A 57,671-nucleotide genomic window follows, 5' to 3' on the forward strand; every position below is an offset into this window, starting at 1 on the left:
CGCAGCGGGCTGGCCAACCTGGAGTACCGCGCGGTGCGCCGCGGGGGCGCCCTCGTCGTCACGGCGCTGCCCGAGGGCGGCACCCACCTCCAGTGGTCGGTCCCGCTGCCCTGACGGGACCATCGACCCTGCCGGGCCCGCGGACCGCGGATCCACGCTGGAGGAGCGCGGGCGACCGTGCCCGACGCGGTCGAGGTGAGGAGTCACCATGAAAGCGCTCGTGTTCCACGGTCCGGGGACCATCACGTGGGAGGAGGTCCCGGACGCCACCCTGGTCGAGCCGACCGACGCGGTCGTGCGGATGGACACCACGACGATCTGCGGGACCGACCTCCACATCCTGCACGGAGACGTACCCACCGTCGCGGACGGCCGCATCCTCGGTCACGAGGGCGTCGGCACCGTCGTCCAGGTGGGCGACGGCGTCCGCAACCACGCACCCGGCGACCGGGTGATCATCGCGTGCATCAGCGGCTGCGGCGTGTGCACGTACTGCCGCGCGCAGTTCCCGTCGCACTGCCTGGCGCCCGAGGGCACCTCCGGCATCGGCTGGGTGCTGGGGCACCTGATCGACGGCACGCAGGCCGAGCTGGTGCGGATCCCGTTCGCGGACAGCTCCCTGCACCGGCTGCCGCCCACGGTCCCCGACGAGCTGGCAGTGCTGCTCTCCGACATCCTGCCCACGGGCTTCGAGATCGGCGTGCGGTACGGGCAGGTCCAGCCGGGCGACACCGTCGCCGTCGTCGGCGCCGGTCCCGTGGGGCTGGCGTCCGTCGCGACCGCCGGCCTGTACGGCGCGGCGCAGATCATCGCGATCGACCGCGACCACCACCGGCTCGACGTGGCCAAGCGCCTGGGCGCGACGCTCACGGTCGACTCGTCATCCTCCGACTGGAAGGCGCAGGTCATGACGGCGACCGGCGGCGCCGGGGTCGACGTGGCGATCGAGGCCGTCGGCATCCCCGAGACGTTCACCATGTGCACCGACCTGGTCCGCCCCGGAGGCCACGTGGCCAACGTCGGCGTGCACGGCCGGCCGGTCGAGCTGGCGCTCCAGGACCTGTGGATCCAGAACGTCACCATCACCACGGGTCTGGTGAACACGACGACGCTGCCGATGCTGCTGCGCCTGGTCGAGGCGGGGAAGCTCCCCGTGGAGGCGTTCGTCACGCACCGGTTCGCGCTGGCGGACATCCTGGACGCGTACCGGACGTTCGGGAACGCCGCCCAGACGCAGGCCCTCAAGGTGGTGATGACCCGGTGAGCGCTGGAGCGCTCGAAGGGCCCGGCTCCCCGAGCCGGGCCCTTCTGCGTCGGTGCGCGGTCAGCCGTTGTCGTGCACGACGAGCACCGGGCAGGTGGCCTCCCGCACCACCGCGCTGCTGACCGAGCCGAGCAGCATCCCGCGGAAGCCCCCGAGGCCCCGCGAGCCGACGACCAGCAGCGCGGCACCCCGGCCCAGCCCGGTGAGCGCGTCGGTGGGATCGTCGTCGACGAGCGCCAGGTCGACCACCAGGCCGGCGTTCTCCGCCCGCAGCGACTCGGCGACCACGCGGGCCGCCTTGTGCGTCGGGTCGTCCTCGTCGTCGGTGGCGAGGGGTGGCACGCTCCCCCGGCCGAACGGGTCGGGGATGGTCGGACGCGCGTGCACGACGGTCAGCGGGCGCCCGCGCATCCAGGCCTCGTGCGCCGCGACGTGCGCCGCGGCCAGCGACGACGCCGAACCGTCCACGCCCACCAGGACCGGTGCTTCCGGCGTCGTGGGGTGGGTCGCGTCCGTTCGGACCACGGCGACCGGGCAGCGCGCGTGCGCCGCGACGTGCACGCCCGTGGAGCCCGTCCGTCCGCGACCGGTCCGCGGACGCGCGCCGACCACGAGGAGCTGGGCGTCGCCGCTCAGCTCACGCAGGCACGGGACGACCTGCCCGTGCAGGACGCGGAACTTCACGATCACCCCGGGGTGGCGCTCCAGCAGCCGCGTCTGGAGGTCGGCCAGGTACTGGACCGCCTCGGCGTCGACGTCGCTCCCCCCGACGATCGGGTACCAGCTCCAGGCCGTGACCTGCCACGCGTCGTCGACCGTACGGACCAGCAGGACCTCGGCCTGCCGCCGCACCGCCTCGGCCACGCCCCAGTCGAGCGTGTGCGCGCTGTTCGATGTGCCGTCGAGTGCGACGACCACGGGTCCGTCGGTACGCATGAGGTGCCTCCTCGCTCCTCGCGCGTGGCCCACTCCGACCGTCCGCCGGCCTCAGCCGCGCTACCTCCAGCCTCCCCGCGCCCCGGCCTCGGCGTCCCGGGACCTGAGTCCCTGTTCGGCGCGCAGCACGCGGGACCTTCGGCCCTGTGGCGTGCCGACCGGCGAAGACCACCGTGGACACATCGGAGCTCGACACCCCGGTCCCGAACGCGGGGCCCAGCACGGAGGGAAATCGCCATGGCCACCATCCATCCCGAGGCGCGTACCTCGACGCACCCCGCAGTCCTGATCGAGGACGACGTCGTCACCTCGATGACGGGCCGTCGTTGGCTCGCCGCCACCCGGCTCGCCACGGGCTTCATCTTCCTGTGGGCGTTCCTCGACAAGACCTTCGGGCTGCACTACGCCACGGGCGCCGCGGTCGCCGAGGGCGACCCGAGCCTGTCATGGCTCGACGGTGGAACGCCGAGCCAGGGGTTCATGCAGTTCGCTGCCACCGGCCCGTTCGCGGACACCTTCGCCTCGATGGCGAGCCCCGCGACGGACTGGCTGTTCATGCTCTGCCTGCTCGGCGTCGGCGTCGCCGTGATGCTGGGCATCGGGCTGCGCATCGCGGCAGTCGCCGGCTCGCTGCTCATGGTCCTCATGTGGGCCGCCGAGTGGCCGTTCATCCAGGGCACCAACAACCCGCTGGTCGACTACCACCTCATCTACGCACTCGTCCTGATCGTCTGCGCGTCGCTCCTCGCCGGAGACACCTGGGGCCTCGGCCGCCGGTGGGCGAAGATCCCACTCGTGCAGCGGTTCAGCTGGCTGCGGTGACAGCACTCCCGCAGCACGCACGACGGCACCCCGATCTCGGGGTGCCGTTCGTGTGTGCGCTCTGACACGATCAGGCTGTGAGCGTCGTCGACGGCGGATGGACCGAGAGCACCCTTGAGGTGCAAGGGCACCAGGTCTTCTACCGCATCAGCGCGGACGTCCCGGGTGCGTGGCCGATCGTGCACGTCCACGGCTTCGCGATCTCGGGCACCTACCTGATGCCCACCGCCCGGCTGCTGGCAGCCCGCGCGACGAACGTGGTACCCGACCTGCCGGGCTACGGCCGGAGCGAGGACTGGGACTACACGCTCGGCATCCCCGCGCTCGCGGTCGCCGTCCTCGACATCCTGGACGCCTTCGACTTCGAGAAGGTCGTGCTCGTCGGCAACTCCATGGGCTGCCCGGTCAGCCTGGAGGTGGCGCACGCCGCCCCGGATCGGGTCGACCGGATCGTGCTCGTCTCCCCGGCGGGCGGCGTGCACAACCAGGGGCTCGGTCGGGCCGTGCGGCAGCTCGCGATCGACGGCGCACGCGAGAACCGGCGGATGGCGCGCGTGGCGGTGCCCGACTACCTGCGGTTCGGCCCGGTGAACACGTTCCACCTCTTCAGCGAGCTCACCCGGTTCCCGTCGCTCGAGCGGCTGCTCAAGGTAAAGGTGCCGACGCTGGCGGTGATCGGCAGCCGGGACCCGCTCATGGCGCCGCCGGCGCGGGTGCGCGAGGTGGGTCGGCTCGCGGGCGACCACACCACCGTGGCTCTCATCGAGGGCGCCGCGCACGCGATGAACTTCAGCCATCCGGGCGAGCTCGCGCACGTGATCTCGTCCTGGCTGGACGGGGTCGAGATCGTCGACGACCCCGACCAGCCGGGGTTCACCCGGGTTCTGCAGCTGCCCCGGGAGTGAGGAGCCGCTCGAGCAGCAGGGCGTGCAGGCGGGGGTCGGCCAGCGGCCGGAAGTGACCGGGGGTGTCCAGGACGACCTCCTGCGCTCCCTCGAGCGCGCTGCCCTCGGGGATGTGCGGGTCCCAGTGGCTGTACACCGACGTGATCCGCGCGTTGACCTCGCGCTCCGCCGCGAGCGCCAGGATCGTCGCGTCGGCGGGCCGGAACGCCCGCACCGATGGGACCAGGAACCACCGGGCCAGGACGGAACCGTCGAAGGGGGTGTTGACCGCGATCATCGAGGCGATCCGCGCGTCCTGGTGCTCCTGCACCATCGCGAGCTTGCCGATCAGCCCGCCCTTGCTGTGCGCCACGAGGACGACGTCGCGCAGGTCGTGCTCCAGCAGATAGCGCCCGAGGACGCTCGCGCCGAACGGGACGGGCCGGCGGTTGTTGCCCAGGTCCGGCAGTACGTGGACCCGGACGCCGTGGTCGTGCAGGAGCATCGCCAGCGGGAGCAGGAAGTGCCACGACTCGTAGACCCCGGGCACCAGGACGACCGGCGGCCCGGCGGGGTGCTCGGGCCGGCGCAGGTCGTCAGGGTCGGTGCGCGACACGATCCCCGCGGCCTGCCAGCCGAGCACGGCGGCGTAGTCGCGCACGCGCCACCACGTCGTGCGAGCGATCGTCCGGAGGGGCATGGGACACATCGTCCTACCGGCGGACGCCGCGCACCGGTGCGGCGGTCAGCGGGTCGTCCGGCCACGCGTGCTTCGGGTACCGGCCGCGCAGCTCGGCCCGCACCTGCGGGTAGCCCGTGCGCCAGAACGACTCCAGGTCCGCGGTCACGGCGGCGGGACGGCCGGCGGGCGAGAGCAGGTGCAGGAGGACGGGCACGCGTCCGTCCGCGAGCCGCGGGGTCGCGCGCCAGCCGAACACCTCCTGGAGGCGGACGGGCAGCACGGGCTGGTCTCCGGTGTAGTCGACGCGCACCTGCGACCCGCTGGGCACCGTGAGCCGCTCCGGGGCGAGCGCGTCGAGCCGGCTCGCCTCGGGCCACGGCAGGAGCCGCCGGAGCGCCTGGAGCACATCGACGCGTCCGAGGTCCCGCGCGCCCTTCACGCGGGCCAGGTCCGGTCCCAGCCACTCCTCCAGGTGCGTGAGCAGCGCGGCGTCCGACACGTCCGGCCACGGGGCACCCCACGCGCGGTGCAGGAACGCCATCCGGTGCCGCAGGCTCGTCGCAGCCTCGGACCAGCGCAGCAGGGCGAGGCCGTCGCGGGACAGGCCCTCGCGCAGCGCGTCGACGACGAGCTCGGGCGAGGGGGTCCTCAGGGGGACCGAGGTCAGCTCGATCGCGCCGAGCCGGCGCACCCGGCGGGCCACCACCGTGCCGTTCGACCACGAGACCTCGTCGTCCTCCCGCAGCAGCGCGGGGGCGGCCTCGAGGGCGAGGTCCTGGTCGATCGGCGCCGCGGACCGGATCGTCGCGTCCCGGCGGGCGGCCCCGCGGTCGGCGTCGGCGACGGCGAGCCACGGCTGCCCCACCAGGGCGGACCCCGGCGCGAGCGACGCGCCCGTCCCCGACGTCATCAGGTACGTCGACCCGCCGGGTCGGAGCCGAGCAAGGCGGTCGGGATGGGCGAGCGCGACGAGCAGGCCCACCGCGAGGTCGTCGGTGAGGCCCTCGGTGGGCGCCGAGCCCGGTGCGGACGCCTGGAGGCGGCCGACCTGGGTCCGCCACGCCGACGCCTGGGGACCACCCCGGCGCAGCGCGCGCAGGACCGCCACGAGGTCGCCGCCCGGCGCACGCGCGTCGTCGGCGAGCAGCGCGACGACCTCGGCTGCCCGCCGGGCGCCGACGAGCGCTGCGCCGTCCAGGAGCGCCCTGCCCAGCCGCGGGTCCACCGGGATCGCCGACACGGCCCTGCCGCGCTCGGTGGGGTGCCCGTCGGCGTCGACGACGCCGAGTCCGACGAGGGTGCCGTGCGCCACCGCCATCGCGGCCGTCGGCGGCGGGTCGAGCAGGGCCAGACCCGCGCCCTGCGGACTCCCCCAGCACGCCAGCTCCAGCGCGAACGCGGTGAGATCGGCCGTGAGGATCTCCGGCTGCGGGTGCGCGACCAGCCGGGCGTGGTCGTGGGCGGACCAGCACCGGTAGGCGGCCCCGGGGCCCTCCCGTCCCGCACGGCCCGCGCGCTGCTCGGCGGACGCACGGCTGACCGACACGGTGACCAGCCCCGCCAGGCCGCGCGCGTGGTCGGTGCGGGGCTCGCGCGACAGCCCGGCGTCGACCACCAGCCGGACGCCCGGCACGGTGAGCGAGGACTCGGCGACCGCGGTGGACACCACGACCCGTCGACGGGTGCCCGGCGTCAGTGCCCGATCCTGCTCGCCCGCCGGGAGGCGACCGTGCAGCGGGCGCACGTCCGCGTCGAGCCCGCCGAGCCGGCGCGCGACCCCGTCGACCTCGCCGGCGCCGGGCACGAAGACCAGGACGTCGCCGGTGCGCTCGGCCAGCGCGCGGCGAACGGTCGAGGCGACGTGGTCGAGGAACGCGGGCGTCACGCCACGGTCGTCCGTCCGGGCGGTGCGCGCGGGCGCCGGGCACCACACCGTCTCGACCGGGAACAGCGCGCCCGGGACCGCCACGACCGGCGCAGGCTCGGCACCGCCGAGCAGCGCCGCCGTGCGCTCGGCCTCCACCGTGGCGGACATCGCGACGACCACCAGGTCCTCGCGCAGGTGCGCCCGGACGTCGACCAGGAGGGCGAGCGCGAGGTCGTCCACCAGGTGCCGCTCGTGCACCTCGTCGAGGATGACCGCCGCGACGCCGGGCAGCTCCGGGTCGCGCTGGAGACGGCGCAGCAGCACCCCGGTGGTGACCACCTCGACGCGGGTCGCCGCGCTGGTCTGGCTCGCACCGCGCACCGAGAACCCGACGGTCTGCCCGAGCGGCTCGCCCAGCAGCTGCGCGAGGCGGCGCGCGGCCGCCCGGGCGGCGATCCGGCGCGGCTGGGTCACGACGACGCGGCCCCGCACCGCCGCGGCGACCGCGGGCGGGACGAGCGTGGTCTTGCCCGTCCCCGGCGGCGCCTGCACCACGACGACGCCGCGGGCACGGATCGCGGCGACCACGTCGGCCAGCCCGTGGCGCACGGGCAGGTCGGGAGGGTCGGCCAGCAGCCGGCTGATCGGGTCGTCGTCCACGCATGGAGTCTGAGGGGTCAGGACGGCGAACGCTCCCTCGCCGACTCGACGGGCAGCAGGACGGCGCCGACGAGGAAGCACACCGCGCCGACGAACGTGCCGAGGTTGACCAGCGGGAGGTTGGCCAGCTCGCCTGTGGAGCGCAGGTACCGGGCAGCGGCGGCGGCCACCCCGAACGCGACCGACCCGGCCAGGTTGAGCGCCGCGATGCCCCACCCCACCGACCGGTCGGACCGCGGCAAGATCCCGCGGTTGACCTCGGCGTACGCGAGCCAGCTGGCCACCAGGAAGCAGATCGACCCGCCGACGTCCGGCGCCCAGACGAGGTGCCGCTCCTGCGTGAGCGTCAGGTCCGCACGCGTGGCGGCGAACGTGCTGAGGTTGAAGAACACGGTCCCCACCAGCTGGACCAGCACGGCCCAGAAGTCGATCCGGCGCGGGTGCCAGCCGACGAGCGACGCCAGCCGTCGCGGGCGCGGCGAGTCGGCGAGCACGCCGGCGGGTGCCCGCAGGGTCTCGTGGAACTGCAGGTAGGCCGCAGACGTGAAGAAGATCGACCCGACGAAGAACGTCGCCGCGACGGTGGCGGCGGCGACCTGGTCGACATACAGCGGCACCGACCCGAGCGCGAAGCAGACGGAGCCGAGAGCGAACAGACCGCCGATCCACCAGCTCAGGGCGCTCGCCGGGCCACCGCCCGCATCGGCACCGCGCAGGCCGAGCCCCTTGCGGTGCCGCCGCGAGCTCCACTCGACCTCGCTGCCGTCCGGGCGCACCAGGGTGGCGTGCGTGACGAAGCCGGCCGGTCCACGCACGCGCACCGCCCGCCACCCCGCCGGGAGGTCCGGGACGGTCGAGGTCACTGCCGGAGGCCGGTGCGCGCCTTGCTCCGCGCGGCCGCGTGCGCCGGGGACGTCCACAGGTCCGGCTTGGCGGCCGGCCGCTGGACCGGCTGCTCGGCGGCGAGGTCGTCCCACGCCTTCATGAGGTCCCGGAGCAGCTGCTCGACCATCACGCGGCTCAGGTCGAGCCGGACCACCACGCGCAGCAGGTGCACCGCGTCGGCGTCGGGCGGCAGGCTGTACGCCGGCACGATCCAGCCGTCCTCCCGCAGGCGCGCCGACAGGTGGTAGACGTCGAACCCCGGGTCGCCCTTGATCCGGAACGTCACGACCGGCTCGGCCAGCCCCGGGTTGAGGATCTCGAACCGGCCGCTCGCCTCGAGGCTCTCGTTGAGGAAGCGCGCGTTGGCCAGCATCGTCTCCACGATCGAGGTGTACCCGCTGCGCCCCAGCCGCAGGAAGTTGTAGAGCTGCGCCTGGATCATGGCCGAGCCGCGGGAGAAGTTGAACGTGTACGTCGGCTGCGCCCCGCCCAGGTAGTTCACGCTGAACACCAGGTCCTCGGGCAACCGGGACGCGTCGCGGAAGATCAGCCAGCCCACGCCCGGGTAGACCAGGCCGTACTTGTGGCCCGACGCGTTGATCGACGCCACCTGCTCGAGCCGGAAGTCCCAGCGGAGGTCGGGCTCGGCGAACGGGGCGATGAACGCGCCGCTCGCGCCGTCCACGTGCAGCGGCACGTCCCAGCCCTTCTCCGCCTTGATCCGCACCAGCAGGTCGTTGATCTCCTCGATCGGGTCCGCCTCGCCGATGTGCGTGGTGCCGAGCACCGCGCCGACCGCGATGGTGTTCTCGTCGACGTGCGCCTCGACGTCGTCCGCGCTGAGCACGAACCGGTCCGCCTGCATCGGGATCTTGCGCATCTCGACGTCGAAGTAGTTGGCGAACTTGTCCCACACCACGTGGGTCTCCGCGCCGAACACGACGTTGGGCCGGTCGGTCGACAGCCCGGCGGCCCGCCGGCGGTCCCGCCACGCGCGCTTGTGGGCGAGCAGGCCGAGCATGATCGCCTCGGAGGAGCCGATCGTCGCGACGCCGACCACCGTGGACGGGTCGGGGGCGTGGAAGAGGTCGCCGAGCAGGTGCACGCAGGCCTCCTCGATCAGCGACGCGGCCGGGTACTCCTCGTGGTCGATGTGGTTCTTGCGCAGCGCGTCGTGGATCAGCTTCTCGGCCTGCGGCTCCATCCACGTGGTGACGAAGGACGCCAGGTTGAGGGTCTCCCGGCCGTCGAGCATCAGGCCCGTGTGCAGGAGCTCGTAGGCCTCGTCCGGGTCGAGCCCACCTGCGGGGAAAGTGCTGCGGTCGACGTGCTCCCGAAAGCTCGGGCGGCCATGGATCGGGCCGTGGGGATCGGGCGTCTCACTCACGTGTGCTCCTCCAGTTCCTCCCGCCGGAGCTCTCTGGCTGGACTGCCGCCCCCGGCGCACCCACGAGTCCGAACGTAGACCCGTGGCAACCGATCTGTCCCGGTTCGCCCCCCTGCCCGGAGGGCGCCGCGAGGCGCCGGGTAGGATCGACCGATCCCCGCCTGCCCGGCTCTCGTGCTCCCCTGCCCGTCGGCCACCACTGTCGACCAGCTAGGAACGCACGATGACTGCCGTGAGCACCGCCCCCGAGATCGTCGACGGCGTCGACGCCGCCGAGCTCGACGTCTTCCTGCGCGTCGCGGACCAGATCAGCCGGCTGCCGTCCGACCACCCGCACCTCGCCCTCGCCCGGCGCGCGACGTCCGCCCTGTTCAAGGCGGCCAAGAAGCAGCGCCGCGCCGAGAAGCGGGACGCCATCAGCGCCGCCGACCGCGCGGTCATCCACGCGACCGCCACCGGCAGCCCGGGCCGCATCGACGACGAGACCCAGGGCATCCCGCTGGTCTCCAGCGTGCAGGGCGCCACCGCGGGCACCCTGCTCAAGGCCCGGCCCTGCTACATCTGCAAGGAGCCGTACGTCGACGTCGACGCGTTCTACCACCAGCTCTGCCCGGCGTGCGCGCGCCTCAACCACGCCAAGCGCGACGCCCGGACCGACCTCGTCGGCAAGCGCGCCCTGCTCACGGGCGGGCGCGCCAAGATCGGCATGTACATCGCGCTGCGGCTGCTGCGGGACGGCGCGACCACGACGATCACCACCCGGTTCCCCCGGGACGCCGCCCGCCGGTTCGCGGCGATGCCGGACAGCGCCGACTGGCTGGACCGCCTGAGCATCGTCGGCATCGACCTGCGCGACCCGGCCCAGGTGGTGGCGCTCGCCGACTCCGTGGCCGCGCAGGGCCCGCTCGACATCCTCATCAACAACGCCGCGCAGACGGTCCGCCGCTCCCCCGGCGCGTACACGCACCTCGCCGACGCCGAGCTGGAGCCCCTGCCCGATCGCCCGCTCCCGCAGATCACCACGTTCGGCCGCACCACCAGCAGCGCGCACCCGGTGGCGCTCGCCGGCTCCGTCACCGAGCTGACCAGCGCCGCCGCTGCCGTCTCGACGCTCGCGCTCACCGCCGAGCACGCCTCGCTCGAGCGGCTCGTGGCGGGCACGGCGATCGACGCCGGCGGGCTGGTGCCGGACACCGCCGAGACCAACAGCTGGGTGCACACGGTCGACCAGGTGGACCCGATGGAGCTGCTCGAGGTCCAGCTGTGCAACCAGACCGCGCCGTTCATCCTGGTCAGCCGCCTGCGCGGCGCGATGCGTGCCCCGGATCGCGCCTACGTCGTCAACGTGTCCGCGATGGAGGGCGTCTTCTCCCGCGGCTACAAGGGCCCCGGCCACCCGCACACCAACATGGCCAAGGCCGCGCTCAACATGCTGACCCGCACCAGCGCCACCGAGCTGGCCACCGACGGCATCTTCATGACCAGCGTCGACACGGGCTGGATCACCGACGAGCGCCCCCACCCGACCAAGGTCCGGCTGGCCGAGGAGGGCTTCCACGCCCCGCTCGACCTCGTCGACGGCGCCGCGCGCGTGTACGACCCGATCGTGCGTGGCGAGGCGGGCGAGGACCTGTTCGGCTGCTTCCTCAAGGACTACGTGCGTTCCGCCTGGTAGTCACGGGAGGCGGGCGGCGTCCGGGTGCACCAGCATGAGCGCGTGCACCGCGACATGAGCGCCCACCTGTCCCTCGACGTCACCTCCCCCGCCACGCTCGCCTTCGAGCTGGCCGTGTCCACCCAGGTCGCCGCGCGCGAGACCCTGCGGATCACGCTCGACGGCTCGCCGATCGAGGCCAAGGAGGTCCCCGACCACCACGGCACGCGCCTGCACGTCGTGCAGGCGGAGGTCGGCCGGCTGGTCCTCGACTACTCCGCGTCCGTCGACGGCCGCGCCACGCCGGTCACGTCCGACGAGGCCGACCTGCTGCGCTACCTGCGACCGAGCCGGTACTGCGAGTCCGACACGCTCGGCCCGACCGCCTACGCCGAGTTCGCCGGGCTGCGCGGGTACGACCTGCTCTCCGCGGTGAGCTCCTGGGTGGGCTCCCGCCTCGCGTACGTGCCGGGGTCGAGCCTGCCGACCGACGGAGCCGTGCAGACGCTCCTGGCCCGCAAGGGCGTCTGCCGCGACTACGCCCACCTGGTGATCGCCCTCCTGCGCGCGCTGGACATCCCCGCGCGGCTGGTGTCGGTCTACGCGCCGGGGCTGTCGCCCATGGACTTCCACGCCGTCGCCGAGGCCAACCTGGACGGCCAGTGGTACGTCGTCGACGCGACGACGCTGGCGCCCCGCACGAGCCTGGTCCGGATCGCGACCGGGCGCGACGCGTCGGACACCGCGTTCCTCAACGTGCACCACGGCTACGCCGACCTGGACGAGCTCGAGGTCAGCGCGGTCGTCGACGTGCTGCCCAACGACGACGTCCGGGATCTCGTGACGATCGGCTGACCGCCCGCTAGCCTCCGAAAGGTGACACCACCGGACGAGGCTGATACTCCGGCACCGCCCCGGCGCCGCTCGTTCCTCGCCCGGCGGACCGGCACGGACGACTTCGGCATCGTCCTGAGCCTGCTGGTCACCGCGTACGTGGCCTTCGCGCTGAGCTCGGACGAGTGGGTCGAGATCCTCGTGCTGGTGCTGTACCTGTTCACGCTCGGGCTCGCGGTCCGGACGTCCCGACCGATGCCGCACCAGAAGCGGTTCGTGCGGATCGTGCTCGTGGTGTCCGCCGTGATCGCGGTCGTCGCGCTGACGGTGCTGCCGCAGCCCGTCGCGGACGGGGTCCTCGACGCCGTGGTCTGCGTCATCCTCATGACCGCGCTCGTCGTCATCCTCGACCGGATCCTGCGCCGGACCGCCGTCACGGTGCAGTCGCTGGCCGGCGCCCTGAGCGCGTACCTGATCATCGGGATGTTCTTCGCGAGCCTGTTCGGCGTGCTCGACGTCCTCACCCCCGGCCCGTTCTTCGCGTCCGGCGAGGCGGCGAACGCCCGCTCGTTCCAGTACTTCTCCTACACGACGCTGACGACGCTCGGGTACGGCGACTACACGGCTGCCCTGTTCCCCGGGCGGAGCATCGCCACGTTCGAGGCGCTCGTCGGTCAGGTGTTCCTGGCCGTGCTGGTGGCCCGCCTGGTCGCCGCGTTTCACGGCCGCGCGGAGGCGGTCCTGCCCGAGCACACGGAGTGACGTGGACGCCGCCACCGCGCACGCCTGGGCCGCGCTCGGCGGCCGACCTGACCTCGCCGGGCACGTCGCGTTCGTCGGCACGCCCGGGCTGGGCTCCGCACTTCCCGTGCGCGGGCTCGCACGCGCGACCGTGGGTGTCTGCTCGCTCGCCGCGGCCGAGCTCGGTCGCCTGCGCAACGGCGGCGGGCTGCCTGCCGTGCGGGTCGACGAGGGTGCGGTGGCGGTCGCGTTCACCAGCGAGCGCCACCTGCGGGTCGACGGCCGGCCGATCCCCCTGTTCGCACCGCTGTCCGGGTTCTGGCCGGCCGCCGACGGGTGGGTCCGCACGCACGCCAACTACCCGCACCACCGTGCCCGCCTGCTGGCCGCGCTGGGGATCCCCGACTCCGGTCGCGACGACGACGTGCTCGCCCGCAGGTTGGCCGGCGTGCTGGCAGAGCTCCCCGCGCTCGACGTGCAGGAACGCGCCTGTGCCGCCGGTGGCCTCGCCGTGGCGGTCGCCCCGCCGCACCCGAGCGACGAACCGCTGATCGAGACGCAGGCCCTGGACAACACCGGCGCGCGCCCGCTGCGACCCAGCACGCTGCCGGCGGACGGCGTGCGGGTCCTCGACCTGACGCGGGTGCTCGCCGGACCGGTCGCCACCCGCACGCTCGGCCTGCTCGGTGCCGACGTCCTGCGCGTCGACGCCCCCTGGCTGCGGGAGGACGACGGGACCCACATCGACACGGGGTTCGGCAAGCGCTCCACCCGCCTCGCGCTCGAGGACCCCGCCGATCGCGCGACGTTCGAGGAGCTCCTGCGCGCCGCGGACGTGCTCGTCCTCGGCTACCGCCCCGGAGCTCTGGACCGGTACGGCCTCGACGACGACACGCTGCGCGAGCGCCGGCCGGACCTCGTCGTCGCCCGGCTCAGCGCTTGGGGGTGGCACGGCCCGTGTGCGGACCGGCGGGGTTTCGACAGCCTGGTGCAGGCCGGCACCGGCATCGCGGTCGTCGAGCAGGGCGACGACGGCCGACCGGGCACCCTGCCGGCCCAGGCCCTCGACCACGGCACCGGCTACCTGCTCGCCGCGGCCCTCCTGCGCGCGCTGACCGAGCGCTCGCGCACGGGCGCGGCACGTCACGTCCGCCTGTCGCTCGCGGGGACGGCGGGGTGGCTGCTGGGCGGCGGCATCGGCTCCGTCGCGGGAGACGCAGCACCGGCCGAGGAGCCCGACCGCTGGCTGGTCGACTCGGACTCGCCGTACGGGCGTCTCCGGCACGCGCGCTCGCCCGTGGCCGTCGCGGGCGTCCCCACGAGCTGGGACCGCTCCCCGAGCCGCTGGGGCACCGACGCCCCCCGGTGGGCCACGAGCTGAGGGTGGCGCCGGAGCTCCGTCGCAGAGGATGCTCGGCGGTATCTGGACCACGGCTCGCGACTCTTCTCACCAGGGACGACGCCGTCCCGTCGGGGTGAGCGGGCACCGCACGGTGCCCACGGCTGGAGGCAGCGATGGCGCTCGACGTGGGATCCGCCGGCCTGGTGCCGGATCCGGTGGCGCTCGACGGGCTGACCGAGATCCGCGTGCACGGCGTCGGGGGGACCAGCCCCGAGTCCCTGCTCGGAGACCTCGCCCCCACCCGGGTGGCCGGTGACCGGGTGGCGGGCTTCTTCCGCACGCGCGACGCCCACGGTCGGCACCGCGAGGCGTACTCGTGGGGCGGCCTGACCTCCCGCAGCCGCACGCGCGCGCTCTGGGCGCTCCTGCTGCCGTCGATGTTCGCGAACATGGCGGGGTGGATGGCCCGGCGCTGGGTCATGTCCGGCGACCAGGAGGTCGACGAGCCCGCCACGATCTGGGTGTTCCGCTGGTTCGCGCGGCTCGCCGCCCTGGCGCTCACGCTGAGCACGGCCGTGATGGTCACCATGCTGCTCACCGACATCGTCGCGTACCAGTGCGGTGGGTCGCCGCAGTGCCGCCGCGACGCGTGGTGGACGGCCACGGTCGACCGCTGGCTGCCCGTCGACCAGCCGGGGGTACGCATCCTCGTCGGCGCCGGCGCCGCCACCCTCGTCGCCCTCCTGTTCGCCCTGCTCGCCCGCCACACCCGGTCGGCGTACGAACGGGTCGAGCCGCCGACCCCGATCGGCGCCGACCAGGGCACGCTCGGCACGCCCGGGGTCGACACCGCCACCGAACCGTCGCGCCGGTGCGCCGCCGCCCAGGAGGGCGGGCTGCGCCACCCCGAGTTCTGGTCCGGGCTCCGGTGGCACGTCTTCCTGTCCCGGCTCCACCTCGCCGCGTGCCTGGGCGTGGTCGGCCTCCTGCTCGGCTGGTCGGCGTCCGCGCTGGGCGCCGGGTCGGACGCCGGCTCGCTCGGGCAGGCCGCGACGATCGCCGCCGGGGTCGGCATCCTCGCGGTGATGGGGCTGCTGGCGTTCGACGACGCCCACCCGGCCCTCGCCACGGCCGTCCTCGTCCTGACGCTCGGAGCCCTCGTGCTCGCCGGGGTCGCCGCGCTCTCGCTCCCCCACGTCGCCGGGCCGGCCGGCGTGCTGCCGGGCGCCCGTCCCGCGGTGAACCTGGTGTGGGGGGCCAGCCTGTTCCTGCTGCTCCCGCTGGCCGGGCAGCAGGTCGGCGCGTGGATCTTCCGGCTGGTCAAGGCGCGCGAGCTGCGCGCCCAGCAGCAGACGATTCCTCGGCTCAGCCTGTTCCCCTGGGCCGCCCCGTTCGTGATGAACACCGTCGCGCTCATGGTGGCCAACACCGTGCTGCTGTCCCTCATGGTCTACGTCGGACGGGTGCTCGGGACCGTGACCTGGGGGTTCGGACCGACGCCCGGTGTCACCGCCGACCCGGGGGCCATCTACATCCCCGAGGCCGTGGGCTCGTTAGCGTCCATGCTGTCGCTGGGGCTGATCACGCTGTTCTTCCTGTTCGGGGTCGGCTTCTGGGTGGCCCTCGGCCGCAGCCGCGCGCGCAGGGCGCCGGCGGTCGAGGCGAAGCTGCGTGCGCAGTACGACCTGGCGGGCGTCCCCGCGGTGCGCGCCGACGCCGAAGCGCGCACCGAGGCGGGCTGGTGGCGGTCCGCCTTCGACCCGCCGATGTTCGGCGCGACCGGCCGGGAGCGGGCGGGCCGGCCGTCGCGCTGGGTGAGCAAGGTCGCGATGATGCAGTTCGTCGGCGACCACTCGCGTGCCGTGGCCATCCCGCTCGTCGTGCTCACGCTCGGCGGCGTGGTCGGGCTGGTCGTCTTCCTCAGCTGGGTCTGGCTGCTCGACGACGGGACGCCGATGTTCCTGGTCGACGTCGGCACCACCGTCGCCGTCGCCTTCCCGCCGCTGTACGTGCTGATCCTGGCCAGCGCCTGGCGCAACGAGCGGTGGCGCCGCGTCCTCGGCTCGCTGTTCGACGTCGGGAGCTTCTTCCCGCGGGCCTTCCACCCGTTCGCCCCGCCGGCCTATGCCGAGCGGGCGGTCCCCGAGCTGACCCGACGGATCTGGCGCCTGCACGACAACGGCGGCCGCGTGGTGCTCACCGCGCACTCCCAGGGCAGCGTCATCGCCGCCGCGGTGGTCGGACGACGGTCACCGGTGCGCGCCGGCACCGAGCCCACCCTCGGCGTGGTCACCCTCGGGTCACCGCTGGGCAAGCTGTACCGGTGGGCGTTCCCGGCCCTGTTCAGCGACGGCTTCCTCGCGGGGATCGCCGACGGTCCGGCCGGGATCGGCCCGGTGCTCTGGCAGAACGTGTACTACGCGACCGACTACATCGGGGGTGCGGTCCGCACCGGCGACTCGACCATCCAGCCCGGCGTCGACCTCGAGCTGGTCGACCCGCCCAGCCACCGCTACGTCGTCGACCAGCCCCTGCCGCGGGTGCTCAGCCACACGGGCTACTGGCACGACGGCGCGTTCTGGGACCAGGTCGACACCATGTGCGACCGCACGCTCGCGGCGGATCCTCCCCGCGAGACCGTCAACGGCTCGACGCACGAGGACACGATCGCGCCCGACCCGAGGACCCCGGTGAACTACCTCTAGCACCCGCCGCTCAGGCGGTGATCCCCCTGGTCGAGGCCACGACGTCACCGATCTTGCGGGAGAGCGCCTCGTAGAACATCGACAGGGGGAACTCGTCGTCGAGCACGGCGTCGGTGAACCCCTTGGGCGGACCGTCCAGCGGCAGGTCGCCGCGCGCCCACGCCGAGGCCGGATGCGGGGTCACGGTGCCGGACACCAGCGCGTAGGCGGCGAGCCAGTGCGCGGTCTTCGGCCGGTCGATCGAGCGCCAGTACAGCTGCTCGATCTGCTCGGCCAGCGCGATGACGGCCGCGGGCACCTGCGGCCAGTCGATGGTCAGCCGGGAGTCGGTCCAGTGCAGCACGTGGTGCTGGTGCAGCCAGGCGAACAGCAGCTGGCCGCCCAGCCCGTCGTAGTTGCGCACCCTCGAACCGGTCACCGGGAACCGGAACAGCCGGTCGAACAGGATCGCGTACTGCACGTACCGCGCGTGCGGGACGCCCTCGCCCTCGAGCCGGACCGCGGCCCGGAAGGCCGTCAGGTCGCAGCGCAGCTCCTCCAGCGAGTAGAGGAAGTACGGCATCCGCTGCTTGATCATGAACGGGTCGAACGGCAGGTCGCCGCGCATGTGCGTGCGGTCGTGCACCAGGTCCCAGAGGATGAACGTCTCCTCGGCGAGCCGCTGGTCGTCCAGCAGGCGGGCCGCGTCCGGCGGGAGCGCGAGGCGCGTCGTCTCGGCCGCGGCACGGACCACCCGCCGGAACCGGGCGGCCTCGCGGTCGGCGAAGATCGCGCCCCAGGTGAACGTCGGTACCTCGCGGACGGCGACGGTCTCCGGGAACAGCACCGCCGAGTTGGTGTCGTAGCCAGGCGTGAAGTCGAGGAACGTGACGGGGACGAAGAGCGCGTTGCTGAACTGCTCGGCCTCGAGCCGCGCGACCAGCTCCGGCCACCGCACCTGGAGCAGCACCGCCTCGACGCGCCGGTCGGTGCTGCCGTTCTGGGTGTACATGGGGAAGAGCACCAGGTGCGGCAGCCCGTCCACCCGCTGCTCCTGGGGGTGGAACGCGACCAGCGAGTCGAGGAAGTCCGGCACCCCGAAGCCCGCGTCGGCCCAGCGGGTGAGGTCCTTGCCGACCGCCGTCAGGTAGTCCTCGTCGTGCGGCAGCTCTGCCGCGAGGTCGTGCAGCGCTACGCCGACGGCGTGCACGAGCTCGCGGGCGCGGGCGTGCAGGGCCGCGTCCGGGATGGAGCCGTCCTTGACCTGCGCAGCCTGGAGCTCGGAGACGTCCTGCTTGAGACGGGTCCACGCGGGGTGCGTCACGAGGTCGGACCGGCGTCCGGCCTCCTCCTCGGGGGCGGACGGGCGCGCGGCCCACACCGCCGCGTTGAGCAGGACCTCGGGCGACGGGTCGACGCCGAGCACGAGGAACGCGCCGGCAGCGTCGCGGTTCCCCGCCGCGACGACGGCGCCCAGCGCCTGGCTCCCGGTCGCCGACCGCAGCACCGGCATGGCGGGCGCGGCGAGCTCGAGCGTGGCCCGCACGGGCAGCTCGACGTCGCTGGTCCAGGCCAGGAGGTCGTCCGCGGTGAGGTCGGCCGGCACGAGCCCGGTCGGCTCCGCGGCTGCCGCGTCGCGCACGACGACGCCGCGGGATGCCAGGAGATCGACGACCGCCGGCGTCTCGGTACCGGATGCCAGGACGACGAGGCCCGCGTCGCCGGACGCGCCCACCGTCACGGTCCCCGGGAGCACCAGCACCACGTCCGGACCGTCGTCGGCGCCGACGAACGTCAGCCCGTGGCGCTCGAGGTGGGTGCGGTGCGGGGCCGGGAGGTCTCCGGTCGCGTGGACGGTCGGGAACAGCCTCATGCGTCATCTCACCATTCGGACGGCAGCGTTACTGCACGGTACGTTCCGCGCGCCACGCGGTCAACGACCTGCCGCCGGTCACTGCCCCTCGACGGGCCGCCGCGCGACCACCAGGTGGTGCGGGTGCACCCTGCGGGCGTCCAGTCGCCGCAGCTCCACGTCGAGCCCGAGCCGGGTCAGCCACTCCGCCATGGTCCGCGGGTCCACGAAGTCGAACGACGAGCCCTCCGTGATCCGCAGGAGCTTGACCGACACCGTTTCCTGGAACGTGTTCCAGCGGACCTTCCACGCCGGCTGCGTCCCCATCTCCTTGACCACCACGCGGCCGCCGGGGGCCAGCGCCTGGACGGCCTCGGTCAGCAACGCCCGCTGCTGGTCCGCACCGAGGAGGTAGAGGACGTCGACGAACACGACCGCGTCCCACGGGCCCGCCGGCACCGCACCGTCGGGTGCGCGAGCGAACGCGAGCCGCGGGACCCCGCGCGCCGCGGCCGTGGCGACGTCGATCTTGTCGGCGTCGATGTCCACGCCGAGCATGTCCCGGCCCGGAGCCGAGAGCGCCGCGTACGCGCTGAACAGGCCGTGCCCGCACCCGATCTCGAGCACGCGCCCCGTAGCCGGCAGCGCCTGCGCGACCGGCGGGAACGGGGCGCTGAACCAGCGGACGCGCACGTGGAGGCGGTCCCCGCCGGAGGCGGACCGGTACAGGGCGAGCGCGCGGCGGCCGGCGGCGTCCGGGCGGCGGCGGGTGCGGGTGGTCACGCGGCACCGTACCGGTCGAGGTCGGCGAACCCGCCCAGCGTGAAGCCGGCGGACGCGATCGACTCCCGCACCTGGGGGTCCACGAGCATCGCGAGCTCGTCGGCCCACCGGTAGCCCCACGTGAACCGGCGCAGGTCCGGGTCGCCCGCGACCGCCGGGTGACAGTTGACCTCGAGGGTCGGTGCGCCCCGCCGGGCCGCCTCGGCGAGGGTCCGGCGGAAGCGCACGGTGTCCAGCCGTCCGGCCTCGTCGAGCCCCGCGTAGTCGGCGGTGGTGGCCCGGCCGGCGGCACGCAGCGTCGAGCGGGAGCGTCGGGCCAGGACGCGGACGCCGAGGCCGACCGGCCCGTGGCCGTGGCTGCCGGGCGCGCGGACGGCGGGCACGCCGGACGCGGCCGCCAGCTCGGCGACCACGGCGCCGACGGTCGGCCACAGGTGGGTGTGCTGGTGCGTGTCCACGTGGGTGACCGGGACGCCCGCGCCCAGCACGCGGTCCAGCTGGGCGCCGAGCTCGCGCCGGACGTCGTCCGGGTCGATCCGACCCGCGAGCCCCCGCAGGACGACCGCGCGGTAGCTCAGCGGGAACGCCCCGCGCCGGTCGACCAGGGTCGGTACCTCCCGCGCGGACAGCAGAGGCGGGTCCTCCCCCACGAGCGCGAGGTGCGCTCCCAGCTCGAGGGCGGGCAGATCGCGCACCATGGCCACGGCGTCGTCGAACGCCTGCCCGACCGCGAGCAGCGACGTCGCGGTCACCACCCCGTCCTCGTGCGCGCGTCGGACTGCGGCGTTGACGCCCCGGGTCAGCCCGAGGTCGTCCGCCGTCACGATCAGCAGCCGCGTCACGACGAGGTCGGACCCTTCACCGGGACGACACTCTTGAGCTCGCGGCGCAGCCGCACCATCTCGAGCACCATGGCCCGGATGACGCCGAACGACGAGAGCGTGGAGACCCCGCGCGTCCGCGGGAAGTAGTCGACACCGATCTGGAGCACCTGGAACCCCGCGCGCTGGGCCCGGATCACCAGCTCGGCGTCGATGAACGAGCTCTCGCTCTTGAGGACGACGTGGTCGAGGACCTGTCGGCGGCAGAGCTTGAAGGCGAAGTTGATGTCCCGCACGCGCGTCCCGAACACGAGCTGCACGAGCCCGTTGTAGAAGAACGAGTACACCGCCCGCCGCGGACCCTCGCCGGTGCGGTCCAGCCGGTAGGCGCTGACCATGTCGACCTCGTACGTCTCGAGCACTCGCAGCGCGCGGACCAGCTCGGTCATCTCGAACGGCAGGTCGGCGTCGGTGTAGAGCACCACGTCACCGGTCGCTGCCGCGAAGCCGCTCTTCAGGGAGCCCCCGAGCTTCCGGTTCCGGGCATGGTGCACCACGCGCACGTGGTCGTCGGCGGCGGCCATCGCGTCCGCGATCGCGGGTGTGCCGTCGGTGGACGCGTCGTCGACGACGATGAGCTCGTAGTCGAGGATCTGTCCGGACTCCACGAGCTCCAGGCACACGCCCCGCGCCGCGCTCACGGCACGCTGGATGTACTGCTCCTCGTTCCACATGGGGAAGAAGATCGAGAGCTTCTTGAACGGCTGTCGTCCCGAGGATGCTGCGGGCACGGGGTCGGCACCGGCCTTTCGTCGAAGGAAGTGACGGCGCGGACCATGGTCTCGGGCCTCGGCGTCCGCGTGGAGCATAGGGTTTCCCGGGCGAGCCCGGAGCGAGTTCCGCACCCGGCTGGACGACGAAGGGCGATCGTGGGAGCTGCACTGCTGTGCGTGGCCGGTGCCGCGCTGTGCTCGGGGACGGCGATCGTGCTCCAGGCCGTGGCGGTCCGGCGCCTGCCACCGGAGGCGCGGCTCGACGCCGCCCTGGTCGGCGGGCTCGCGAGGAACCCGGTGTACCTGCTGGCGCTGGTCCTGGTGGCCACGGGGTTCGCCCTGTCGTTCGTCGCCCTCCGGACCCTCCCCCTGTTCGCCGTCCAGGCCGGGCGGGCGTCCAGCCTGGCCGTCGCTGCCCTCCTCGCCGTGACGGTGCTCGGAGCGCGGCTGCGCTGGACGGACTGGCTCGGGCTGGCGGGCGTCGGCACGGGCCTCGTGCTGCTCGCGTCGACGGTCGAGTCCCGGCCGGCGTCGGAGCTGGGTGCCGCCGCGACCTGGGTGGTCGTCGGAGGGACTGCGGCCCTCGGCGTCGCAGCGGTGCTGACCGCCCTCGGCCCTCCGTCGACGCGCCGTGGGCTCGTGCTCGCGGTGCTCGCCGGAGGCGCCTTCGCCGTGCTCGCCCTCGGCGCGCGGACAGCCCCGAGCTGGCACCGGGTCGACCTGCTGACCGATCCCCTGGTCTGGTGCGCCGCCGTCAGCGGCGGGCTCGGCCTCGCGTCCTCGGCGATCGCGCTGCGCCGCGCGCCGGTCGTCGCCGTGACCGCCCTCATGGTCGGGGTGGAGACGGTCACCGGGGCACTCCTCGGCATCGTCCTCGCGGGCGACCGTCCGGCCCCCGGATCGGCTGCGGCCGCCGCGTGCGGGTTCGTGCTGGTCCTCGTCGGCGCCGTGGTCGTCGCCCGGTTCGGGACTCCGGAGACCGTCGCCGCGGCGACCCCCGCTCGCTCCACGGCCCCTTAGCGGATCGCCCGCGGGCCTGCCTGCCACGACTGCCACGCGCTCAGCAGGATGTCGGACAGGTCGCTGCGCGCCACCCACCCCAGCTCGTCCCGGGCCCGGTCGACGGCGGCGACGACGCGCGCCGGGTCACCGGCCCGCGGACCGAGCACCGTGGGCGTGGTGTCCAGCCCGGACACCGCGCCGAGGCGCTCGAGCACCTCGAGGACGGACGCTCCCGTGCCCAGCCCGATGTTGACGGCGTCCGACAGGGGTCCCCCCCGGTCGAGCCGGTCGAGCGCCACGACGTGCGCCTCGGCGAGGTCGGAGACGTGCACGAAGTCCCGCACGCAGCTGCCGTCGGGGGTCGGGTACCCCGTGCCGAACACCTCCGGACGCTGGCCCCGTGCGAGCCGGTCCAGGGCGCAGGTCACCAGGTTGGCCACCACGTCGTCGCCGAGCTCCGGAGCGCCCGCGCCGGCGACGTTGAAGTACCGCAGCGACACCGCTCGCAGGCCCCACGCCCGGGCCGCGGAGCGGACCAGCCACTCCCCGGCCAGCTTGGTGCGTCCGTAGGGGTTCACGGGCGCGAGCGCGTCGTCCTCGTGCACCAGGTCGTTCGCGGGGCAGCCGTAGACGGCCGCCGACGACGAGAAGACGATGCTGGCGACCCCCGCCCGCTCCATCGCGGCGATGACGTGCGCCACGCCGCCGACGTTCTGCTCGAGGTACCAGAGCGGCCGCAGCACCGACTCGTGGACCCGCTTGCGGGCGGCGAGGTGCACCACCGACGTCACACCGTGCGTGCGCATCGCCCCGGCGAGATGGGGCACGCACCCGGGGTCCGCGAGGTCGAGACGCAGCAGCGGGACGCCGTCGAGCCGCGCCGCTCGACCCGTGCTCAGGTCGTCGACCACGAGCACGTCCCGCCCGGCAGCACCCAGGACACGCAGGACGTGGCCGCCGATGTAGCCGGCTCCGCCGGTCACGAGGACGGTCATGAGACCTCGAACGAGATGCCGAACATCACGGTCAGGACCAGCAGGAGCGCTCCGCTCAGGGCGAGGAGCCCGACCCGGAGCACCGGTGACCTCAGCCCGGCGAGGACGTGCCCGGCCGCGGCGACCACGGGGAACGCGGCCAGGGCGTACCGACCGGTGCCCATGAAGTCGTCCGTCCCCACGATCGGGATGAGCAGCACCACGACGGCGTAGGCCAGGTAGCCCCACCCGAAGAGCCGCCACACTCGGGGCAGCAGCAGCACGGCGAGGACGCAGGCGAGCGCCTGGAGCGTCAGCAGCGCGGCCGTGCGGTAGTGCCCGTCCTGGATCAGCTCGACGTAGCCGAGCTTGAACCACGTGTGCGGACCGACGCCCTGGTCCCACCCGGGCGCCGACTCGACGTGCACGAACGCCAGCGGGTCGCCGAACGCGAGCCAGAGGTACCCCGACCACGCCACCAGTCCGAGACCCGACAGGAGCACCCCGAGCTGCCGCGGCCGGACGTCCCGGACGGCCCCGACCAGCTCCCGCCAGCCCACGCGGCCCGGGCCGGGCTCGACCGACCCCACCAGACCACCCGCCGCCCGGCGGTCCTCGGCCAGGATCTCGAGGGTGCGGACCACCAGGCCCACGACCACCGCGGTCCCGACGGGCCGGCCGGCGGTCGCGAGGGCGCCGACCACGCCCGCCGCGACGAACCACCGCCGGTCGAGCAGGAGGAAGGAGCCGATCGTGCAGAGCATGAACAGCGAGTCGGCGTAGACCGCGCCGTACAGGAACATCGCGTACGGGTAGACCAGCAGCACCGCGACGGCGAACGTCGCCGCCCTGCGCGGCAGCCGGTCCCAGGCCCACCGCCCGAACACCAGGGCGGTCGCCAGCCCGGCCAGCGCACCCAGCAGGGTGCCCGCCACCTGCGCGTCACCCAGGACGGCGCCGAGCGCGCGCACCGTCATCGGGTAGACGGGGAAGAACGCGATGCTCGACTGCTGCCCGGGGACGTAGTCGTACCCCTCGGTCGCGATCTTCAGGTACCAGCCGGCGTCGTAGTGGAACCAGCCGTCGAGCCAGGCCGGGCCGGTGAGCGTGGGGTGCACGTCGGGCGACCGGCGGTACGGGTTCGCGAGCGCCACGACCGTGGTGAGCACGGCCGCGACGACGAGGAACGCGGCGGTGACGGTCTTCCAGGGGTACGGCGCGACCTCCGGGACGGTCGTCGACGACCGCACACCACCCTGGTGTCGGCTCCCCGCGCCCACGTCGGCCTCCGTGCCCCCCGGCCACTGCCGTGCGCAGTGCCCGGGCCGCAGCATAGGGCGCGCGAGGCGGCCTCCGTGGACGTTTGGCGCGCGCAGGGAGGGCCACCACCTCACACTGTTCCGATGCGGACCCTGGGTGTCGAGGAGGAGTTCCTGCTGGTCACGCCCGAGGGGCGGCCCGAGCCGGTGGCGACGACAGTGCTCCGGCACGCGTCAGCCGTCGAGCAGTCGTCGCCCGACGAGCCGGGCGGCGACCTCGAGAAGGAGTTCAAGCAGGAGCAGATCGAGACCTCGACACCGCCGCGCGCCGACCTCACCGAGCTCGCGGCCGAGATCCGCGCCGGACGCGCGCGCGCGGACGCGCTCGCCCGACGCGCCGGAGCCCGGATCGCCGCGCTGGCCGCCGCGCCGCAGGTCGTCGAGTCGACGGTGCTGCCCGACCGGCGGGCGTACGCGATCCGCGCGGAGTTCGGCCGGACGGCACAGGACCAGCTCACGTGCGGGTGCCACGTGCACGTCTCGATCGACGACCCCGACGAGGGCGTGCGCATCCTCGACCACCTGCGCCCCTGGAACGCGGTGCTGCTGGCGCTGTCCGGCAACAGCCCGTCCTGGCAGGGCAGCGCCACGGGGTACGCGTCCTACCGGTCGCAGGTCTGGGGCCGCTGGCCGACCGCGGGACCGACCGCACCGTTCGGGGACGCCGCGGGATACCGCTCCGTCGTCGACGAGCTGCTGCGCACCGGGGCGATCCTCGACGAGGGGATGGTCTACTTCGACGCCCGCCTCTCGTCGCGGTACCCGACGGTGGAGGTGCGCGTCGCGGACGTGTGCCTCGACGCCGAGGACGCCGCGCTCCAGGCGGCCCTGGTGCGCGGGCTCGCGGAGGCGGCGATGGGTGAGCCGATGCGCCAGCCGCGGACCGAGCTGCTGCGGGCCGCGACCTGGCGGGCCGCGCGGTCCGGGCTCACGGGCGACCTGGTCAGCCCGCTGACCGGGACGCCGCTGCCGGCCGCGGAGGTCGTCGGGCAGCTCGTCGAGCACGTCCGTCCCGCGCTGGCCGCGGCCGGCGACCTGGAGTGGGTGGAGCGGCACGTGGCCACGGTGCTGCGCCGCGGGAACGGCGCGATCCAGCAGCTGGGCTGGCGGGCCCAGGGGGCGGACGACGACGAGGTGGTCCGGCGCGCGGTGGACCGGACGCTGGCCGGCTAGAGCAGGTCCCCCAGCGGCACGTCCGGGTCGGACAGCCGGTCGCGGTCGATCACGGCCCGCGACCGGATCAGGGCCTGCACGTCGTCGACCACGTCCCAGACGTTCACGTTCATCCCGGCCACCACCCGGCCGGCACGGCGCCAGAACGCGACCAGCTCCCGGTTCGCCAGGTCGCCGCGGACGACGACCTCGTCGTACCCGTGCGCACCCACGTACCCGACGTACTCCATGCCCAGGTCGAACTGGTCCGTGAAGAAGTACGGCAGCCGGTCGTACGGCTCGTCTGCGCCGACGATCGTCGCCGCCGCCGTCGAGGGCTGGTGGAGCGCGTTCGCCCAGTGCTCGACGCGCACGTGGGTGCCCAGGAACGGGTGGTGGGCGCGGGCGATGTCCCCGACCGCCAGCACGTGCGGGTCCGACGCGCGCAGGTGGGCGTCGACGACCACACCGCTCTCCACGCGCAGCCCGGCGGACCTGGCCAGGTCGACCCGGGGCGCGGCGCCGATGCCGACGACGACCAGGTCCGCGTCGATCACGGTGCCGTCGGCCAGCGCGACCGCTCCGACGTGGGTCCCGGCACCGTCCGCGACGATCTCGGAGACGTCGGTGCGCGTGCGCAGGTCGACACCGTTGGCGCGGTGGAGCTCGGCGAACATCGTCGCCAGCTCGGGGCCCAGGACGCGCGCCAGCGGGAGCGGGTCACGGACCAGGACGCTGACCGCGCACCCGGCGGCGCGCGCCGCGGCGGCGACCTCGAGCCCGATCCACCCCCCGCCCACCACGACGACGCGGGGAGCTGCACCCAGCAGGGCGCGCAGCCGGTCGCTGTCGTCGAGCGTCCGCAGGTGCACCACGCCCTCGAGCCCCGATCCGGGTACGTCCAGGCGGCGCGGCTCCGAGCCCGTCGCGAGGACCAGGTGGTCCCATCCCGTGCGGGTGCCCGAGCCGTCGACCACGTCGCGGCCGCCGAGGTCGATCGAGGCGACCGGCGTGCCCAGCCGCAGGTCGACGTCGTGCGTCGCGTACCAGTCGGGCGGGTGGACGAACGCACCCTCGCGCTCGTCGCTGCCCTGGAGGTAGCCCTTCGACAGCGGTGGCCGCTCGTACGGGCGCTCCGTCTCGGCGCCGAGCAGGACGACCCGACCGTCGTACCCGCGCTCCCGCAGACCCTCGACCGTCTTCGCGCCCGCCAGCCCCGCACCCACGACAACGACCTGACTCATGGCCTTCTCCGCTCTCGTCGGACCAGCGCACCAGGTCGTCGCCCGGAGCGCAACGCCTGGCGGTGTGGCGAACTCCACGCCGGATCGACGCCGCCCCCCGCGCCGGATGGACGGCTGACTGGCACCCTGGGCCCATGCTGATGTGGCCTGGACGCCCCTATCCCTTGGGCGCCACCTACGACGGGACCGGGACGAACTTCGCCCTGTTCTCGGAGGTGGCCGAACGAGTCGAGCTCTGCCTGATCGCCGAGGACGGCTCCGAGACGCGGACGGACCTCACCGAGGTCGACGCGTTCGTGTGGCACGGGTACCTGCCGGCGATCACGCCCGGGCAGCGCTACGGCTACCGCGTGCACGGTCCGTACGACCCTGCGCAGGGCCAGCGCTGCAACCCGAACAAGCTGCTGCTGGACCCGTACGCCAAGGCGATCGACGGGCAGATCGACGGTGACCCGTCGCTGTACTCCTACCAGTTCGACGCCCCCGCCGAGCGCAACGACGACGACTCCGCGGCGCACACGATGACCTCCGTCGTCATCAACCCGTACTTCGACTGGGGCCACGACCGGCCGCCGCAGCACCAGTACCACGAGTCCGTCATCTACGAGGCGCACGTGCGTGGTCTGACGATGCAGCACCCCGCCGTGCCCGAGGAGCTGCGCGGCACCTACGCCGGCCTCGCCCACCCGGCGGTCATCGAGCACCTCACGTCGCTCGGCGTGACGGCGGTCGAGCTCATGCCGGTGCACCAGTTCGTCAACGACCCGTCGCTCGTCGAGAAGGGCCTCTCGAACTACTGGGGCTACAACACCATCGGGTTCTTCGCCCCGCACAACGGCTACGCCGCGTTCCAGCACGCCGGCCAGCAGGTGCAGGAGTTCAAGGCGATGGTCAAGGAGCTGCACGCCGCCGACATCGAGGTCATCCTCGACGTCGTCTACAACCACACCGCCGAGGGCAACCACCAGGGCCCCACGCTGAGCTTCCGTGGCCTCGACAACGCCAACTACTACCGGCTCGTCGACGAGGACGAGGCGCACTACTTCGACACCACGGGCACCGGCAACTCGCTGCTCATGCGCTCCCCGCACGTGCTCCAGCTGATCATGGACTCGCTGCGCTACTGGGTCCTCGAGATGCACGTCGACGGCTTCCGGTTCGACCTGGCCGCCACGCTCGCCCGGCAGTTCCACGAGGTCGACCGGCTGTCGGCGTTCTTCGACCTGGTGCACCAGGACCCGGTGGTCTCGCAGGTCAAGCTCATCGCGGAGCCGTGGGACGTCGGCGACGGCGGCTACCAGGTGGGCGGGTTCCCGCCCCTGTGGTCGGAGTGGAACGGCAAGTACCGCGACACGGTCCGCGACTTCTGGCGCGGCGAGCCGTCAACGCTCGGTGAGTTCGCGAGCCGGCTGTCGGGCTCGTCCGACCTGTACGAGCACACGGGTCGGCGCCCGATCGCCAGCGTGAACTTCTTCACGGCCCACGACGGCTTCACGCTCAACGACCTCGTGTCGTACAACGAGAAGCACAACGAGGCCAACGGCGAGGGCAACAACGACGGCGAGAGCCACAACCGCTCGTGGAACTGCGGTGTCGAGGGGCCGACGGACGACCCCGGGATCACCACGCTGCGGGCGCGCCAGCGGCGCAACTTCCTCACCACCCTGCTGCTCTCGCAGGGGGTGCCGATGATCGCGCACGGTGACGAGCTGGGGCGCACCCAGCTGGGCAACAACAACGTCTACTGCCAGGACGGCCCGATCTCCTGGGTCGACTGGAACCTCGACCAGGACAAGACCGACCTCCTGGAGTTCACGCGTCGGCTCGTGCGGCTCCGCCAGGACCACCCGGTGTTCCGCCGCCGACGCTTCTTCGCGGGCGAGCCCGACCTCTCGGACGAGTCCGACCTCCTCGACCTGTCCTGGCTCGCACCGGACGGGCACCACATGCCCGACGAGGCCTGGGCCGCCGACCACGCCCGCGCCGTGATGGTGTTCCTCAACGGCGACGCCATCGCCGAGCCGGACCAGCGCGGCCAGGAGATCGTCGACGACAGCTTCCTCGTCCTGTTCAACGGGCAGCCCGACTCCGCCACGTTCACCCTCCCGAGCAGCCGGTTCGGGGACACGTGGACCGCGGTCGTGGACACGGACTCGCAGATCGAGGCGGGGAGCACGGTCGACGCGGGCACCACCCTCGAGCTCCGCGAGAAGTCGATCATCGTGTTCACCCGGCCGTCGATCGCCCCGTCGCCCACGTCGTCGGGCATCGGCGCGGTCGCGACGGCGGCGAGTGAGGCGGCCAAGCAGACGAAGGGCCGCGGGCACGGGGAGCCGGCGGACGAGAAGCCGAAGCGCCGGACCACTCGGCCGCGCCCCAGCGCATGAGCGAACCGCGCCCGACGCCCACCCGCCGCCTGCCGACGGCGGGCAGACCCGTGCCGGTCTCGACGTACCGGGTGCAGCTCGGCGCCGACCTCACGCTCGACGACGTCGCGGCGCGGGTGCCGTACCTGACCACCCTCGGCGTGACGCACGTGTACCTGTCCCCGATCCTGCGCGCGGCGCCGGGCTCGACGCACGGGTACGACGTGATCGACCACGACGAGATCGCGCCCGAGCTCGGAGGTCTGCCCGCGCTGCGCCGGCTGGCGACGGCCTCGCACGACGCCGGGCTCGGCCTGGTGCTCGACATCGTGCCGAACCACATGGCGGTCCCGACGCCGGTCTGGCACAACCGGGCCCTGTGGTCGGTGCTCGCGGAGGGCCCTGACTCCCCCTACGCCGACTGGTTCGACGTGGACTGGTCCGCGGGCGACGGCGCGGTGCTCATGCCCGTGCTGGGCGACCGCATCGGGGCGGTCCTCGGTCGCGACGAGCTGGCGCTGGACGAGGTCGAGATCCCCGGCGAGGGGACGCGGACCGTCCTGCGCTACTACGACCACGTCTTCCCGGTCCGGCCCGGCACCGAGTCGTTGTCCCTCGCGGAGCTGGTCGAGCGCCAGCACTACCGGCTGGCGTACTGGCGGGTCGCGGACGAGGAGCTCAACTACCGGCGGTTCTTCGACGTCGGCACCCTGCTGGCGGTCCGCGTCGAGGACCCGGCGGTGTTCGACGCGACCCACGCGCTCGTCCTGTCGCTGCTGGAGGACGGCACGATCGACGGCCTGCGGATCGACCACCCGGACGGCCTGGCCGACCCCGCCGGCTACCTGGCGCGGCTGCGCGAGGCGAGCGGCGGCGCGTGGGTGGTCGTCGAGAAGATCCTCGAGGGCGGCGAGACGCTCCCGTCCGACTGGGAGACCGCGGGCAGCACGGGATACGAGGCGCTCTGGCGCATCCAGGAGACGTTCGTCGACCCGGGCGGTGCGGCGGTGCTCGGCGCGGTCATGCACCGGCTCACCGGGGACACGTCGGACGCGTTCCCGGCCATCGCGGAGGCGGCCAAGCGCGAGATCGTCGACGGACCCCTGTACGCGGAGGTGCACCGGCTGACCTCGCTCGCCGCCGACATCTGCCGCGACGACCTGCGCCTGCGCGACCACACGTGGCGCGCCCTCGAGGACTGCCTGATCGAGCTGCTGGTCGCGTTCGACCGCTACCGCGCGTACGTCGTCCCCGGCGAGCCGGTGCACCCGGAGTCGCTGGAGGTCATGCACGCGGCCTCCGCGCACGCGCGGGCCCGGCTCTCGTCGGAGCGCAGCGCGACCATGGACGTCGTCGTCGACCTGCTGCTGGGACGCGAGGTCGGCAGCGCCGGACGGACCCGCAGCGCCCGCCGCGACGAGCTGGTCGTGCGCTTCCAGCAGACCTGCGGCGCCGTCATGGCCAAGGGCGTGGAGGACACCGCGTTCTACCGCTGGACGCACCTCACGGGTCTGTGCGAGGTCGGCGGCGCCCCCGAGCAGTTCGCGCTCACGCCCACGGACCTGTCGGCGTGGGCCGCCGAGCAGCAGGTGTCCGCCCCCCTCGGCATGACCACCCTGTCCACCCACGACACCAAGCGCGGTGAGGACACCCGGTCGCGCCTCGGGGTGCTCAGCGAGCTGCCCCGCGAGTGGTCCGCGCTGGTCGACGCCCTGCAGGCCGCGTCCGCCCCCTACCGCAGCGCCCTGCTCGACGGCCGCACCGAGTACCTGCTCTGGCAGACGCTGGCGGGCACGTGGACCGACGAGGGTCCGATCGCCGAGGACCGGCTGGTCGAGTACCTCACTAAGGCGATCCGCGAGGCCAAGAGCCGGACCACGTGGACCGCGCCCGACGAGGCGTACGAGCGCGCGGTCCTGGACGCGGCACGGCAGGCGCTCGTCGACCCCCGGGTCGCGGAGCTGCTCGGCGGCTGGGAGGTGCGGACACGTCCGGCGGTCCGTGCGGCGACCCTCGGCACCAAGCTGGTCCAGCTGACCCTGCCCGGCATCGCCGACGTCTACCAGGGCACCGAGGTGCCTCGCCCCGTGCTGGTGGACCCGGACAACCGCCGGTTCGTCGACGTCGTCCCCCTCGCCGCCCGCCTCGCGCGGCTCGACGACGGTGCCGGCCCGCGTGACCTTGCCGACGAGAAGCTGCTGGTCACCTCGCGAGCGCTGCGCCTGCGCCGGTCGCTGCCCGAGGCGTTCGTCGGTCAGGACAGCGGGTTCCTTCCGCTGGCGCACTCCTCCGGGCACTCGCTCACCTACGCCCGGACGGTGGCCGGAGACCCCCGGGTCGCGGTCGTCGGCACCCGGCTCGCGGCCGCCGTGGACCGCCTCGGCGGCTGGTCGGACCACACGGTCGCACTGCCCGACGGCGAGTGGCACGACGTGCTCACCGACCGCCCCGTCGCCGGCGGCGTGGTCAGTGTCGGGCCGCTGCTCGACCGGCTCCCCGTGGCACTGCTGGTGCGGGCGGAGGGCTGACCTGGTGCTCCCCCGCGTCTGGGCGCCCTCCGCGGCGCGCGTCGACCTGGTCGTCGGCACGTCGCGCACTCCGCTGTCCGTCGAGGACGGCTGGTGGTCCGACGACCGCGACCTGCCCCACGGCACGGACTACGCCTACTCGGTCGACGGCGGCGACCCGCGCCCGGACCCGCGCAGCGCCTGGCAGCCGGCCGGGGTGCACGGCCCGAGCCGCGTGTTCGACGCGTCCGCCTTCCCGTGGACCGACGACGGGTGGGCCGGCGTCGACCCGCGCGGCCACGTCACCTACGAGCTCCACGTCGGGACGTTCACGCCCGGTGGCACGCTGACCTCCGCGATCGACCACCTGGACGAGCTGGTCTCGCTCGGCGTCGACCTGGTGGAGCTCATGCCGGTGGCACCGTTCAACGGCGAGCACGGGTGGGGCTACGACGGTGTCGGCCTCTTCGCGGTGCACGAGCCCTACGGCGGCCCGGCGGCCCTCCAGTCGTTCGTCGACGCGGCGCATGCCCGCGGTCTCGGCGTCTGCCTGGACGTCGTGCACAACCACATGGGCCCCAGCGGGAACTACCTCGCGGAGTTCGGCCCGTACTTCACCGAGGCCCACCAGACGCCGTGGGGCTCGGCCATCAACCTCGACGGCGAGGACGCTGACGAGGTCCGGCGGTGGATCTGCGACAGCGTCCTGCGCTGGTTCGGCGACTTCCACGCGGACGCGCTGCGGCTGGACGCCGTGCACGCTCTCGTCGACTTCTCGGACCGGCACCTGCTCGCGCAGCTCTCCGACGAGGTGGCGGCGCTCGCCGACCGCCTCGGACGGCCGTTGTCGTTGATCGCCGAGTCCGACCTGAACGACCCGGTCTCGATCACGCCGACCGCCGAGGGCGGCTGGGGCATGACCGCCCAGTGGGACGACGACGTGCACCACGCCCTCCACGCCCTGGTCACCGGCGAGCGCCACGGGTACTACGGCGACTTCGGCTCCCCCGAGGTGCTGCAGAAGGTCCTGACCCGCGTGTTCCTGCACGACGGAGCGTTCTCGACGTTCCGCGGCCTCGACTGGGGACGGCCGGTCCCGCCCGGCACCGACGGCCACCGCTTCGTCGTCGCCGCGTCCACGCACGACCAGGTGGGCAACCGCGCCCTGGGCGACCGCCCGTCGGCCCGCCTCGACCCGGGCCGCCTGGCGGTCGAGGCCGCGCTCGTCCTGCTGTCCCCGTTCAGCCCGATGCTCTTCATGGGCGAGGAGTGGGGCACGCGCACGCCGTGGCAGTTCTTCACCGACCACCCCGAGCCCGACCTGGGCGCCGCAGTCCGTGACGGCCGCCGGCGCGAGTTCGGCGGCCACGGCTGGGACGTCCTGTACGGCGGCGACATCGAGGTGCCGGACCCGCAGGCGCCGCTCCCGTTCCAGGACAGCATCCTGACGCGCGGCGAGCTCGACGACCCGGCGCACCCGGAGCACGCCCGCATCCTCGACTGGTACCGGGGGCTCATCGCCCTCCGGCGGTCCGTCCCCGACCTGGCGAGCGGCGACCTGTCGGCCACCGACCTCGTGTGGGGCGGGGCGACCGAGGGCGGGCCGCACGACGTCCCGTGGGACGGCTGGATGGTGCTGCACCGCGGCGCCGCCCGCGTGGTCATCAACCTGTCCGGCGAGGAGGTCGCCGTCCCGGTGCACACCGACGGTCCGCTGGACGTGGTGGCCGCGTGGGACCCGGCCTCCATGGAGCCGACCCCCGGCGGCGCGCTGGTGCTGGCGGCGCCACGCTCGGTCGTCGTCCTGGCGTGACCGCGTCGCCAGTCAGCCCAGGTCATGCTCCCCGCCCGCGAGAGCTGCGGAGGCATGCACCACCCTGCGCTCGGGCGTCACGGACCGACCGCTGAACGCGGCGGCCCCCAGCAGGCACAAGCCCGCCGTCGCGGTGAGCAGACCGGAGACCGCCTCCCACCACGGCTGCGCGTCGAAAGGTCCGATCGCGTAGGAGAAGGAGGCCACGAGCGGCGTGGCGAGGATCAGCGTGACCGCCGCACCCAGCGGCCAGCCGCGGCTGGCGACCGCGAACCGCACGAGCAGGACCGGCGGGACCAGGGCCCACACGAACAGGGTCACGTCGGCACCGACCGGCTCGACCACGCTGCCGGTGAGGCCGGAACGCACGATCGCGATGCCCACCGCCCCGATTGCCAGCACGGCACAGAGCAGCGCCACGGCGGAGGCGATGCCTGGCCGGCGACCGAGGAGCGCCCACGGCAGCGGCACGGAGGCGAGTGCGAGCACCAGCAGCGACCACCCGGCCAGCTGCGCGGCTGCGCCGACGGGCTCCCACGGGAGGGTGGGCGCCAGGAAGTCGTAGAGATGGTCCTGCCGGAGGGCGCACAGTGTGTCGTCGACGCCGCCGACCCACGGGCAGGCACCGCCCCAACGCTGCCCCGACGCGGCGTACATCAGGGCACCGGACACTCCGAGCAGCACTCCCGTGACGACTCTCAGGACCCGCAGCACCATGCCCCAGTGTGGGACCCGCCGCCGGCGCTCGGGAAGCACTCAGCCGACGAGCGCGGCCCCGTCGGCGGCGAGCGAGCCCAGGCGGGACAGCGCCCGGTAGTACTTCTTGCGGTATCCGCCGGCGAGCATGTCGGGCGAGAACAGGTCCTTCTCCCCCGCCCCGCCCAGCAGCACGGGCACGTCCCGGTCGTACAGCCGGTCCACGAGCACGACCAGCCGCAGCGCGACGTCCTGGGTCGGCACGGCGTGCACGCCCGTGAGCGCCACGAGACCGACGCCGTCCAGCAGCGCGCCGTACCGGCTCGGGTGCACGGTGGCCAGGTGTGCGAGCAGGTCGCCGAAGTCGTCCAGGGTCGCGTCGTCCCGACGGGACGCAGCGGCCCGCACCGCGTCGTCGGACAGGCCTTCGGCGTCGGTGACGACCGAGCGGTGGCGGTAGTCCTCCCCGTCGATGCGCAGCACCTCGAACCGGGCCGCGAGCGCCTGGATCTCCCGCAGGAAGTCCTCGGCGGCGAACCTGCCCTCACCCAGCGAGCCGGGCAGCGTGTTCGACGTGGCGGCGAGAGCGACCCCCCGGTCGGCGAGCTCGCGCAGCAGGCGGGACATCAGCACGGTGTCGCCCGGGTCGTCGAGCTCGAACTCGTCGATGCAGACGAGGCGGCGGGTGGCGAGCGCCTCGACGGTCGGCAGGAAGCCGAGGGCACCGACGAGGTTGGTGTACTCCACGAACGTGCCGTAGGCCGCGTCCTGGACACCCACCGCGTGGGCCAGCGACGTGAGCAGGTGGGTCTTGCCGACGCCGAAGCCGCCGTCGAGGTACACCGCGACCGGCGTGGCCTTGCCGCGCTTCCAGAACGACTTCTGCGCGCCCCGCCGGATCTCCTCGGCGGCGGCCGACAGCCTGGTCACCGCGGCGGCCTGCGACAGGTGCGCCGGATCGGGGCGGTAGGTCGCGAAGGACTCGTCGGCGAAGTGCCGGGGCGGGACGAGCTCGGCGAGGAGGCGGTCCGGCGGCACGACGGGCCGGCGCTGGGTCAGGCTGGGGACGCCCGGACTGGTCACGGTCGAGCAGCCTACGTCGGGCGCCCTAGAGACTCGAATCGCGACCGGATCGGTCTCCTTTTACCGGGTCATGGACGCCCGTCCCACATGTCGGCCCGAACATCTCATGATCCGGACGCCCTCTCCCGCGTTCCCAGATCGCGTGACAACCTCATCAGGTGATCGCCCCCGGGTTCCGCCTCTCGTGTCTGTACGTGTGCGCCTGCACGCGCACCGACGCCGCGGACCTGTGCGTGTGCTGCTGTCCGCGGAGCAACTGACCCCGCCCCTCGTCCCCCTCGGGCGCGCGGTCTGCGTCCGGAGTACCGCTTCCCCAGCGGTGGGTGCAGGCGCACGTCCACGTTCTCCCGGAGAAACCGCCCTATGGCGCAGACCAGGATCGCACCGCCCGCTGCTCGCCCGGAGGGCCAGTGGGCGTTCGACCAGCGCGAACCCTTGAACGGGAACGAACAGTTCAAGCAGGACGACGACGGCCTCAACGTCCGCCACCGCATCGAGACGGTCTACGCGCGGGACGGCTTCGCGTCGATCGCGCCCGAGGACCTGCGCGGACGGATGCGCTGGTGGGGGCTCTACACCCAGCGCAAGCCCGGCATCGACGGCGGGAAGACTGCGACGCTGGAGCCGCACGAGCTGGACGACGAGTTCTTCATGCTCCGCGTCCGCTGCGACGGGGGCGCCCTGAGCCTCGAGCAGCTGCGCGTCATCTCCGAGGTCTCGGTCGAGTTCGGCCGCGGCACCGCGGACATCACCGACCGGCAGAACATCCAGCTGCACTGGATCCGCGTCGAGGACGTCCCGGAGATCTGGCGCCGGCTCGAGGCCACCGGCCTGAGCACGCAGGAGGCGTGCGGCGACACGCCCCGCGTCATCCTCGGCTCCCCCGTCGCGGGCGTGGCGGCCGACGAGATCATCGACGGCACCCCGGCCATCCGCGAGATCGCCGAGCGGTACATCGGCGACCCGGCGTTCTCCAACCTGCCGCGCAAGTTCAAGACCGCCATCAGCGGCAGCCCGCACCACGACGTCGCGCACGAGATCAACGACGTCGCGTTCGTCGGCGTGGTGCACCCCGAGCTCGGTCCGGGCTTCGACGTGTGGGTGGGCGGCGCGCTGTCGACCAACCCCAAGCTCGGCGTGCGGCTCGGCGCGTTCGTCACGCTCGAGCAGATCCCCGAGGTCTGGACCGGCGTCGTGGGGATCTTCCGCGACTACGGCTACCGCCGGCTGCGCACCCGTGCGCGGCTGAAGTTCCTCGTCGCCGACTGGGGCGCCGAGCTGTTCCGCCAGGTGCTGGAGGCCGAGTACCTGGGCTGGACCCTGACGGACGGCCCTGCGCCGCCTCCGCCGCCCACCGGCCGCCGCGACCACGTCGGGGTGCACCCGCAGAAGGACGGCAACTTCTACGTCGGCGTCGCGCCCACCGTCGGGCGCATCTCCGGGGAACTGCTCGGGCAGGTCGCCGACCTGGTCGAGGCCGCCGGCTCCGCGCGCGTCCGGCTGACCGTGGAGCAGAAGCTTGTCATCCTCGACGTCGCGCCCGACAGGGTGGACGCGCTGGTGGACGGGCTGCAGGCGGTCGGGCTGCACGTCCGGACCGCGAGCACGTTCCGGCGCGGGACCATGGCGTGCACCGGGATCGAGTTCTGCAAGCTGGCGATCGTCGAGACCAAAGCGCGCGCGACGCACCTGATCGGCGAGCTGGAGAACCGGCTGCCCACCTTCGACCAGCCGATCACCATCAACCTCAACGGCTGCCCCAACTCGTGCGCCCGCATCCAGACCGCCGACATCGGCCTCAAGGGCGCGCTGGCCAACGGCGAGGACGGCTACCAGGTGCACCTCGGCGGCGGGCTCGGCCTGACCGTCGGGCTCGGCAAGACGCTGCGCGGTCTGCGCGTCCCGGCCGAGGAGCTCCCCGACTACATCGAGCGCGTCACGCGCAAGTTCGACGAGCAGCGCCTCGAGGGCGAGCTGTTCGCGCAGTGGACCCAGCGGGCGGACGAGGAGGACCTGCGATGAGCACCAGCGGTTCCGAGCGCGCGGTCCCCTACTACTGCCCGTTCTGCGCGAGCGAGGACCTGTGGCCGGCCGGCGAGAAGCACGGCGAGTGGGAGTGCCGCTCGTGCACCCGCGCATTCGGGCTGCGGTTCGTCGGGCTGGTGACGCGCTCGTGATCACCGCCGACCTCCAGCAGCTCGCCGAGCAGGCGGGCCGCGACCTCGAGGGCGCGCACCCCTCGGACATCCTGCGCTGGGCCGCGCAGACGTTCGGCACCGACCTGGTGCTGGCGTCCTCCATGGGCGACGAGGTGCTCGTGCACCTGGCCGCCGCGGCCGCGCCTGGCATCGACGTGATCTTCCTGGACACCGGCTACCACTTCGCCGAGACCCTGGGGACGCGCGACTACTACGCCGACTTCACGAACATCGCGCTCCGCACGATCCTGCCGCTGCGCACGGTCGCGGAGCAGGACGCCGAGCACGGTGAGAAGCTGCACGACCGCGACCCCAACCTGTGCTGCGCCCTGCGCAAGGTGGAGCCGCTGGAGCGCGGTCTGGAGCCGTACACGGCGTGGATCACCGGCATGCGCCGCGAGGACGCCCCGACCCGCACCGACATCACGGTCGTCGGCTGGGACGGCAAGCGCGGCAAGGTCAAGCTCAACCCCCTGGCCGCGTGGACGCAGGACGACGTGGACGGCTACGTCGAGGAGCACCACGTGGTGCTCAACCCCCTGCGCCAGGCCGGGTACGCCTCGATCGGTTGCGCCCCCTGCACGCGCGCCGTCGCCCCCGGTGAGGACCCGCGCGCCGGTCGCTGGTCGGGTACCTCCAAGATCGAATGCGGGTTGCACACATGAGCACGGTGACGCTGACGCAGCTGGATGCTCTGGAGTCCGAGGGCATCCACGTCATGCGCGAGGTGGCCGGCGAGTTCGAGCGCCCGGTGCTCCTGTTCAGCGGCGGCAAGGACTCGATCGTCATGCTGCACCTGGCCCGCAAGGCGTTCTGGCCGGCCCCCGTGCCGTTCGCGCTCATGCACGTGGACACCGGGCACAACTTCCCCGAGGTCATCGAGTACCGCGACCGCGTGGTGGCCGAGCACGGGCTGCGGCTCGTCGTGGCCAGCGTGCAGGACGCCATCGACGACGGTCGCGTGACCGAGCGCGCCGACGGGTCGCGCAACGCGCTCCAGACCGTGCCGCTGCTCGACGGAATCACCGCGCACAAGTTCGACGCGGTGTTCGGCGGGGGCCGTCGCGACGAGGAGAAGGCCCGGGCCAAGGAGCGGGTGTTCTCGCTGCGCGACGAGTTCGGCCAGTGGGACCCGCGCCGCCAGCGACCGGAGCTGTGGGACCTGTACAACGGCCGCCACAAGCCGGGCGAGCACGTGCGCGTCTTCCCCCTGTCCAACTGGACCGAGCTGGACGTGTGGCGCTACATCGAGCGCGAGCAGATCGAGCTGCCGGCCATCTACTACTCGCACCAGCGCGAGGTCTTCCAGCGCGACGGCATGTGGCTGGCGCCCGGCGGGTGGGGCGGCCCGCGCACCGGCGAGACGCTCCAGGTCCGCACGGTCCGGTACCGCACGGTCGGAGACATGAGCTGCACCGGCGCGGTGGAGTCGACGGCGTCGACGATCCCCGAGGTCATCACCGAGGTGGGCGCCAGCCGCCTCACCGAGCGGGGAGCCACACGTGCCGACGACCGCGCGTCGGAAGCCGCGATGGAAGACCGCAAGCGCGAGGGCTACTTCTGATGGGCACGGCGTCAGCAACGATCGAGGAGACCGCCACGGTGACCGAGCACGCGACGCGGGACCTCCTGCGCCTGGCCACGGCCGGATCCGTCGACGACGGCAAGAGCACCCTGATCGGCCGGCTGCTGTACGACACCAAGTCGGTGCTGGCGGACCAGCTGAGTGCGGTCGAGGCGGCGACGCTGGCCCGCGGCGGCGGCGACGTCGACCTGGCCCTGCTGACCGACGGCCTGCGTGCCGAGCGCGAGCAGGGCATCACGATCGACGTGGCGTACCGGTACTTCTCCACCGCCACCCGCGCCTTCGTGCTCGCCGACACCCCGGGGCACGTGCAGTACACGCGGAACATGGTCACCGGTGCGTCCACCGCGGAGCTGGCGATCGTGCTGGTCGACGCGCGCAAGGGCGTCCTGGAGCAGACCCGCCGGCACGCGACGATCACGGCCCTCCTGCGGGTGCCGCACGTGGTGCTCGCCGTGAACAAGATGGACCTGGTCGACTTCGACGAGGCCACCTTCCGCGCCATCGCCGACGAGTTCACCGCCTACGCCGCTGGGCTCGGCGTCCCGGACATCACCGCAGTCCCGCTCTCGGCCCTGGCCGGGGACAACGTGGTGGACCGCTCCACGCGGACATCCTGGTACGACGGACCGACGCTGCTCGAGCACCTCGAGTCGGTCGAGGTCGGCCGCGACGCCCTCTCCGAGCCGTTCCGGTTCCCCGTGCAGGTGGTCATCCGGCCGCGCACCGCGGAGCACCCCGACTACCGCGGGTACGCGGGCCGGGTGGCGTCCGGGGTCGTGTCCGTGGGCGACGAGGTCACCGTCCTGCCGTCGGGCAAGCGGAGCACGGTCGTCGGCATCGACACGTTCGACGGCCCGCTCACCGAGGCGCACGCGCCGCAGTCCGTCACGCTCCGGCTGGCCGACGACGTGGACGTGGCCCGCGGGGACGTCCTCGTGCCGACCGCCGAGACGGTCGCGCTGGGGTCCGACCTGGAGGGCACCGTCTGCTGGCTGGCGGAGAAGCGGAGCGTCCTGGGCGCACGCCTCCTGGTCCGCGTCGGCACCCGGACGGTCCGGGCGCTGCTGCGCGAGGTCAACGCCCGGCTCGACGTGGACAGCCTCACGGTCGAGGCCTGGGACGGCGTGGACACCCTGAACGCGGTCGACGCCACCGACACGTCCTCGGACATCCCGCCGCGGGCGCTCACCCTCAACGCCATCGGCCGGGTCAAGCTCCGGCTGGCCGAGCCGATCGTGCTGGACGAGTACGCGACGCACCGGCGGACCGGCGGGTTCCTGCTGGTCGACCCGGCGGACGGCACCACGCTGGCCGCAGGGATGATCGGCGCGACGCTGCTCGACCGCCTGACGTCGACCACGGCGGCGCAGGACGACGACGACTGGTTCGCCGGGTCCGGGATATGAGCACACCCCAGCACCCCCTGCTGCTCGACCTGGCCGAACGACGCGTGGTCGTCGTCGGCGGCGGACCGGTGGCGGCCCGCCGCGCCGGCCGGCTGGTCGAGGACGGCGCGGACGTGCTCGTCGTCGCACCCGCACTCTGCGAGGACCTCGCAGAGCTCGCCTCCGCCGGGCGCGTGACCTGGCGTGCGCGGGAGTACCTGACCACGGACCTGGACGGTGCCTGGCTGGTCCACACCGCGACGGGTGAGCGGACGGTCGACGACGCTGTCGCTGCGGACGCCGAGGCGTCCCGGCTGTGGTGCGTGCGGGCGGACGACGCGAGCGCGTCCAGCGCCTGGACCCCCGCGGTCGCGCGCTCCGGTGACGTCACGGTCGCCGTCGGCGCCGGCGGGGACCCGCGCCGGGCCGTCGCACTCCGCAATGCCATCGCCCTCCTGCTGGACGTCGGTGACCTTCCCCTGCGCCACCACCGCCCGACGACCGGGCACGTCACGCTGGTCGGCGGAGGCCCCGGCGATCCCGGGCTCATCACCACCCGGGGACGCCGCGCGCTGGCCGAGGCCGACGTCGTCGTCGTCGACCGGCTGGCCCCGCGGGCGCTGCTCGCCGAGCTGGATCCGGCGGTGGAGATCATCGAGGCCGGCAAGTCCCCCCACGCGCACACGCTGACGCAGACCGAGATCAACGCCGTCCTGGTCGAGCGCGCCCAGGCCGGCCGCCGTGTCGTGCGGCTCAAGGGCGGCGACTCGTTCGTGCTCGGGCGCGGCGGCGAGGAGGTGCTCGCGTGCCTCTCCGCGGGAGTCCCCGTCGAGGTCGTCCCGGGAGTGACCAGCGCGCTCGCCGTGCCGGCGGCCGCGGGCATCCCGGTCACGCACCGCGGGATGGCCCGCCAGGTCACCATCCTGTCCGCGCACGACACGGCCCCCGACTGGGCCACCCTGGCGCGCCTCGACGGCACGCTCGTCCTGCTCATGGGAGTCGCGCAGCTGCCCTCGCACACGCGCGCGCTCCTGGCGCACGGCAAGGACCCCGGCACCCCCGTCGCGATCATCGAGAACGGCACCTTGCCCGGGCAGCGCACCACGGTCGGGACGCTGGCCGACATCGCGGACCGGGCCCGGGAGCGTGGCGTCGGCAACCCGGCCGTCGTCGTCATCGGGGACGTCGCGGCGCTGGCGGACGTCCTGGCCTAGGTTGGCGAGCGTGGCCGACCTCCCCGCGCTCGACGTGCTCCTGCCGCACGACTCCCCCGTGCGCCACCTCGCCCCGCGGGACGACGAGGCCGAGCTCATGGCCCTGTTCGCGGACGCGCCGGCCGCCGGCGTGCACGTCCGCGCCAACATGGTGAGCACCGTCGACGGCGCCGCGACGGGGGCGAGTCGCGTGAGCGGCTCGATCAACGGTCCGGCCGACCTCCGCGTCTTCCGGGTGCTGCGCGCCCTGGCGGACGTCGTCCTGGTCGGCGCCGGCACCGCACGTGCGGAGCGCTATCCCCCGCTGGACGTGCCCGCCGAGCTGCGGGCCGCCCGTTCTGCGCTCGGTCGACCGGACGCCCTCGAGCTCGCGATCGTCACGGCCAGCGGCGAGCTCCCCGAGTCGCTGCTCGACACGGACCGGCCGCCGCTCGTGCTCACCACGGCCTCGGCCCCCGCGCTGGACGGCCTGCGCGCGCGGATCGGCGCCGATCGCGTGATCGTCGCCGACGGTGCCGTGCCCGGTTCCGTCGACCCGCGCGCCGGCGTCGCCGCCCTGGGCGAGCGGGGTCTGCGGAACGTCCTGTCCGAGGGCGGCCCGACTCTCCTGGCCCAGCTGGTGGACGCGGACCTGGTCGACGAGCTCTGCCTCACGTGGAGCCCGCAGCTGGTCGGCGGGCCCGCCGGGCGGGTGACCCACCTGCCCACCTGGTTCGAGCCGGCGCGCCCGCTCACCCTCCGGCACCTGCTGCACGCGGACGGCGTGCTGCTGGGTCGCTGGCAGGTGGTTAGGCTCGGCGCGTGACCGACACGATCATCGTCCTCACGGAGGACACCCTGGCCAGCGCCGACGTCGAGAAGCTCCTCGCCCTGCACGAGGGCGAGACGTACGCGTACCGCGTGCTCGTCCCGGCGGACACCGACCGGCCCCTCGTCTCCACCATCATCGACAACCTCAGTCTCGGTGAGCTCAAGGAGGCCTGGAACCGTGCGATCGGCAAGGAGCCGACCCACCACGAGGCGCGGGCCACCGCGGACGAGCAGCTGACCGGCAGCATCGCGGCGTTCGCCGCGGCCGGTCGCGCGGCCACCGGCTCCGTCGTCGAGGACGACCCGCTGCCCGCCCTGAAGTCCGCCGTCGCGGACGGGGACGTGGTCGAGGTCGCCGTGGTGACCTACCCGCACGCGGTCGAGGACACGTTCCACCGTGACTGGGCGTCCCGCGCCCGCGAGGAGCTCCAGGTCCCGGTGCTCCACCTGTACGCGGGCACCAGCGAGCTGGGCTGAGCCCTGGCGCACGAGAGGCCGGCACCCGACTGGGGTGCCGGCCTCTCGCACGTGGTCAGAAGCCCGTCGACGTGACCTCCGGGTAGTACCGGCGGAACTTGCGGACCTGGTTGACCAGCGCCATCCACACGTACAGGCGTCGGCGCGGTGACAGGTCCCCGCGGTACTGCAGCGGGCGGGCCACAGCCTTCGCCTGGATCAGCCGGCGCACCCGAGCGGCCAGCTCGGGATCGCGCACGTAGCGCAGCAGCAGGCGGTTCGGGACGACCGAGTAGAGGATCTCCTTGTCCACCACGACCGGCGGCACGGATCGGCCCTCGACGGCGTCCTCGACCACGAACCGCATCGGGTTGGCCCCCGCGGCGGTGACGTAGTAGTTGTTGCGGCCGATCCGCGGGTTGACCTCGAAGAACCGGAACGCACCCGTGCGCGGGTCCACCTTGACGTCGAAGTTGGCGAAGCCGCGGTACCCGGTCGACGCGAGGAACGTCCGCGCCTGCTCGAGCATCGCGTCGTCGCGGGTGGTGATCATCGCCGCCGGGTTGCCGAGCCCGGACGGGGTGTGCTCCTCGAGCAGCACGTGCGCCGAGCACAGCAGGGTGATCTCACCGTGCGTGTCCACGTACGCGGTGATGGACCGCATCTGGGTGTCGTCGCCGGGCACCAGCTCCTGCACGACGAACCGGCCGCGGAAACCGGCCCCGCGCAGCGCGCCCCAGAGCCAGGTCAGCTCCTCGGGCGTCGCGATCTCGAAGACCTTCTTCTTGCCCTCGAACTCGACGTCCTGGTAGTCCGCGCTGCTGGCCGCCTTGGCGATCAGCGGGTACTCCAGGTCGACGGGTGCGGCCCCCCACGGCTCGGAGCCGAACTCCTGCACGATCGTGCGCGGCACGGAGAGGCCGAGGTCCGTGCAGATCTCCGCGAACGTGGCTTTGTCGGAGATCCGGTCGAGCAGGTGCTCGGACAGGAACGGGACCACGTAGTACTGCTCGAGCAGCGCGCGGTGCTGGACGACCACGCGGACCAGCCAGTCCGAGTTGGCCATGAGCAGCAGCCGGCTGTCGGGGTTGGCCTTCGCGACCTCGACCAGCCGGTCCACCAGCTGGCGGGGGTCGTGACCGTCCGCGACGATCTCGTGCCGGACGATGCGCGAGTGCGCCACCGGACCGAGCGCCGCACCGGCCACGACCACCGACGTGACGCCGTAGGCCTCGTGGAACGAGCGGGCCAGGGCGTACACGCCGATGTCGGCGCCGAGGATGACGGGCTGCAGCGGGGTCCCGCTCACGCGGTCTGCTCGGTGCGGTCGCCGGACCACTCGGTGTGGAACGTGCCGTCGCGGTCGGTGCGGCGGTAGGTGTGCGCGCCGAAGAAGTCGCGCTGCGCCTGGATCAGGGCGGCCGGCAGCCGCTCGGCCCGGACGCCGTCGTAGTAGGACAGGGACGACGCGAACGCCGGGGTGGGCACACCGTGCAGCGCCGCGCCGGCCACGATGCGGCGCCATGCGGCCACGCCGTTGCCGACCGCGCCGGTGAAGTACTCGTCGGCCAGCAGCAGGGGCAGGTTGGCGTCGCGCTCGTAGGCCTCGGTGATGCGGTTGAGGAACCGGGCGCGGATGATGCAGCCACCACGCCAGATGCGGGCCATGGCGCCGCGGTCGATGTCCCAGCCGAACTCGGCGCTGGCCGCGGCGATCTGGTCGAAGCCCTGGGAGTACGCGACCACCTTGGAGGCGTACAGGGCCAGGCGCACGTCCTCGATGAACGCGTCGCGGTCGGTGACGTCCCACTCGGAGGTGTGGGCCTGCAGGACGCCGACGGCGGCGGACCGCTGCGGCACCGAGCCGGACAGCGCGCGGGCGAACGTGGCCTCCGCGATGCCGGTGATCGGCACCCCCAGGTCCAGACCGTTCTGCACGGTCCAGCGCCCGGTGCCCTTCTGCTCGGCCTGGTCGAGCACGATGTCGACGAATGCCGATCCCGTCTCGGCGTCCACGTGCTGCAGGACGTCGGCGGTGATCTCGATGAGGAACGACTCGAGGTCGCCCGTGTTCCACTCGGCGAAGATCTGCCCGATCTCCGCGGCGGAGGCACCCAGCCCCTGGCGCAGCAGGTCGTAGGCCTCGGCGATGAGCTGCATGTCGGCGTACTCGATGCCGTTGTGCACCATCTTCACGAAGTGCCCGGCGCCGTCCGGCCCGACGTAGGTGCAGCAGGGCACCCCGTCGACCTTGGCCGAGATCTTCTCCAGGATCGGGCCGAGGGACTCGTAGGACTCCTTGGTGCCGCCGGGCATGATCGACGGGCCGAGCAGCGCGCCCTCCTCGCCACCCGAGACACCGGACCCGACGAAGTGCAGACCCTTCTCGCGCAGCGCGCCCTCACGCCGGATGGTGTCGGGGAAGTGCGCGTTCCCGGCGTCGACGACGATGTCGCCCTCCTCCAGGAACGGCACCAGCTCGTCGATGACCGCGTCCGTGGGGCCGCCCGCCTTGACCATGACGACGATCTTGCGCGGCCGGGCCAGCGACGCGACGAAGTCCTCCACCGACTCCGACGCCACGAACGTGCCCTCGTCGCCGTGGTCCGCCACGAGCGACTCGGTCTTGGCGTAGGAGCGGTTGTGGATCGCCACCGTGTACCCGTTGCGCGCGAAGTTCCGGGCCAGGTTGCGGCCCATCACCGCCAGTCCCGTGACGCCGATCTGCGCGGTTCCGGTGGCGGTTCCTGAGGCAACCATGCGGGAGAGCTCCTTCGATCGGCGGCCGGCGCGTGCCACGTCCACGACGGCGGCGGAGCAGGTGCGGGGCACGAGCGGCGGCAGGTCGGGTGCGGCGGCATCCGGGGTTTCTGGGTGCGCGGGCCAGCCTAGTCCGGTGCGGCGGAGACGGGCGCGGCGTGCCGGACGCCGAGACGGACCCCCCGTGCGTACGCTCCACTGCGTGACACCCGCCGGTCCAGAGGACGTCCCCGTCGAGTTCGTCAGCGCGCTGCGTTCGTTGCGCCGGGTGACCGTCCGCCCCGAGGTGATCCTCGACGAGGTGCCGGGGCCGGCACGCATCGCACCGTTCTCCGCGGCGCTCACCGCCGAGGTGCGCACCGCCCGCCGGTCGGTCGCCGCGTCCGAGCTGGCGTCCGGACGCTTCGTCGTCCTGTACGACCCGGCGGGCCAGGAGGCCTGGGACGGCCACTTCCGGCTGGTCACGCTGGTGCGGGCGACGCTCGAGGCCGAGGTCGGCGCCGACCCGATGCTGGCCGAGGTGGCCTGGACCTGGTTCACGGACGCGCTCGAGGAGTCCGGTCTCGACGCGCACGCCGCCGGCGGCACGGTCACCCGGGTGCTGTCGCAGAGCTTCGGTGCGCTGGAGCGCCGCTCCGAGCAGACCGAGCTGGAGATCCGCGCCTCGTGGACGGCCGCCGACGAGGATCTCGGTCCGCACCTGCAGGCCTGGGGGACCCTCCTGTGCACCGCAGCCGGTCTCGAACCCCTGCCCGAGGGCGTCGTCGCCTTCGGGCCGAGACGCTGAACACCAGCCCGGGGGGGCACGCGCGACGCAACCGCCTCAAGTCACCAGGTCATGGTGCCGATGACTCGCCTGTGACCATCGAGCCGCTGCGACGAGACCTGGCCCCGGCCCGACGGCCGGAGCTGCGGACCTCCGTGCCCGGGTCGCGCACGGTGCCGCCGAGCTCCACCCAGCAGATGTGCGTCGTCGTCACCGAGGTGGCCGACGGCGACGGTGCCACCCTGGTGCGCAACCTCCGGCGCCGTGGTGCTCCGCGGGTCGTCGTGCTCACCCGCCGGGCCAGCCGCCCCGAGCTCGGCATCCTGCTCCAGGGCGGGCTGCGCGGGGTCGTCGCCGGTGCCACAGCCCCGAGCCTGCCGCGTGCCGCAGCCGTGTCCGCACCGCCTCCGCCGCTGCCCGACCTGACGGCCCGCGAGGTCAGCGTGCTCAAGCTCGTCGCCGACGGCCGCACCAACCGCCTCATCGGCGAGGACCTCGGCCTGTCGGCGCTCACCGTGAAGAGCCACCTGGCGCGCATCTCCCGCAAGCTGGGGACCGGCGACCGGGCCGAGCTGGTGGCCATCTCCATCCGCGGCGGCGTCCTGTCCTGACTGGCCCGCGTACGGATGCCGCACCGGCTGTCGTACGCGCCGCCCGCGCGGCCTGCACAGATGCGTCCGCCTCGTCGCTTACCGTTGACCTCATGCGACCTGAGGCGACACCCGGCGCTCCTGCTGGGGCACCCGAGCCTCCGGCGAACCCTGACGACGCCCCCTCGGTCGAGCCCGCTCCCGAGATCGTCATGCTCACCGAGCCCGCCGAGGGCATCCCGCCGGTGGTGGAGACGCCCGAGGCCCTGGCCGCCGTCGTCGCCGCGTTCGAGGCCGGCACCGGACCCGTGGCCGTGGACGCGGAACGGGCGTCCGGCTACCGCTACGGCCAGCGCACCTACCTGGTCCAGCTGCGGCGCGAGGGCGCCGGCACCGCCCTCATCGACCCCATCGCGGTGCCCGACCTCTCCTCGCTCTCGGACGCGCTGGTGGGTGTCGAGTGGGTGCTGCACGCCGCCTCGCAGGACCTTCCGGGCCTCGCCGAGCAGGGCCTGCGGCCGAGCCGGGTCTTCGACACCGAGCTCGGCGCGCGCCTCCTCGGGCTCGACCGGGTCGGGCTGGCCGCGGTCGTCGCCGACGCCCTGGGGCTCGGACTGGCCAAGGAGCACTCGGCGGTCGACTGGTCCACCCGACCGCTGCCCGCCGAGTGGCTGCGCTACGCCGCGCTGGACGTGGAGCTGCTGGTCGAGCTCCGCGAGGTGCTGGCCGAGCGACTGGCGGTCGCGGGCAAGGCCGAGTGGGCGGCGCAGGAGTTCGAGGCCGTCCGCACCGCACCCCTGCCGCCGCCCCGCATCGAGCCGTGGCGCCGGGTCTCCGGCCTGCACGCCATCCGCGACGCCCGCCGCCTCGCCGTCGTCCGCGAGCTGTGGCTGACGCGCGACCAGAACGCCCGCACGCGGGACATCTCCCCCGGCCGCGTCCTGCCCGACCACGCGATCGTCGCCGCCGCCCAGGCGCTCCCCACGTCCGTCGCCGCACTCACGGCACTGCCGGCGTTCGCCGGCAAGGGCACGCGCCGCCGGGCTGCCCTGTGGCAGCAGGCCATCGACCGCGGCCTCGCGACGCCGGAGGCCGAGCTCCCGTCGGTCCGCGGCCCGAAGAGCGACGCCCCGCCCCCGCCCCGGGCGTGGGCCGAGAAGGACCCGCAGGCGGCCGCCCGCCTCGTCGCTGCCCGCGAGGTGGTCGCGGAGCTCTCGACCGCCCACGAGGTGCCGGCCGAGAACCTCCTCCAGCCCGACCTGCTGCGCCGGCTGTGCTGGACGCCCCCCGCGGCCCTGGACGCGGACGGGATCACCGCGTTCCTCCAGGCGGGCGGCGCGCGACCCTGGCAGATCGGCCTCGTCGCGGAGCGGCTCGCTGAGGCTTTCGCGGCCCTCCCGCAGGACTAACGTCCCTGTTACTCTTCAGTAACTTATGGCTGGCCACGCCCGGTGACCCCGGGTAGCGTCGGCCGTCTCGGGCACGTTCTCGCGTGCTCGTCGGACACCGCCGTCCCGCCCTGGAGGCTCGATGCCCACCACATCTCCGCGACCCGCAGCCCTCGTCCGCCGCGTCGTCTTCGTCGACGGGGTCCGCACCCCGTTCGGCCGCGCGCGCAAGGACGGGCTGTACGCCCACACCCGCGCCGACGACCTGGCCGTCAAGACGGTCCGCGAGCTGCTGCGCCGCCACCCGCAGCTCGCGCCCGAGCGCATCGACGAGGTCGCGATCGCCGCGACCACCCAGCAGGGCGACCAGGGGCTGACCCTCGGCCGCACGGTCGGCGTGCTGGCCGGGCTCCCCCGGACCGTCCCCGGCTACGCGATCGACCGCATGTGCGCCGGCGGGATGACCGCGGTGACCAGCACGGCCGCCGCGATCGGGTTCGGCGCGCAGGACGTGGCCCTCGCCGGCGGCGTCGAGCACATGGGGCACCACCCGATGGGCTTCGAGGCCGACCCGAACCCCCGGTTCCTGTCCGAGCGCCTGGTGGCCAACGACGCCCTCAACATGGGCGTGACGGCGGAGAACCTGCATGACACGTTCCCCGCCCTGACCCGCGCGCGGGCCGACGCGTACGGCGTCGCCAGCCAGGACAAGTACGCCGCCGCCCTGGCCGCCGGGAAGATCGATCCCGACCTCGTCCCGGTCGCGCTGCGCGACCCGGAGAACGGCTGGGGCCTGGCCACGGCCGACGAGCCCCCGCGGCCCGGCACCACGGTCGAGGCGATCCAGAAGCTGCCGACGCCGTTCCGCGCGGGAGGCCGCGTCACCGCCGGCACGGCCGCGCCGCTCACCGACGGCGCCGCGTCGTGCCTGCTGGCCGCCGAGGAGACCGCCGCCGAGCTGGGCCTGCCCACGCGCATGCGCATGGTGGCGTTCGCGTACGCCGGCGTCGAGCCCGAGATCATGGGCATCGGCCCCGTGCCCGCCACGGTCAAGGCGCTCGACCGCGCCGGCCTGAGCATCGAGGACATCGGCCTGTTCGAGGTCAACGAGGCGTTCGCGGTCCAGGTGCTCTCGTTCCTCGACGCGTTCGGCATCGCCGACGACGACCCGCGCGTCAACCAGTACGGCGGCGCGATCGCCGTCGGCCACCCGCTGGCCTCGTCGGGCGTGCGCCTGATGACGCAGCTGGCCCGCCAGTTCGAGGAGAACCCCGACGTGCGCTTCGGCCTGACCACCATGTGCGTGGGACTCGGCCAGGGCGGCACCGTCATCTGGGAGAACCCGCACCACGCCGACTACGAGCCCTTCGAGGGGAAGACCAAGTGAGCTCGATGAGCACCGACACTCCTCGCGCGGAGCGAGTCAGCCACGCGATCGCCCGTGACGTCCCGCTGCCCGGCGGCGCCGGCACGCTCGCGCTCGTCACCATCGACAACGGCCTCGACCACACCAAGCCGACGACGCTCGGCCCGCTGGGCATCGCGGAGCTGACCGCCACCCTCACAGCCGTGCGGGCCCGCGTCGCGGCGGGCGAGATCGTGGCCGTCGCCGTCACCGGCAAGCCGTACTACCTGGCGGCGGGGGCGGACCTCACCCAGATCGGCACGGTCCCCGGGCGCGACGGAGCACTCCTGCTCGGCCAGGGCGGTCACGCCGCCTACGAGCTGCTGCACTCCATGGGCGCGCCGACCTTCGCGTTCGTCAACGGCGTCGCCCTCGGCGGCGGCCTCGAGCTCGCGCTGAACTGCGACTACCGCACGGTTGCCTCCGACGTCCGGGCGCTCGCGCTCCCGGAGACCGGCCTGGGCCTGGTGCCCGGCTGGGGTGGCGCGTACATCGTGCCGCGGCTCGTCGGCATCGAGAAGGCCCTCGACGTCATCCTCACGCGGCCCGCGGCCAACAAGCCGTTCGCGGCGGTCGAGGCCACCCAGCTCGGCCTGATGGACGTCGTCCTCGACCCGGCCGACTTCCTCGAGGAGTCGATCCGCTGGGCCGCGCGCGTGGTGTCCGGCGAGGTCGTCGTCGAGCGCCGCGAGCTCGACTCCGCCGAGGTGTGGGACGGCGTCGTCGCGGCGGCCCGCCAGCGCCTCGACGCGGTCATCAACCGCTCGCGTCCCGCGCCCTACCGCGCGCTCGACCTGGTCGCAGCCGCCCGCACCGCCTCCCGTGAGGAGGCCTTCGCGGCCGAGGACGAGGCGCTCGCCGACCTGATCATGAGCGACGAGATGCGCGCGTCGGTGTACGCGTTCGGGCTCGTGTCCGGCGGCAAGAAGCCGGTCGGCGCCCCCGACCGCTCGCTCGCCCAACCGGTCACCCGCGTCGGCATCGTCGGTGCCGGCCTCATGGCCGCGCAGATCGCGATGCTCTTCGCGCAGCGCCTCGGCGTGCCGGTAGTCATGCGGGACCTGGACCAGGAGCGCGTCGACAAGGGCCTTGCCGCCGTGAAGTCCTCCGTGGACCGGCTCACCTCGACCGGCCGGATGAGCGAGTCGGCCGCCAGCCGTCTGCTCGGGTCGATCCAGGGCACGACGGACCTCGCCGAGTTCGCGTCCTGCGACCTCGTGATCGAGGCCGTGACCGAGATCCTCGACCTGAAGAGGAAGGTCTTCGCCGAGCTGGAGACCGTCATCTCCCCGACGACGATCCTGGCGACGAACACCTCCGCGCTGTCCGTCTCCGCCATGGCGGCCGACCTCCAGCACCCCGAGCGCGTCGTCGGGCTGCACTTCTTCAACCCCGTGGCCGCGATGCCATTGGTGGAGGTCGTGCAGGCCGAGCGCACGTCGCAGGAGGCGCTGGCCACCGGGTTCGCGGTGGCGGCCAAGCTGCGCAAGACGGCCGTGCTGGTGGCGGACCGCCCCGGGTTCGTCGTCAACCGGCTGCTCGTCCTGCTGCTCGGCGTGATCGTCGACACCGTCGAGAAGGGCACCCCGGTGGAGGTCGCGGACCGCGCGCTGCGGCCCCTCGGCCTGCCGATGCCCCCGTTCGAGCTGTTCGACCTCGTCGGACCGGCCGTGGGACTGCACGTGCTGACGTCACTGCGCGAGGAGCTGGGCGACCGGTTCCCGCGCTCCCCCGGCCTCGAGAAGCTGGTCGCCGACGGCACCACGGTCGTGCTCCCCGCGAAGGCCAGGGGCCTGCCCAAGCCGGTCGACCCCGCCATCCAGGCGGTCTTCGACGCCACGGGCTCCGGGGGTGCCCCGCTGGACGAGGCGGGCGTGCTCGACAGCGTGCTCACGGCGCTCACGGTCGAGGTCGGGCACATGCTCGAGGAGGGCGTCGTCGCCACCCCGCAGCAGATCGACCTCTGCATGATCCTCGGCGCGGGCTGGGGCTTCCACCTCGGCGGGCTCACGCCCTACCTCGACCGAACGGGCTACTCGGAGCGCGTCCTGGGACGCCGGATCCTGCCCGACGGCGTGGCCAACGTGCCGGCCTAGAAGACCGACAGCCCCCGGTCCCGGAACGTCGCGCGCACGCGCTCGATGAGCTCCGGGGTCGGGGGTTGCGTCTCGTCCAGCTGGTAGCGCATCCCCAGCTCGTCCCACTTGTCGCGGCCCATCTGGTGGAAGGGCAGCACCTCGACCCGCTCGACGACGGACCCGAGCTTGACGACGTGGTCGGCGACGGCCTCGACGTTCTCCGGGGCATCGGTCAGGCCGGGGACCAGCACGAACCGCACCCAGGTGCGCTTGCCGGCGTCCCGCAGCCGCGCCCCGAAGTCGAGCGTGGGCTGCAACGCACGGCCGGTCGCCCTGCGGTACGTGTCCGGCAGGCCGGACTTGATGTCGAGGAGCACCAGGTCGATGTCCGCCAGCATCGCGTCGGTGCACTGGCTGCCCAGGAACCCGGACGTGTCCACCGTGATGTGCACGTCCATCGCCTTGGCGCCCCGGAGCAGGCGAGCGAGGTACGCCGGCTGCATGAGGGGCTCACCGCCCGAGATCGTCAGCCCGCCACCCGTGGCCTTGAAGACCGGGCGGTAGCGGGCCACCCGCGCGAGGATCTCGTCGGCCGGCACGTCCGTCCCGCGACGCATCTGCATGGTGTCGGGGTTGTGGCAGTACAGGCACTGGAGCGGGCAGCCGGCCAGGAACACGGTGAGGCGCGTGCCCGGGCCGTCCACGGCCGTGACCAGCTCCCAAGAGTGGACCGAACCGACAGACCCGGACCGGACCGCGGCCATCTTGGCGGCGTGGTCCAGCTCGACCGAGGTGAGCCCGGCCGTGCCGGACCGCGACCTGGGCAGACCCAGGTGCACGGCCGGCCACGGCGCCGCTTCGTGCACCTGGGTGGTCATGACCTGGTCAGACCGATCCGTGGAACGTGCGCGACAGGACGTCGAGCTGCTGCTCGCGCGTCAGCCGGACGAAGTTCACGGCGTAGCCCGACACCCGGATGGTCAGCTGCGGGTACTCCTCGGGGTGCTCCATGGCGTCCTCGAGGGTCTCGCGGTTGAGCACGTTGATGTTCAGGTGGTAGCCCGACGACATCATGTACGCGTCCAGCAGACCGACCAGGTTGGTGACCTGCTCGTCGCGGGTACGGCCCAGACCGGTCGGGATGACCGACGAGGTCAGCGAGATCCCGTCCATCGCCTCGGTGTAGGGGATCTTCGCGACGGACAGTGCCGAGGCGAGCATCCCGTGCGCGTCCCGACCGTTCATCGGGTTGGCACCCGGTGCGAACGGCTGGCCGGCGCGGCGGCCGTCCGGCGTGGAGCCGGTCGACTTCCCGTAGACCACGTTCGACGTGATGGTCAGGACGGACTGCGTGTGCAGCGCCTTGCGGTACGTCGGCGTCTTGCGCAGCTTGGTCATGAACGTCTCGACCAGCCACACGGCGATGTCGTCGGCGCGGTCGTCGTCGTTGCCGTAGGTCGGGAACTCCCCGTCGACGGTGTACTCGGTGACGAGGCCGTCGACCGTGCGCACGGGGTGCACGGCGGCGTACTTGATGGCGGACAGCGAGTCGGCGACCACGGACAGGCCGGCGATCCCGCACGCCATGGTGCGCAGCACGGCCCGGTCGTGCAGGGCCATCTCGAGGCGCTCGTACGCGTACTTGTCGTGCATGAAGTGCACGCAGTTCAGCGCGTCGACGTAGGTCTCGGCGAGCCAGTCGAGCATCCCGTCGAGCTTGGCCACGACGTCGTCGTAGTCGAGGACGTCACCGGCGACGGCGGGCGCCGAGGGGGCCACCTGCTTGCCGGTCAGCTCGTCGCGACCGCCGTTGATGGCGTAGAGGAGCGCCTTGGCCAGGTTGACCCGCGCACCGAAGAACTGCATCTGCTTGCCCACCCGCATCGGCGAGACGCAGCAGGCGATCGCCGCGTCGTCACCCCACGCGTCGCGGATGAGGTCGTCGGACTCGTACTGGAGCGCGGAGGTGTCGATCGACACCTGCGTGCAGAAGCGCTTGAAGCCCTCCGGCAGGCGGTCGCTCCACAGCACCGTGAGGTTCGGCTCGGGGGCCGGGCCCAGGTTGTAGAGCGTCTGGAGGAACCGGAAGGAGGTCTTGGTGACCAGCGTGCGGCCGTCCTCGCCGATGCCGCCGATGGACTCGGTCACCCACGTCGGGTCGCCCGAGAACAGCTCGTCGTACTCCGGCGTGCGCAGGAACCGCACGATGCGCAGCTTGATGACCAGGTCGTCGACGAGCTCCTGGACGTCCTGCTCGTTGAGCCGGCCCGCGGCGAGGTCACGCTGGAGGAAGACGTCGAGGAAGGTGGAGGTGCGGCCCAGCGACATCGCCGCGCCGTTCTGCTCCTTCACCGCGCCGAGGTAGGCGAAGTACAGCCACTGCACGGCCTCCTTGGCGGTGGTGGCCGGAGCCGAGATGTCGTAGCCGTACGAGGCGGCCATCGTCTTGAGCTCCTGCAGGGCGCGGATCTGCTCCGCGTTCTCCTCGCGGTCGCGGATCACGTCCTCCGAGGAGCGCTCGCGGTCGAGGTCGGCGCGGTCCTCGCGCTTGGCCGCGATCAGGGCGTCCACTCCGTACAGCGCGACGCGGCGGTAGTCGCCGATGATGCGGCCGCGGCCGTAGGCGTCGGGCAGGCCGGTGATCAGGTGCGCGGAGCGTGCTGCGCGCACGGCCGGCGGGTACACGTCGAAGACACCGTCGTTGTGGGTCTTGCGGTACTTGGTGAAGATCTCGCCGACGATCGGGTCCGGTGCGAAGCCGTAGGTCTCGAGCGCCTTCTCGACCATCCGGTAGCCGCCGTTGGGCATGATCGCGCGCTTCAGGGGCGCGTCGGTCTGCAGGCCGACGATGATCTCGTGGTGGCGGTCGATGTAGCCGGGCTCGTGCGACGTGATCGTCGAGGGCGTGTGCTGGTCGATGTCGTACACGCCACGGGCGCGCTCGGCCGGGAACATCTCGGTCAGCTTGGCCCAGATACCGGTCGTCCGGTCGGTCGCACCCGCCAGGAAGGACGCGTCGTCGGTGTAGGGCGTGTAGTTGCGCTGGATGAAGTCACGGACGTCGATCCGATCCACCCATGGCCCGGTGACGAAACCTTCCCAGGCCTGCCTGACGGCGGGCTCGATACGGGTGCTCGCGGACACGGTGCTCGTGGACATTTGCGCTCCTCCGACGTTGCTGATACCTCGACGCTACGGAGGAGGTAGGCATTCGTCCCAGGACCTAAGGCCCCGTGTGATGCGGGTCATCAGGAGGACAGCCCCAGCGCGGCGAGCGTATCGCGTGCGATGTCGGCCGGACGCAGGCGCAGCTCGGTCACCAGCTGCTCGCGGGTGGCGTGGTCGAGGAACTCCCGCGGGATGCCGAACGCCTGCACGGGGGTGCTGATCCCGGCCTCGCGCGCGCGCTGCGCGACCACCGATCCGAGGCCGCCGTCGACCACGCCGTCCTCGATGGTGACCACGTGGTCGTGGTCCCCGACCAGCTTGGTGAGGGCGCCCGAGACCGGCAGGACCCACCGGGGGTCGACGACCGTGACGCGCAGCCCGTGCGCCGCCAGCACCTCGGCCGTCTCCAGCGCGGTCTGCGCCATGGCCCCGTACCCCACGACGAGGACGTGCGGCGAGCCCGCGGGGCCGTCGTGGCGGGCCAGGACGTCGATGCCGTCGAGGTGGTCGATGGCGGGCACCGGGTCCACGAGGGCGCCCTTGGGGTAGCGGACGACCGTAGGCGCGTCGTCGACGTCCACGGCCGTGCGCAGGGCGTCGCGCAGCGTCTCCTCGTCGCGCGGCGCGGCCAGCCGCAACCGCGGGACGACCCCGAGCATCGCCATGTCCCACATGCCGTTGTGGCTCGCGCCGTCGGAGCCGGTGAGCCCGGCCCGGTCGAGCACGAACGTCACGCCGGCCTTGTGCAGGGCGACGTCCATGAGGATCTGGTCGAACGCGCGGTTGAGGAACGTGGCGTACACCGCCACGACCGGGTGCAGACCGCCGAACGCCATCCCCGCCGCGGACGTCGCCGCGTGCTGCTCGGCGATGCCGACGTCGAACACGCGCGCGGGGAACTCCGCGGCGAACGGGGCGAGCCCCACCGGCTGGAGCATCGCCGCGGTGATGGCCACGACGTCGGGACGCCGGCGGCCGATCCGCACCAGCTCGTCGGCGAACACGCTGGTCCACTCGAACCGCGACGGCGCGACGGGCAGGCCGGTCTCGGGGTGGATCTTGCCGACCGCGTGGAACCGGTCCGCGACGTCCTGCTCGGCCGGCACGTAGCCCCGGCCCTTCTCCGTGATGACGTGCACGATGACCGGCCCCCCGAACGCCCTGGCGTTGCGCAGCGCCCGCTCGACCGCGCGCACGTCGTGACCGTCCACTGGACCGACGTACTTGATGCCGAGGTCCTCGAACATGCCCTGCGGCACCAGGACGTCCTTGATGCCCTTCTTCATGCCGTGCAGCGCGTCGTAGGTGGCGCGGCCGGGAGGCCCGGAACGGCGCAGCGTGCGCTTGCCCCAGGACAGGACGTTCTCGTAGCCGCGCGTGGTGCGCAGCGTGTCGAGGTGGTGGGCGAGGCCGCCGATCGTCGGCGCGTAGGAGCGGCCGTTGTCGTTGACGACGATAACGAGCCGGCGGTCCTGGCCAGCGGCGATGTTGTTCAGCGCCTCCCAGGCCATGCCCCCCGTCAGCGCACCGTCGCCGATCACCGCCACCACGTGCCGGTCGCCGCGGCCCTGGAGCTCGTTGGCCTTGGCGATGCCGTCAGCCCAGCTCAGCGCGGTGGACGCGTGGGAGTTCTCGACCACGTCGTGCTCGGACTCGGCGCGACTGGGGTACCCGGACAGCCCGCCCTTGCTGCGCAGCTGGGAGAAGTCCCGGCGGCCGGTGAGCAGCTTGTGCACGTACGCCTGGTGGCCGGTGTCGAACACCATGGTGTCCAGCGGCGACTCGAACACGCGGTGCATCGCGATGGTCAGCTCGACGACGCCGAGGTTGGGACCGAGGTGGCCACCGGTGCGGGACACCCGGTCGACCAAGAACGTGCGGATCTCGGCGGCGAGGTCGTCGGCCTGGCGCGGGGTGAGCCGGCGCACGTCGTCCGGGGAGCTGATGCGATCGAGCAGACCCATGGTGGTGCCTCCTCCTCCGGTGTGCGGCGACGATGCCGCACCGTGCGGACGCCGAAAGCTGTGTCCACACTGTACGGGGACCGGGGCCAGACAACCCGCTGGGCCTGGTCAGGTGCCTGTGGAGGCCCCGTGAAGAGCCGGTCGTCAGCGACTACCATGGACCGGAAAGGGGAACACCCATGCGCTTCCTGCCCGGCCACGCGGCCACCTCCGACCTCACGTACGGCGACGTCTTCCTCGTCCCGTCGCGTTCCGAGGTCACCTCCCGCTTCGACGTCGACCTCACGGCCGTCGACGGCACCGGGACGACCGTCCCCATCGTCGTCGCGAACATGACGGCCGTCGCCGGACGCCGGATGGCCGAGACCGTCGCCCGCCGCGGTGGCCTCACCGTCCTCCCCCAGGACGTGCCGACCGACGTGGTCGCCGAGGTCGTCGCGTCGGTCAAGGCACGGCACGCGGTGGTCGAGACGGCCGTCGTCGTCAGCCCGCACGACACGGTGCACACCGCCCTCACGCTCATCGGCAAGCGCGCGCACGGCGCGGCCGTGGTGGTCGACGGCGGGCTGCCGGTCGGGGTGGTCACCGAGGCCGACTGCCAGGGCGTCGACCGCTTCACCCAGGTCGAGGAGGTCATGAGCGCCCACCCGACCACGGTGGACCTCGCGATCATCGAGCAGGGCGGGCTGCGCGGGCTGGAGGCGGCGTTCGAGAAGCTGCACGGCTCGCGGCGCCGGTTCTCGCCGGTCGTGCGCGACGGCCAGCTCGTCGGCGTGCTCACGCAGGTCGGCGCGCTGCGCTCCTCCATCTACCAGCCCGCCGTCGACGCCCAGGGGCGCCTGCGCGTCGCCGCGGCCGTGGGCATCAACGGCGA

General features: G+C 73.3%; 47 protein-coding genes (2 of these 47 cut by a window edge). 28 read left to right on the forward strand and 19 right to left on the reverse strand.

Annotated elements, in window-relative coordinates; all coding sequences use genetic code 11:
• Positions 1-114, forward strand: the 3' portion of a protein-coding gene (locus HP550_RS11345; RefSeq protein WP_175347802.1) for a GAF domain-containing sensor histidine kinase. 1,434 nt of this gene lie to the left of the window's left edge; only the last 114 of its 1,548 coding nucleotides appear in the window; its start codon lies beyond the left edge, outside the window; it ends in the stop codon at positions 112-114.
• A 94-nt stretch (positions 115-208) separates the two neighbouring features.
• Entirely contained in the window at positions 209-1,264 is a 1,056-nt protein-coding gene (locus HP550_RS11350) for a zinc-dependent alcohol dehydrogenase family protein (RefSeq protein ID WP_175347803.1), read from the forward strand.
• 60 nt (positions 1,265-1,324) lie between these two features.
• Here HP550_RS11350 and HP550_RS11355 read toward each other — a convergent pair whose 3' ends face one another.
• On the reverse strand, positions 1,325-2,200 hold the full coding sequence (locus HP550_RS11355) for a universal stress protein (RefSeq protein ID WP_175347804.1): 876 nt from the start codon (positions 2,198-2,200) through the stop codon (positions 1,325-1,327).
• 237 nt (positions 2,201-2,437) lie between these two features.
• Here HP550_RS11355 and HP550_RS11360 point away from each other — a divergent pair, with 237 nt between their 5' ends.
• Complete coding sequence (locus tag HP550_RS11360) at positions 2,438-3,022, forward strand: DoxX family protein (RefSeq protein WP_175347805.1); 585 nt, start codon at positions 2,438-2,440, stop codon at positions 3,020-3,022.
• A gap of 77 nt (positions 3,023-3,099) precedes the next feature.
• Positions 3,100-3,927: an alpha/beta fold hydrolase gene (locus HP550_RS11365; protein ID WP_175347806.1), complete on the forward strand. Its 828-nt coding sequence runs from the start codon at positions 3,100-3,102 to the stop codon at positions 3,925-3,927.
• Here HP550_RS11365 and HP550_RS11370 read toward each other — a convergent pair.
• The 4 genes from HP550_RS11370 to gad are packed head-to-tail and all read right to left on the reverse strand — an operon-like array spanning position 3,896 to position 9,387.
• Positions 3,896-4,606 carry an esterase/lipase family protein gene (locus HP550_RS11370; RefSeq protein WP_175347807.1) on the reverse strand — a complete coding sequence of 237 codons (711 nt, stop codon included), beginning with the start codon at positions 4,604-4,606 and terminating at the stop codon, positions 3,896-3,898. The two genes, HP550_RS11365 and HP550_RS11370, sit on opposite strands and share 32 nt — an antisense overlap.
• Positions 4,607-4,619: 13 nt before the next feature.
• Positions 4,620-7,115, reverse strand: a complete 2,496-nt coding sequence (hrpB, locus tag HP550_RS11375; RefSeq protein ID WP_343048132.1) for an ATP-dependent helicase HrpB — start codon at positions 7,113-7,115, stop codon at positions 4,620-4,622.
• Between the two features lie 17 nt (positions 7,116-7,132).
• Entirely contained in the window at positions 7,133-7,978 is an 846-nt protein-coding gene (locus HP550_RS23070) for a YrhK family protein (RefSeq protein WP_175347808.1), read from the reverse strand.
• Entirely contained in the window at positions 7,975-9,387 is a 1,413-nt protein-coding gene (gad, locus tag HP550_RS11385) for a glutamate decarboxylase (RefSeq protein ID WP_175347809.1), read from the reverse strand. Before gad ends, HP550_RS23070 begins: the two co-directional genes overlap by 4 nt.
• A gap of 223 nt (positions 9,388-9,610) precedes the next feature.
• Between gad and HP550_RS11390 the strand changes: the two genes are divergently transcribed.
• From HP550_RS11390 to HP550_RS11410, 5 genes are all read left to right on the forward strand, one after another.
• The gene (locus HP550_RS11390) at positions 9,611-11,062 is read left to right on the forward strand and encodes an SDR family NAD(P)-dependent oxidoreductase (RefSeq protein ID WP_175347810.1); all 1,452 of its coding nucleotides are present in this window, start codon (positions 9,611-9,613) and stop codon (positions 11,060-11,062) included.
• Positions 11,063-11,104: 42 nt separating this feature from the next.
• Positions 11,105-11,896 carry a transglutaminase domain-containing protein gene (locus HP550_RS11395; protein WP_175347811.1) on the forward strand — a complete coding sequence of 264 codons (792 nt, stop codon included), beginning with the start codon at positions 11,105-11,107 and terminating at the stop codon, positions 11,894-11,896.
• Between the two features lie 21 nt (positions 11,897-11,917).
• Complete coding sequence (locus HP550_RS11400) at positions 11,918-12,637, forward strand: ion channel (protein WP_175347812.1); 720 nt, start codon at positions 11,918-11,920, stop codon at positions 12,635-12,637.
• A 1-nt stretch (position 12,638) separates the two neighbouring features.
• A complete protein-coding gene (locus tag HP550_RS11405) occupies positions 12,639-13,997 on the forward strand; it encodes a CoA transferase (RefSeq protein WP_175347813.1) in 1,359 nt (452 codons plus the stop codon).
• 134 nt (positions 13,998-14,131) lie between these two features.
• The gene (locus HP550_RS11410) at positions 14,132-16,663 is read left to right on the forward strand and encodes a hypothetical protein (RefSeq protein WP_175347814.1); all 2,532 of its coding nucleotides are present in this window, start codon (positions 14,132-14,134) and stop codon (positions 16,661-16,663) included.
• 10 nt (positions 16,664-16,673) lie between these two features.
• On the opposite strand, the gene HP550_RS11415 is transcribed toward HP550_RS11410, so the two are convergent.
• The 4 genes from HP550_RS11415 to HP550_RS11430 form a co-directional block, all read right to left on the reverse strand.
• Positions 16,674-17,966, reverse strand: a complete 1,293-nt coding sequence (locus HP550_RS11415) for a DUF6421 family protein (protein WP_175347921.1) — start codon at positions 17,964-17,966, stop codon at positions 16,674-16,676.
• 627 nt (positions 17,967-18,593) lie between these two features.
• A complete protein-coding gene (locus HP550_RS11420) occupies positions 18,594-19,277 on the reverse strand; it encodes a methyltransferase domain-containing protein (RefSeq protein WP_175347815.1) in 684 nt (227 codons plus the stop codon).
• Complete coding sequence (locus HP550_RS11425) at positions 19,274-20,119, reverse strand: ChbG/HpnK family deacetylase (protein ID WP_175347816.1); 846 nt, start codon at positions 20,117-20,119, stop codon at positions 19,274-19,276. Before HP550_RS11425 ends, HP550_RS11420 begins: the two co-directional genes overlap by 4 nt.
• A complete protein-coding gene (locus tag HP550_RS11430; RefSeq protein ID WP_343048134.1) occupies positions 20,116-20,889 on the reverse strand; it encodes a glycosyltransferase family 2 protein in 774 nt (257 codons plus the stop codon). The genes HP550_RS11425 and HP550_RS11430 overlap by 4 nt, the downstream gene beginning before the upstream one ends.
• A 138-nt stretch (positions 20,890-21,027) precedes the next feature.
• On the opposite strand from HP550_RS11430, the gene HP550_RS11435 reads away from it, so the two are divergent.
• Complete coding sequence (locus HP550_RS11435; RefSeq protein WP_175347818.1) at positions 21,028-21,891, forward strand: hypothetical protein; 864 nt, start codon at positions 21,028-21,030, stop codon at positions 21,889-21,891.
• Here the strand turns inward: HP550_RS11435 and galE are convergent.
• Entirely contained in the window at positions 21,888-22,868 is a 981-nt protein-coding gene (galE, locus tag HP550_RS11440; protein WP_175347819.1) for a UDP-glucose 4-epimerase GalE, read from the reverse strand. The two genes, HP550_RS11435 and galE, sit on opposite strands and share 4 nt — an antisense overlap.
• The gene (locus HP550_RS11445) at positions 22,865-24,127 is read right to left on the reverse strand and encodes a mannosyltransferase family protein (RefSeq protein ID WP_175347820.1); all 1,263 of its coding nucleotides are present in this window, start codon (positions 24,125-24,127) and stop codon (positions 22,865-22,867) included. Before HP550_RS11445 ends, galE begins: the two co-directional genes overlap by 4 nt.
• A 123-nt stretch (positions 24,128-24,250) precedes the next feature.
• On the opposite strand from HP550_RS11445, the gene HP550_RS11450 reads away from it, so the two are divergent.
• Positions 24,251-25,339, forward strand: coding sequence for a carboxylate-amine ligase (locus tag HP550_RS11450; RefSeq protein ID WP_246280799.1), 1,089 nt, complete (start codon positions 24,251-24,253; stop codon positions 25,337-25,339).
• Here HP550_RS11450 and HP550_RS11455 read toward each other — a convergent pair.
• Positions 25,336-26,562 carry an NAD(P)/FAD-dependent oxidoreductase gene (locus HP550_RS11455; RefSeq protein WP_175347821.1) on the reverse strand — a complete coding sequence of 409 codons (1,227 nt, stop codon included), beginning with the start codon at positions 26,560-26,562 and terminating at the stop codon, positions 25,336-25,338. The genes HP550_RS11450 and HP550_RS11455 overlap by 4 nt on opposite strands.
• A gap of 134 nt (positions 26,563-26,696) precedes the next feature.
• Here HP550_RS11455 and glgX point away from each other — a divergent pair, with 134 nt between their 5' ends.
• The 3 genes from glgX to treZ are packed head-to-tail and all read left to right on the forward strand — an operon-like array spanning position 26,697 to position 33,248.
• Complete coding sequence (gene glgX / locus HP550_RS11460; protein ID WP_175347822.1) at positions 26,697-28,949, forward strand: glycogen debranching protein GlgX; 2,253 nt, start codon at positions 26,697-26,699, stop codon at positions 28,947-28,949.
• Positions 28,946-31,456 (forward strand): malto-oligosyltrehalose synthase, encoded by a 2,511-nt coding sequence (gene treY / locus HP550_RS11465; protein WP_175347823.1) that lies wholly within the window; start codon positions 28,946-28,948, stop codon positions 31,454-31,456. Before glgX ends, treY begins: the two co-directional genes overlap by 4 nt.
• A gap of 4 nt (positions 31,457-31,460) precedes the next feature.
• Positions 31,461-33,248, forward strand: a complete 1,788-nt coding sequence (gene treZ, locus HP550_RS11470; protein ID WP_175347824.1) for a malto-oligosyltrehalose trehalohydrolase — start codon at positions 31,461-31,463, stop codon at positions 33,246-33,248.
• A gap of 12 nt (positions 33,249-33,260) precedes the next feature.
• On the opposite strand, the gene HP550_RS11475 is transcribed toward treZ, so the two are convergent.
• Both HP550_RS11475 and zapE read right to left on the reverse strand, forming a co-directional pair.
• Positions 33,261-33,965 carry a hypothetical protein gene (locus HP550_RS11475; RefSeq protein WP_175347825.1) on the reverse strand — a complete coding sequence of 235 codons (705 nt, stop codon included), beginning with the start codon at positions 33,963-33,965 and terminating at the stop codon, positions 33,261-33,263.
• A gap of 39 nt (positions 33,966-34,004) precedes the next feature.
• Entirely contained in the window at positions 34,005-35,027 is a 1,023-nt protein-coding gene (gene zapE / locus HP550_RS11480; protein WP_343048136.1) for a cell division protein ZapE, read from the reverse strand.
• Between the two features lie 363 nt (positions 35,028-35,390).
• On the opposite strand from zapE, the gene HP550_RS11485 reads away from it, so the two are divergent.
• The 8 genes from HP550_RS11485 to HP550_RS11520 are packed head-to-tail and all read left to right on the forward strand — an operon-like array spanning position 35,391 to position 42,699.
• Positions 35,391-37,049 (forward strand): nitrite/sulfite reductase, encoded by a 1,659-nt coding sequence (locus HP550_RS11485; RefSeq protein ID WP_175347826.1) that lies wholly within the window; start codon positions 35,391-35,393, stop codon positions 37,047-37,049.
• The gene (locus HP550_RS22345; protein WP_175347827.1) at positions 37,046-37,204 is read left to right on the forward strand and encodes a hypothetical protein; all 159 of its coding nucleotides are present in this window, start codon (positions 37,046-37,048) and stop codon (positions 37,202-37,204) included. Before HP550_RS11485 ends, HP550_RS22345 begins: the two co-directional genes overlap by 4 nt.
• Positions 37,201-37,890: a phosphoadenylyl-sulfate reductase gene (locus tag HP550_RS11495; RefSeq protein WP_175347828.1), complete on the forward strand. Its 690-nt coding sequence runs from the start codon at positions 37,201-37,203 to the stop codon at positions 37,888-37,890. Before HP550_RS22345 ends, HP550_RS11495 begins: the two co-directional genes overlap by 4 nt.
• Positions 37,887-38,789 carry a sulfate adenylyltransferase subunit CysD gene (cysD, locus tag HP550_RS11500; RefSeq protein WP_246280800.1) on the forward strand — a complete coding sequence of 301 codons (903 nt, stop codon included), beginning with the start codon at positions 37,887-37,889 and terminating at the stop codon, positions 38,787-38,789. The genes HP550_RS11495 and cysD overlap by 4 nt, the downstream gene beginning before the upstream one ends.
• Positions 38,789-40,219 carry a sulfate adenylyltransferase subunit 1 gene (locus HP550_RS11505; protein WP_175347830.1) on the forward strand — a complete coding sequence of 477 codons (1,431 nt, stop codon included), beginning with the start codon at positions 38,789-38,791 and terminating at the stop codon, positions 40,217-40,219. The genes cysD and HP550_RS11505 overlap by 1 nt, the downstream gene beginning before the upstream one ends.
• Entirely contained in the window at positions 40,216-41,412 is a 1,197-nt protein-coding gene (gene cobA / locus HP550_RS11510; protein WP_175347831.1) for a uroporphyrinogen-III C-methyltransferase, read from the forward strand. The genes HP550_RS11505 and cobA overlap by 4 nt, the downstream gene beginning before the upstream one ends.
• 10 nt (positions 41,413-41,422) lie before the next feature.
• The gene (locus HP550_RS11515) at positions 41,423-42,217 is read left to right on the forward strand and encodes a dihydrofolate reductase family protein (RefSeq protein WP_343048137.1); all 795 of its coding nucleotides are present in this window, start codon (positions 41,423-41,425) and stop codon (positions 42,215-42,217) included.
• The gene (locus HP550_RS11520) at positions 42,214-42,699 is read left to right on the forward strand and encodes a hypothetical protein (protein ID WP_175347832.1); all 486 of its coding nucleotides are present in this window, start codon (positions 42,214-42,216) and stop codon (positions 42,697-42,699) included. The genes HP550_RS11515 and HP550_RS11520 overlap by 4 nt, the downstream gene beginning before the upstream one ends.
• A gap of 55 nt (positions 42,700-42,754) precedes the next feature.
• Here HP550_RS11520 and HP550_RS11525 read toward each other — a convergent pair whose 3' ends face one another.
• Both HP550_RS11525 and gndA read right to left on the reverse strand, forming a co-directional pair.
• Entirely contained in the window at positions 42,755-43,987 is a 1,233-nt protein-coding gene (locus tag HP550_RS11525; protein ID WP_343048138.1) for a carboxylate--amine ligase, read from the reverse strand.
• Entirely contained in the window at positions 43,984-45,438 is a 1,455-nt protein-coding gene (gndA, locus tag HP550_RS11530) for an NADP-dependent phosphogluconate dehydrogenase (protein ID WP_175347834.1), read from the reverse strand. The genes HP550_RS11525 and gndA overlap by 4 nt, the downstream gene beginning before the upstream one ends.
• Positions 45,439-45,640: 202 nt before the next feature.
• On the opposite strand from gndA, the gene HP550_RS11535 reads away from it, so the two are divergent.
• From HP550_RS11535 to HP550_RS11555, 5 genes are all read left to right on the forward strand, one after another.
• Entirely contained in the window at positions 45,641-46,225 is a 585-nt protein-coding gene (locus HP550_RS11535; RefSeq protein ID WP_175347835.1) for a DUF3000 family protein, read from the forward strand.
• A gap of 71 nt (positions 46,226-46,296) precedes the next feature.
• On the forward strand, positions 46,297-46,815 hold the full coding sequence (locus tag HP550_RS22735; RefSeq protein WP_343048139.1) for a response regulator transcription factor: 519 nt from the start codon (positions 46,297-46,299) through the stop codon (positions 46,813-46,815).
• 92 nt (positions 46,816-46,907) lie between these two features.
• Positions 46,908-48,203, forward strand: a complete 1,296-nt coding sequence (locus HP550_RS11545; RefSeq protein WP_175347836.1) for an HRDC domain-containing protein — start codon at positions 46,908-46,910, stop codon at positions 48,201-48,203.
• Between the two features lie 121 nt (positions 48,204-48,324).
• Entirely contained in the window at positions 48,325-49,569 is a 1,245-nt protein-coding gene (locus HP550_RS11550; RefSeq protein WP_175347837.1) for a thiolase family protein, read from the forward strand.
• A 5-nt stretch (positions 49,570-49,574) separates the two neighbouring features.
• On the forward strand, positions 49,575-51,683 hold the full coding sequence (locus HP550_RS11555; RefSeq protein WP_175347838.1) for a 3-hydroxyacyl-CoA dehydrogenase NAD-binding domain-containing protein: 2,109 nt from the start codon (positions 49,575-49,577) through the stop codon (positions 51,681-51,683).
• Here the strand turns inward: HP550_RS11555 and pflA are convergent.
• From pflA to dxs, 3 genes are all read right to left on the reverse strand, one after another.
• On the reverse strand, positions 51,680-52,543 hold the full coding sequence (pflA, locus tag HP550_RS11560; protein WP_175347839.1) for a pyruvate formate-lyase-activating protein: 864 nt from the start codon (positions 52,541-52,543) through the stop codon (positions 51,680-51,682). The two genes, HP550_RS11555 and pflA, sit on opposite strands and share 4 nt — an antisense overlap.
• Positions 52,544-52,550: 7 nt before the next feature.
• The gene (pflB, locus tag HP550_RS11565; protein ID WP_175347840.1) at positions 52,551-54,824 is read right to left on the reverse strand and encodes a formate C-acetyltransferase; all 2,274 of its coding nucleotides are present in this window, start codon (positions 54,822-54,824) and stop codon (positions 52,551-52,553) included.
• Positions 54,825-54,913: 89 nt separating this feature from the next.
• Positions 54,914-56,797, reverse strand: a complete 1,884-nt coding sequence (gene dxs, locus HP550_RS11570) for a 1-deoxy-D-xylulose-5-phosphate synthase (protein WP_175347841.1) — start codon at positions 56,795-56,797, stop codon at positions 54,914-54,916.
• 179 nt (positions 56,798-56,976) lie between these two features.
• Here dxs and HP550_RS11575 point away from each other — a divergent pair, with 179 nt between their 5' ends.
• Positions 56,977-57,671, forward strand: partial view of a GuaB1 family IMP dehydrogenase-related protein gene (locus HP550_RS11575; protein WP_175347842.1) — the start only. It continues 760 nt past the right edge of the window; 695 of the gene's 1,455 nt are visible here — the first part of the coding sequence; the start codon lies at positions 56,977-56,979; its stop codon lies beyond the right edge, outside the window.

It is taken from the genome of Cellulomonas humilata (genome assembly GCF_013359775.1).
Taxonomy (GTDB): Bacteria; Actinomycetota; Actinomycetes; order Actinomycetales; family Cellulomonadaceae; genus Cellulomonas; species Cellulomonas humilata.

Coding starts and splice junctions, on each gene's coding strand:
- HP550_RS11455 (WP_175347821.1), bottom strand. CDS start 26,562: ATGAGTCAGGTCGTTGTCGTGGGTGCGGGGCTGGCGGGCGCGAAGACG.
- HP550_RS22345 (WP_175347827.1), top strand. CDS start 37,046: ATGAGCACCAGCGGTTCCGAGCGCGCGGTCCCCTACTACTGCCCGTTC.
- pflA (WP_175347839.1), bottom strand. CDS start 52,543: ATGACCACCCAGGTGCACGAAGCGGCGCCGTGGCCGGCCGTGCACCTG.
- HP550_RS11355 (WP_175347804.1), bottom strand. CDS start 2,200: ATGCGTACCGACGGACCCGTGGTCGTCGCACTCGACGGCACATCGAAC.
- cobA (WP_175347831.1), top strand. CDS start 40,216: ATGAGCACACCCCAGCACCCCCTGCTGCTCGACCTGGCCGAACGACGC.
- gndA (WP_175347834.1), bottom strand. CDS start 45,438: ATGGTTGCCTCAGGAACCGCCACCGGAACCGCGCAGATCGGCGTCACG.
- HP550_RS11545 (WP_175347836.1), top strand. CDS start 46,908: ATGCGACCTGAGGCGACACCCGGCGCTCCTGCTGGGGCACCCGAGCCT.
- HP550_RS11370 (WP_175347807.1), bottom strand. CDS start 4,606: ATGCCCCTCCGGACGATCGCTCGCACGACGTGGTGGCGCGTGCGCGAC.
- HP550_RS11360 (WP_175347805.1), top strand. CDS start 2,438: ATGGCCACCATCCATCCCGAGGCGCGTACCTCGACGCACCCCGCAGTC.
- glgX (WP_175347822.1), top strand. CDS start 26,697: ATGCTGATGTGGCCTGGACGCCCCTATCCCTTGGGCGCCACCTACGAC.
- HP550_RS11450 (WP_246280799.1), top strand. CDS start 24,251: ATGCGGACCCTGGGTGTCGAGGAGGAGTTCCTGCTGGTCACGCCCGAG.
- HP550_RS11475 (WP_175347825.1), bottom strand. CDS start 33,965: ATGGTGCTGCGGGTCCTGAGAGTCGTCACGGGAGTGCTGCTCGGAGTG.
- treY (WP_175347823.1), top strand. CDS start 28,946: ATGAGCGAACCGCGCCCGACGCCCACCCGCCGCCTGCCGACGGCGGGC.
- HP550_RS11555 (WP_175347838.1), top strand. CDS start 49,575: ATGAGCACCGACACTCCTCGCGCGGAGCGAGTCAGCCACGCGATCGCC.
- HP550_RS11350 (WP_175347803.1), top strand. CDS start 209: ATGAAAGCGCTCGTGTTCCACGGTCCGGGGACCATCACGTGGGAGGAG.
- dxs (WP_175347841.1), bottom strand. CDS start 56,797: ATGGGTCTGCTCGATCGCATCAGCTCCCCGGACGACGTGCGCCGGCTC.
- galE (WP_175347819.1), bottom strand. CDS start 22,868: ATGACCGTCCTCGTGACCGGCGGAGCCGGCTACATCGGCGGCCACGTC.
- HP550_RS11390 (WP_175347810.1), top strand. CDS start 9,611: ATGACTGCCGTGAGCACCGCCCCCGAGATCGTCGACGGCGTCGACGCC.
- HP550_RS11485 (WP_175347826.1), top strand. CDS start 35,391: ATGGCGCAGACCAGGATCGCACCGCCCGCTGCTCGCCCGGAGGGCCAG.
- HP550_RS11550 (WP_175347837.1), top strand. CDS start 48,325: ATGCCCACCACATCTCCGCGACCCGCAGCCCTCGTCCGCCGCGTCGTC.
- cysD (WP_246280800.1), top strand. CDS start 37,887: ATGAGCACGGTGACGCTGACGCAGCTGGATGCTCTGGAGTCCGAGGGC.
- HP550_RS11505 (WP_175347830.1), top strand. CDS start 38,789: ATGGGCACGGCGTCAGCAACGATCGAGGAGACCGCCACGGTGACCGAG.
- HP550_RS11410 (WP_175347814.1), top strand. CDS start 14,132: ATGGCGCTCGACGTGGGATCCGCCGGCCTGGTGCCGGATCCGGTGGCG.
- pflB (WP_175347840.1), bottom strand. CDS start 54,824: ATGTCCACGAGCACCGTGTCCGCGAGCACCCGTATCGAGCCCGCCGTC.